Annotated in this window: 56 protein-coding genes, 1 tRNA gene and 1 pseudogene (1 of these 58 cut by a window edge); 37 read left to right on the forward strand and 21 right to left on the reverse strand. The window is 71.2% G+C overall.

From position 1 onward, the window contains the following. Positions 1 to 371 carry the 3' end of an Fpg/Nei family DNA glycosylase gene (locus ACGFI1_RS37710; RefSeq protein ID WP_386875055.1) on the forward strand. It extends 493 nt beyond the left edge of the window, so only the last 371 of its 864 coding nucleotides appear in the window; its start codon lies off the left edge, out of view; it ends in the stop codon at positions 369 to 371. 98 nt (positions 372 to 469) lie between these two features. Beyond that, positions 470 to 1330, forward strand: coding sequence for a hypothetical protein (locus ACGFI1_RS37715; protein WP_392792463.1), 861 nt, complete (start codon positions 470 to 472; stop codon positions 1328 to 1330). 368 nt (positions 1331 to 1698) lie between these two features. Here the strand turns inward: ACGFI1_RS37715 and ACGFI1_RS37720 are convergent, their stop codons facing one another. Beyond that, on the reverse strand, positions 1699 to 1965 hold the full coding sequence (locus ACGFI1_RS37720) for a hypothetical protein (RefSeq protein ID WP_387068983.1): 267 nt from the start codon (positions 1963 to 1965) through the stop codon (positions 1699 to 1701). Further along, the gene (locus ACGFI1_RS37725; RefSeq protein ID WP_386875052.1) at positions 1965 to 2273 is read right to left on the reverse strand and encodes a hypothetical protein; all 309 of its coding nucleotides are present in this window, start codon (positions 2271 to 2273) and stop codon (positions 1965 to 1967) included. The genes ACGFI1_RS37720 and ACGFI1_RS37725 overlap by 1 nt, the downstream gene beginning before the upstream one ends. 255 nt (positions 2274 to 2528) lie before the next feature. Here ACGFI1_RS37725 and ACGFI1_RS37730 point away from each other — a divergent pair, with 255 nt between their 5' ends. Then, positions 2529 to 3374 carry a helix-turn-helix domain-containing protein gene (locus tag ACGFI1_RS37730; protein ID WP_392792466.1) on the forward strand — a complete coding sequence of 282 codons (846 nt, stop codon included), beginning with the start codon at positions 2529 to 2531 and terminating at the stop codon, positions 3372 to 3374. A gap of 13 nt (positions 3375 to 3387) precedes the next feature. Further along, positions 3388 to 3606, forward strand: a complete 219-nt coding sequence (locus ACGFI1_RS37735; RefSeq protein WP_392792469.1) for a DUF397 domain-containing protein — start codon at positions 3388 to 3390, stop codon at positions 3604 to 3606. Here ACGFI1_RS37735 and ACGFI1_RS37740 read toward each other — a convergent pair. The 5 genes from ACGFI1_RS37740 to ACGFI1_RS37760 form a co-directional block, all read right to left on the reverse strand. Continuing rightward, positions 3594 to 4097, reverse strand: coding sequence for a DUF4240 domain-containing protein (locus ACGFI1_RS37740; RefSeq protein WP_392792472.1), 504 nt, complete (start codon positions 4095 to 4097; stop codon positions 3594 to 3596). The two genes, ACGFI1_RS37735 and ACGFI1_RS37740, sit on opposite strands and share 13 nt — an antisense overlap. 137 nt (positions 4098 to 4234) lie before the next feature. Beyond that, entirely contained in the window at positions 4235 to 5527 is a 1293-nt protein-coding gene (locus ACGFI1_RS37745; protein ID WP_392792616.1) for an IS256 family transposase, read from the reverse strand. Between the two features lie 113 nt (positions 5528 to 5640). Beyond that, on the reverse strand, positions 5641 to 6510 hold the full coding sequence (locus ACGFI1_RS37750) for a hypothetical protein (RefSeq protein ID WP_386875045.1): 870 nt from the start codon (positions 6508 to 6510) through the stop codon (positions 5641 to 5643). An 88-nt stretch (positions 6511 to 6598) separates the two neighbouring features. Next, positions 6599 to 7726, reverse strand: coding sequence for a hypothetical protein (locus ACGFI1_RS37755; RefSeq protein ID WP_392792474.1), 1128 nt, complete (start codon positions 7724 to 7726; stop codon positions 6599 to 6601). Between the two features lie 228 nt (positions 7727 to 7954). Further along, positions 7955 to 8416 carry an SSI family serine proteinase inhibitor gene (locus tag ACGFI1_RS37760; RefSeq protein ID WP_386875041.1) on the reverse strand — a complete coding sequence of 154 codons (462 nt, stop codon included), beginning with the start codon at positions 8414 to 8416 and terminating at the stop codon, positions 7955 to 7957. Between the two features lie 47 nt (positions 8417 to 8463). Here ACGFI1_RS37760 and ACGFI1_RS37765 point away from each other — a divergent pair, with 47 nt between their 5' ends. The 4 genes from ACGFI1_RS37765 to ACGFI1_RS37780 all read left to right on the forward strand — a co-directional run bounded on the left by ACGFI1_RS37765 (position 8464) and on the right by ACGFI1_RS37780 (position 13338). Further along, complete coding sequence (locus ACGFI1_RS37765; protein ID WP_138640863.1) at positions 8464 to 8799, forward strand: rhodanese-like domain-containing protein; 336 nt, start codon at positions 8464 to 8466, stop codon at positions 8797 to 8799. Positions 8800 to 8964: 165 nt separating this feature from the next. Beyond that, positions 8965 to 10338, forward strand: coding sequence for a purine-cytosine permease family protein (locus tag ACGFI1_RS37770; RefSeq protein ID WP_392792478.1), 1374 nt, complete (start codon positions 8965 to 8967; stop codon positions 10336 to 10338). A gap of 76 nt (positions 10339 to 10414) precedes the next feature. Then, positions 10415 to 12421: a sensor histidine kinase gene (locus tag ACGFI1_RS37775; RefSeq protein WP_392735464.1), complete on the forward strand. Its 2007-nt coding sequence runs from the start codon at positions 10415 to 10417 to the stop codon at positions 12419 to 12421. Between the two features lie 395 nt (positions 12422 to 12816). Further along, positions 12817 to 13338, forward strand: a complete 522-nt coding sequence (locus tag ACGFI1_RS37780) for an ATP-binding protein (RefSeq protein ID WP_387069168.1) — start codon at positions 12817 to 12819, stop codon at positions 13336 to 13338. A 488-nt stretch (positions 13339 to 13826) separates the two neighbouring features. Here the strand turns inward: ACGFI1_RS37780 and ACGFI1_RS37785 are convergent, their stop codons facing one another. Further along, the gene (locus ACGFI1_RS37785) at positions 13827 to 15029 is read right to left on the reverse strand and encodes an arginine deiminase (protein ID WP_392792482.1); all 1203 of its coding nucleotides are present in this window, start codon (positions 15027 to 15029) and stop codon (positions 13827 to 13829) included. Positions 15030 to 15063: 34 nt separating this feature from the next. Between ACGFI1_RS37785 and ACGFI1_RS37790 the strand changes: the two genes are divergently transcribed. From ACGFI1_RS37790 to ACGFI1_RS37800, 3 genes are all read left to right on the forward strand, one after another. Next, positions 15064 to 16281 (forward strand): MFS transporter, encoded by a 1218-nt coding sequence (locus ACGFI1_RS37790; RefSeq protein WP_392792484.1) that lies wholly within the window; start codon positions 15064 to 15066, stop codon positions 16279 to 16281. Between the two features lie 343 nt (positions 16282 to 16624). Next, positions 16625 to 17809, forward strand: a complete 1185-nt coding sequence (gene tuf / locus ACGFI1_RS37795) for an elongation factor Tu (protein ID WP_387069001.1) — start codon at positions 16625 to 16627, stop codon at positions 17807 to 17809. A 164-nt stretch (positions 17810 to 17973) separates the two neighbouring features. Beyond that, on the forward strand, positions 17974 to 18852 hold the full coding sequence (locus ACGFI1_RS37800; RefSeq protein ID WP_392792487.1) for an endonuclease/exonuclease/phosphatase family protein: 879 nt from the start codon (positions 17974 to 17976) through the stop codon (positions 18850 to 18852). Between the two features lie 44 nt (positions 18853 to 18896). Here ACGFI1_RS37800 and ACGFI1_RS37805 read toward each other — a convergent pair whose 3' ends face one another. Next, positions 18897 to 20453, reverse strand: a complete 1557-nt coding sequence (locus ACGFI1_RS37805) for a long-chain-fatty-acid--CoA ligase (RefSeq protein WP_392792489.1) — start codon at positions 20451 to 20453, stop codon at positions 18897 to 18899. An 87-nt stretch (positions 20454 to 20540) separates the two neighbouring features. Beyond that, positions 20541 to 20711, reverse strand: coding sequence for a hypothetical protein (locus tag ACGFI1_RS37810; protein WP_171069016.1), 171 nt, complete (start codon positions 20709 to 20711; stop codon positions 20541 to 20543). A 191-nt stretch (positions 20712 to 20902) separates the two neighbouring features. Here ACGFI1_RS37810 and ACGFI1_RS37815 point away from each other — a divergent pair, with 191 nt between their 5' ends. Together ACGFI1_RS37815 and ACGFI1_RS37820 are read left to right on the forward strand one after the other, a co-directional pair. Then, positions 20903 to 21649, forward strand: coding sequence for a response regulator (locus tag ACGFI1_RS37815; RefSeq protein ID WP_392792492.1), 747 nt, complete (start codon positions 20903 to 20905; stop codon positions 21647 to 21649). Next, positions 21646 to 22764: a sensor histidine kinase gene (locus ACGFI1_RS37820; RefSeq protein WP_392792494.1), complete on the forward strand. Its 1119-nt coding sequence runs from the start codon at positions 21646 to 21648 to the stop codon at positions 22762 to 22764. The genes ACGFI1_RS37815 and ACGFI1_RS37820 overlap by 4 nt, the downstream gene beginning before the upstream one ends. Before the next feature lie 23 nt (positions 22765 to 22787). Here the strand turns inward: ACGFI1_RS37820 and ACGFI1_RS37825 are convergent, their stop codons facing one another. Beyond that, entirely contained in the window at positions 22788 to 23171 is a 384-nt protein-coding gene (locus tag ACGFI1_RS37825; RefSeq protein ID WP_240807598.1) for a hypothetical protein, read from the reverse strand. A gap of 203 nt (positions 23172 to 23374) precedes the next feature. Here ACGFI1_RS37825 and ACGFI1_RS37830 point away from each other — a divergent pair, with 203 nt between their 5' ends. The 3 genes and pseudogenes from ACGFI1_RS37830 to mptB all read left to right on the forward strand — a co-directional run. Continuing rightward, positions 23375 to 23710: an STAS domain-containing protein gene (locus ACGFI1_RS37830; protein ID WP_138636689.1), complete on the forward strand. Its 336-nt coding sequence runs from the start codon at positions 23375 to 23377 to the stop codon at positions 23708 to 23710. Positions 23711 to 23885: 175 nt separating this feature from the next. Then, complete coding sequence (locus ACGFI1_RS37835; RefSeq protein WP_138636688.1) at positions 23886 to 24629, forward strand: glycosyltransferase family 2 protein; 744 nt, start codon at positions 23886 to 23888, stop codon at positions 24627 to 24629. Between the two features lie 296 nt (positions 24630 to 24925). Then, a pseudogene (gene mptB, locus ACGFI1_RS37840) lies at positions 24926 to 25330 on the forward strand (polyprenol phosphomannose-dependent alpha 1,6 mannosyltransferase MptB); the annotation flags it as partial. Positions 25331 to 25967: 637 nt separating this feature from the next. Here mptB and ACGFI1_RS37845 read toward each other — a convergent pair. Both ACGFI1_RS37845 and ACGFI1_RS37850 read right to left on the reverse strand, forming a co-directional pair. Then, positions 25968 to 28211 carry a hypothetical protein gene (locus tag ACGFI1_RS37845; RefSeq protein WP_387069008.1) on the reverse strand — a complete coding sequence of 748 codons (2244 nt, stop codon included), beginning with the start codon at positions 28209 to 28211 and terminating at the stop codon, positions 25968 to 25970. 106 nt (positions 28212 to 28317) lie between these two features. Further along, on the reverse strand, positions 28318 to 28491 hold the full coding sequence (locus ACGFI1_RS37850) for a type II toxin-antitoxin system prevent-host-death family antitoxin (protein ID WP_138636686.1): 174 nt from the start codon (positions 28489 to 28491) through the stop codon (positions 28318 to 28320). Between the two features lie 52 nt (positions 28492 to 28543). On the opposite strand from ACGFI1_RS37850, the gene ACGFI1_RS37855 reads away from it, so the two are divergent. The 12 genes from ACGFI1_RS37855 to ACGFI1_RS37910 all read left to right on the forward strand — a co-directional run bounded on the left by ACGFI1_RS37855 (position 28544) and on the right by ACGFI1_RS37910 (position 43131). Then, positions 28544 to 29713 (forward strand): RNA-guided endonuclease InsQ/TnpB family protein, encoded by a 1170-nt coding sequence (locus ACGFI1_RS37855; protein WP_392792617.1) that lies wholly within the window; start codon positions 28544 to 28546, stop codon positions 29711 to 29713. Positions 29714 to 29827: 114 nt separating this feature from the next. Next, a complete protein-coding gene (locus ACGFI1_RS37860; RefSeq protein WP_392792497.1) occupies positions 29828 to 31132 on the forward strand; it encodes a glycosyltransferase 87 family protein in 1305 nt (434 codons plus the stop codon). Beyond that, positions 31132 to 31587 carry a DUF4446 family protein gene (locus ACGFI1_RS37865; protein WP_138636692.1) on the forward strand — a complete coding sequence of 152 codons (456 nt, stop codon included), beginning with the start codon at positions 31132 to 31134 and terminating at the stop codon, positions 31585 to 31587. The genes ACGFI1_RS37860 and ACGFI1_RS37865 overlap by 1 nt, the downstream gene beginning before the upstream one ends. A gap of 158 nt (positions 31588 to 31745) precedes the next feature. Beyond that, the gene (gene pheA / locus ACGFI1_RS37870) at positions 31746 to 32687 is read left to right on the forward strand and encodes a prephenate dehydratase (RefSeq protein WP_392792499.1); all 942 of its coding nucleotides are present in this window, start codon (positions 31746 to 31748) and stop codon (positions 32685 to 32687) included. Positions 32688 to 32745: 58 nt separating this feature from the next. Continuing rightward, on the forward strand, positions 32746 to 33459 hold the full coding sequence (locus ACGFI1_RS37875; protein ID WP_392792503.1) for a DsbA family oxidoreductase: 714 nt from the start codon (positions 32746 to 32748) through the stop codon (positions 33457 to 33459). A 110-nt stretch (positions 33460 to 33569) separates the two neighbouring features. Beyond that, the gene (locus ACGFI1_RS37880) at positions 33570 to 35183 is read left to right on the forward strand and encodes a hypothetical protein (protein WP_392792505.1); all 1614 of its coding nucleotides are present in this window, start codon (positions 33570 to 33572) and stop codon (positions 35181 to 35183) included. Between the two features lie 33 nt (positions 35184 to 35216). Continuing rightward, positions 35217 to 36827, forward strand: coding sequence for a hypothetical protein (locus tag ACGFI1_RS37885; RefSeq protein WP_392792507.1), 1611 nt, complete (start codon positions 35217 to 35219; stop codon positions 36825 to 36827). A 32-nt stretch (positions 36828 to 36859) separates the two neighbouring features. Then, positions 36860 to 38452, forward strand: coding sequence for a hypothetical protein (locus ACGFI1_RS37890; RefSeq protein WP_392792510.1), 1593 nt, complete (start codon positions 36860 to 36862; stop codon positions 38450 to 38452). Between the two features lie 40 nt (positions 38453 to 38492). Then, on the forward strand, positions 38493 to 40130 hold the full coding sequence (locus ACGFI1_RS37895) for a hypothetical protein (RefSeq protein WP_392792512.1): 1638 nt from the start codon (positions 38493 to 38495) through the stop codon (positions 40128 to 40130). A gap of 14 nt (positions 40131 to 40144) precedes the next feature. Beyond that, positions 40145 to 40951: a class I SAM-dependent methyltransferase gene (locus ACGFI1_RS37900; protein WP_386875009.1), complete on the forward strand. Its 807-nt coding sequence runs from the start codon at positions 40145 to 40147 to the stop codon at positions 40949 to 40951. A 53-nt stretch (positions 40952 to 41004) separates the two neighbouring features. Further along, positions 41005 to 42264 carry a serine--tRNA ligase gene (serS, locus tag ACGFI1_RS37905; protein ID WP_364549590.1) on the forward strand — a complete coding sequence of 420 codons (1260 nt, stop codon included), beginning with the start codon at positions 41005 to 41007 and terminating at the stop codon, positions 42262 to 42264. A gap of 63 nt (positions 42265 to 42327) precedes the next feature. Then, complete coding sequence (locus ACGFI1_RS37910; RefSeq protein ID WP_364549593.1) at positions 42328 to 43131, forward strand: Cof-type HAD-IIB family hydrolase; 804 nt, start codon at positions 42328 to 42330, stop codon at positions 43129 to 43131. 42 nt (positions 43132 to 43173) lie between these two features. On the opposite strand, the gene ACGFI1_RS37915 is transcribed toward ACGFI1_RS37910, so the two are convergent. Together ACGFI1_RS37915 and ACGFI1_RS37920 are read right to left on the reverse strand one after the other, a co-directional pair. Next, positions 43174 to 43713: a bacterial proteasome activator family protein gene (locus tag ACGFI1_RS37915; protein WP_392792514.1), complete on the reverse strand. Its 540-nt coding sequence runs from the start codon at positions 43711 to 43713 to the stop codon at positions 43174 to 43176. Positions 43714 to 43726: 13 nt separating this feature from the next. Further along, positions 43727 to 44683: an NAD(P)H-quinone oxidoreductase gene (locus tag ACGFI1_RS37920; RefSeq protein WP_392792516.1), complete on the reverse strand. Its 957-nt coding sequence runs from the start codon at positions 44681 to 44683 to the stop codon at positions 43727 to 43729. Positions 44684 to 44855: 172 nt separating this feature from the next. On the opposite strand from ACGFI1_RS37920, the gene ACGFI1_RS37925 reads away from it, so the two are divergent. The 5 genes from ACGFI1_RS37925 to ACGFI1_RS37945 all read left to right on the forward strand — a co-directional run bounded on the left by ACGFI1_RS37925 (position 44856) and on the right by ACGFI1_RS37945 (position 48404). Further along, a complete protein-coding gene (locus tag ACGFI1_RS37925) occupies positions 44856 to 47093 on the forward strand; it encodes a MinD/ParA family ATP-binding protein (protein WP_392792517.1) in 2238 nt (745 codons plus the stop codon). 23 nt (positions 47094 to 47116) lie between these two features. Beyond that, complete coding sequence (locus tag ACGFI1_RS37930; RefSeq protein ID WP_386875005.1) at positions 47117 to 47506, forward strand: signal peptidase I; 390 nt, start codon at positions 47117 to 47119, stop codon at positions 47504 to 47506. Positions 47507 to 47831: 325 nt separating this feature from the next. Further along, positions 47832 to 47972, forward strand: coding sequence for a hypothetical protein (locus ACGFI1_RS37935; protein WP_392792519.1), 141 nt, complete (start codon positions 47832 to 47834; stop codon positions 47970 to 47972). A gap of 72 nt (positions 47973 to 48044) precedes the next feature. Further along, positions 48045 to 48133 (forward strand) — tRNA-Ser (locus tag ACGFI1_RS37940). 103 nt (positions 48134 to 48236) lie between these two features. After that, positions 48237 to 48404, forward strand: coding sequence for a hypothetical protein (locus tag ACGFI1_RS37945; RefSeq protein WP_171069037.1), 168 nt, complete (start codon positions 48237 to 48239; stop codon positions 48402 to 48404). Positions 48405 to 48416: 12 nt separating this feature from the next. Here the strand turns inward: ACGFI1_RS37945 and ACGFI1_RS37950 are convergent, their stop codons facing one another. After that, positions 48417 to 49151: a M15 family metallopeptidase gene (locus ACGFI1_RS37950; protein ID WP_392792520.1), complete on the reverse strand. Its 735-nt coding sequence runs from the start codon at positions 49149 to 49151 to the stop codon at positions 48417 to 48419. A gap of 164 nt (positions 49152 to 49315) precedes the next feature. On the opposite strand from ACGFI1_RS37950, the gene ACGFI1_RS37955 reads away from it, so the two are divergent. Next, positions 49316 to 49735, forward strand: coding sequence for a hypothetical protein (locus ACGFI1_RS37955; protein WP_138636996.1), 420 nt, complete (start codon positions 49316 to 49318; stop codon positions 49733 to 49735). A gap of 27 nt (positions 49736 to 49762) precedes the next feature. Here ACGFI1_RS37955 and ACGFI1_RS37960 read toward each other — a convergent pair whose 3' ends face one another. Continuing rightward, the gene (locus ACGFI1_RS37960) at positions 49763 to 50221 is read right to left on the reverse strand and encodes a MarR family winged helix-turn-helix transcriptional regulator (RefSeq protein WP_138636995.1); all 459 of its coding nucleotides are present in this window, start codon (positions 50219 to 50221) and stop codon (positions 49763 to 49765) included. A gap of 167 nt (positions 50222 to 50388) precedes the next feature. Here ACGFI1_RS37960 and ACGFI1_RS37965 point away from each other — a divergent pair, with 167 nt between their 5' ends. Together ACGFI1_RS37965 and ACGFI1_RS37970 are read left to right on the forward strand one after the other, a co-directional pair. Beyond that, positions 50389 to 51399: a pirin family protein gene (locus tag ACGFI1_RS37965; RefSeq protein WP_392792521.1), complete on the forward strand. Its 1011-nt coding sequence runs from the start codon at positions 50389 to 50391 to the stop codon at positions 51397 to 51399. Positions 51400 to 51712: 313 nt separating this feature from the next. Next, a complete protein-coding gene (locus ACGFI1_RS37970) occupies positions 51713 to 52897 on the forward strand; it encodes an AAA family ATPase (protein WP_449202385.1) in 1185 nt (394 codons plus the stop codon). Positions 52898 to 53086: 189 nt separating this feature from the next. Here the strand turns inward: ACGFI1_RS37970 and ACGFI1_RS37975 are convergent, their stop codons facing one another. Both ACGFI1_RS37975 and ACGFI1_RS37980 read right to left on the reverse strand, forming a co-directional pair. Continuing rightward, positions 53087 to 53692, reverse strand: coding sequence for a dihydrofolate reductase family protein (locus ACGFI1_RS37975; protein ID WP_392792523.1), 606 nt, complete (start codon positions 53690 to 53692; stop codon positions 53087 to 53089). Between the two features lie 4 nt (positions 53693 to 53696). Then, positions 53697 to 54296, reverse strand: coding sequence for a dihydrofolate reductase family protein (locus tag ACGFI1_RS37980; protein ID WP_392792524.1), 600 nt, complete (start codon positions 54294 to 54296; stop codon positions 53697 to 53699). Between the two features lie 293 nt (positions 54297 to 54589). Here ACGFI1_RS37980 and ACGFI1_RS37985 point away from each other — a divergent pair, with 293 nt between their 5' ends. Continuing rightward, positions 54590 to 54802, forward strand: a complete 213-nt coding sequence (locus ACGFI1_RS37985; protein ID WP_386874998.1) for a hypothetical protein — start codon at positions 54590 to 54592, stop codon at positions 54800 to 54802. A gap of 116 nt (positions 54803 to 54918) precedes the next feature. On the opposite strand, the gene ACGFI1_RS37990 is transcribed toward ACGFI1_RS37985, so the two are convergent. Both ACGFI1_RS37990 and ACGFI1_RS37995 read right to left on the reverse strand, forming a co-directional pair. Next, positions 54919 to 55740 (reverse strand): MauE/DoxX family redox-associated membrane protein, encoded by an 822-nt coding sequence (locus ACGFI1_RS37990; RefSeq protein WP_392792525.1) that lies wholly within the window; start codon positions 55738 to 55740, stop codon positions 54919 to 54921. After that, positions 55734 to 56756, reverse strand: a complete 1023-nt coding sequence (locus tag ACGFI1_RS37995) for a hypothetical protein (RefSeq protein WP_392792526.1) — start codon at positions 56754 to 56756, stop codon at positions 55734 to 55736. The genes ACGFI1_RS37990 and ACGFI1_RS37995 overlap by 7 nt, the downstream gene beginning before the upstream one ends. Between the last annotated feature and the right edge of the window lie 14 nt (positions 56757 to 56770).

Raw genomic sequence — 56770 nt, forward strand, 5'->3', positions numbered from 1 at the left:
TGCTGCGCGACCAGAAGGTGATCGCCGGCATCGGCAACGCCTACTCCGACGAGGTCCTGCACGCGGCGAGGATGTCCCCGTTCAAGATCGCCGCCTCGCTGACCGAGGAGGACGTCGCCGTCCTGCACGAGGCGATCGTCACCACGCTGCGGGACGCCGTGGAGCGCTCGCGCGGCCTGGAGGCCCAGGACCTCAAGGGCGAGAAGAAGACCGGCCTCCGGGTGCACGGCAAGGCCGGCCAGAAATGCCCGGTCTGCGGCGACACGATCCGCGAGGTGTCGTTCGCCGACTCGGCGCTCCAGTACTGCCCGACCTGCCAGACCGGCGGCAAGCCGCTGGCCGACCGCCGGATGTCGCGCCTGCTGAAGTGAAACCCCCGGGGAATCCGGCGACCGGGCCCGGCTGGGACCGTCCGGCGGCGTATCGTGTCGCGAGAGAACCCCGGTGATCGTTTCGCTCAGGAGCCGTCATGGGATACCCCCCACCCCCACCCGCCGGTCCCGGCTACGGTCCACCGCACCCCGGCTACGGCGGACACCAGCACGGCGGCGCCCCGCCCGCCCCGCCGTACGCGCCCGGACGTCCCGCCCCCGGCTACGGGCATCCGCCGCAGCACGGCGGCTACCCGCCACAGCAGCAGGCATATCCGCCCCAGGGGTATCCGCAACAGGCCGGATACCCGCCCCAGCAGGCCGGATACCCGCAGCAGCAGATGCCCCAGCAGGCCGCCCCCGACCTCTACGCCTCGCCGATCCTCGTCTACGACCAGCCCGCGCAGTTCTTCTCGACCGAGGCGAACTACACGATCTGGAGCCCGCAGGGGCAACCCTCCGCCTACGTCCGCGAAGAGGGCGTGAGCGGCGCGAAGAAGGCGTTCCGCGTCCTCAACCAGGCGAGCCAGACCAAGGCCGAGCGGAAGCTGACGATCTACCGCCCCGACGGGATGCCGTACTTCCTCTTCTACAAGCCGTACGGCTTCATGGGCACGCCCCAGATGCAGGTGCTCACCCCGCAGGGCGGCCTCATCGGCCACCTACGCAAGCGGGCGCTGCGCGGCTGGGAGATCCTGACCGCGCAGGAGCGGCAGATCGGCTACTACGAGCTGCTGAGCGGCCGCGTCACCGACTGGCAGCAGCAGGAGATCGCCCGCATCCAGCGCGGCTTCGACGGCTATGGCGAGTTCCTGTCGCAGATGTTCACCGGCGCCGACCGCTACGTCCTGCAGATGTACGCGCAGCAGGCGGAGCCGATGCGCACCCTCATCCTGGCCTGCCCCCTCGCCTTCGACACCGCCGTCTCCCAGAACCGCAGCATCGGCGGCTGGATCTAGCCGCATCGGCTGGCGGCGCCGCCCAGGCCCCACGGCGCCGCCACCCGATGCACCTCATCTCCGCGGGAGTGAGCGGAACCTCCCAAGCGCCCGCCCTCGGGTCGGATGAACAGACACTGTGGGGGCCGTGCCCAACCGGGCCTCGATCTCGAGAACCGTGCCGCCGAGGTCATGGCATGGCCGCAACGGGTCGCCGCCGGACGAGATGAACCACGGCACGCCACCCGTTCCGGCTTTGACGTTCACGCACACCTCGACCCCGGGCGCGAGAACGAGCAGTACCGGCGGGACGCCGTCATACTGCCCCCGCGTAGACCAGCCCGCCGCAGCGAGCGCTTGGCCCAAGGCGCCGAGGTGGTCGGCTGCGTTCACATGTCCCGCCATGTCACCGCACCGGTCGTCCCGTCCCGCCACGCCTCACCGACGTGACCGAGTTCGACGTACTTCGCGAACCCGACCGGCGACAGCCCGACACGCCGCACTACCCCGCGCGTACCGCCCTCCGTCTCGCGAAGCGCGTTGTGGACGTCCCTGATCGCCTTGACGCGGTCGTCGGTGACGCCACCTCGTCCACCATCACCAGACCAGACGTCCCACGCGTACAACTCCACAGGGCCGCCCAAGAAGGAACCCATCACCGGACGTACCCGCCGCGTCCGCCCCGACCCGACACGCCCATGGTGGACGGGACGCCCGCCCGCCCGGCCTGCGGTATGACCGCACACCCCGCTGGACGGACGGCGAGCCCCGCACGGATCTCGTCGGCGAGTTGCCGAGGACTGTCGGCCTCCAGAAGCCGATCGCCCAGCATGGCCCACCAGAGCCCGGTGCACCTGCCGAACCACGCGATCACACCGGGGAACAGCCTCTCCAACTCCCGCCTGACCTGTTCGGTGCGCACGTCGGTCCGTCCAGAGCGGACGGCTTCCGCTACGTTGCACATGGATCGGGGCTCCTTCCGATCAAGGCCCCGGCCGGTGCTGCTATCACCGCGTCCGGGGCCGCCTTGTCTCTGGGTGCGGCGCTCGGTGTTCCGTCCCCCTGGACTGCTGAGACTCCAGCTACGGCCATTTGTGCGCCATCCGGCAAGATTCTGATGACGCTCTGAGCTGTCCGTCAATGCACCGTGCATGATCTTTTTGGCTTTCTGTTGCTCAGTCTGTGCACAGAGCAACGCATTTCCGGCACACTGGGGGCCATGGCACCGGTACCCCACAGCCTCACCGCACGCGGCCGCCGACTGGCCCGCGAACTCAAAGCCCACCGCGAACGGGCCGGGATGACACTCGACCAGGCTGCGGCGGCCCTGGGCTGGAACCGGTTCAAGCTCGGCCGGATCGAGGCCGGCAAGACCAAGGCCACAGTGGCGGACGTGGAGCGCATCCTCGACCTCTACGGCACCGAAGACTTCGTGCACGCCGCGCTTGTCCAACTGGCACGCGACGCAGGCCGGCGCGGCTGGTGGACCGCCTACTCCGGCGTCTTCACCGGCGGATACGTCAGCCTCGAAGACGAAGCATTAGAGATCCGCACCTACCACGTCCAGCTCATCCCTGGCCTGCTCCAGACTGAGGACTACGCTCGGGCCATCATCTCCGCCGGCGTCCCCAACGACCCGGACGAGGTCAACAAGCGGCTCCACGCTCGCATGGCGCGCAAGACACTGCTCAGCCGCCCTGACGCACCTACGCTCAGAGCCGTCCTCGCCGAGTCAGCGCTCCGGCAACTGATCGGCGGCCGACAGGTGATGCACGACCAACTCATTGACCTCAACCGCGCAGCCCAGCGGCCCAACGTCGACATCCGAGCGCTGCCCTACTCGGTCGGCGCCCATGCCGGAGTTGAAGGCTCGTTCGTCATCCTCGGCTACGCCGACCCGCTTGATCCCGACATCGGCTACTCCGAAGGCATCTACGGCAACGTCTACATCGAAGGTGCGGACCACGTCGCCCGATGCAACGCCGCGTTCAACGCCATCTGGGACGCCGCCCTCGGCAAGGAACAGAGCGCGGCCCTCATCACCGCAATAGCCGCAGACCTGTAGATAACCTGACCCCATGCATCCCTCCGCAGACTCGTCCACCGTGGTCTGGCGGAAGAGTTCCAAGAGCACTGCGACAGGCAACGAGTGCGTCGAACTCACCGCCATGACCGGGCTCATCGCCGTCCGTGACTCCGTCGATCCGGACGGACCCAAGCTGGCGTTCACATCATCCGCCTGGCGGGAGTTCATGACCCGTGTGAAGAGCGGCCAGAGGCTCGATCAGACCAGGTGACGTGCGTCCCAGACGCGCGGAAGCCGGGCGTGTACCGCCATCGCGTCATCAAGATCGAGCCGCTCTTCCCCGAGACGGATTCCCGGCTCGGCCACATGCCGGATCTCGGCGGGATGCTCGACTCCCTTGGCCGCAGAAGCCGCCCAGCCCACAACCCCATCGAGTTGCTCGACCACGGCCCAGCCAGTTGCCAGTAGCTCACCCGCAAGGTCGGCAAGGTTGTCCGGATCACCGACGACGGCCTCGAACGCCGCACGACCGCGAGTGATCAGCCACGCCCGGAAATCGGCGAACGAGCCGTCGGTCGTCCAGCCCAGTAGCACGCAGGCTGCGTCCCACCCCAACCAACGCCGCGCCCGCTCACCGACCGCCTGCCAACGATCGAAGAAAGCGGCCGCCTCGTCGGCGGGAAGCATCGACAGGCTTCGTTCCAGGGCGTTGACCAACGCTGCGAGGTCGCTGCCGCTGCCGGCGCGGCACTCCTCGATCACAGCCTAGAACTCGTCCTCGTCCATGCGCGCACGGTACCTCTCAGTGACGAGGCCCAATGGTCGGGCACACCGTGGCCGCAAAACGGCCGGCCGGTACGGGTCTGTCCAGTTAACGGTGTAACTCGATCTTGCTGGGGTCAGTTGCGGGTGGTGGTGAGGCGGCCTTCGAAGGCGATGTCGAAGGCGTTGAGGGCGGCCTTCCACCGCACGATCCAGCGTTTGCGGCCGGTGCCGGTCGGGTCCAGGCTCATCACCGCGAGATAGACGCACTTGAGCGCGGCCTGCTCGTTGGGGAAGTGCCCGCGGGCCTTGACCGCGCGGCGGATCCGGGCGTTCACCGACTCGATGGCGTTGGTCGAGCACACCACCTTCCGGATCTCGGGGTCGAACTGCAGGAACGGAACGAACTCGGCCCAGGCGTTCTCCCACAACCGCACGATCGCCGGATACTTGCCGCCCCAGGTCTCGGCGAACTCCAGCCACCGCTCCATCGCCGCCGCCTCGGTCGCAGCCGTGTAAACGGGCTTGAGCGCCTTGGCGATCTTGTCCCAGTCCTGCCGGGCGGCATACCGAAACGAGTTGCGCAGCAGATGCACGATGCACGTCTGCACAAGGGCCCGGGGCCAGACGTGGGCGACGGCGTCGGGCAGCCCCGTCAGCCCGTCGCACACCACCATGCACGCGTCGGCCACGCCCCGGTTGCGCAGTTCGGTGAGGACCTGCAGCCAGTACTTGGCGCCCTCGCCACCACCGTCCCCGGCCCACAACCCGAGAATGTCGCGGGTGCCCTCGACGGTGACCGCCAGCGCCACATAGATCGGACGGTTGGCGACCTGCCCGTCACGGATCTTGACCTGGATCGCATCCAGGAAGATCACCGGATACACGCTGTCCAGCGGCCGGTTCTGCCACTCGACCATGCCGTCGATGACCTTGTCGGTGATGGTCGAGATCGTCTGCTTGGACACCGAGGCGCCATACACCTCGGCCAAGTGAGCCGAGATCTCACCATGGGTGAGGCCCTTCGCCGACAGCGACAGCACCATCTCGTCCACCCCGGTCAGCCGCCGCTGCCGCTTGCGCACGATCTTCGGCTCGAACGTGGCGTCCCGGTCCCGCGGCACCTCGATCTCGACCGGCCCAACCTCGGTGGTCACGGTCTTGGAACGGTGCCCGTTACGGACGTTCCCGCCGCCCTCGCCCGCCCGCTCGTGCCGGTCCCGGCCCAGATGGTCGGTGATCTCGCCCTCGAGCGCGGACTCCAGCACCCGCTTGGTCAGCTGCTGCAGCAGCCCGCCCTCACCGGTCAGGTCCAGGCCCTGCTCACGGGCCTGGGCCACCAGCCGGCCGACCAGCTCCTGATCAATCCCCGCCACATCCGGGGCTGGTTTGTCGGACTCGGCCACCACGGCCTCCGTGCTCGCTTCGATTGTCATGCGTCACTCCTTGATCAGGAGTTACACCGAAAACCGTACAGTCCCGCCGGTACGGCAGTGTCCGGGGACTACGATCCAGGGCAGTGGTCGGGGCCTGGTCCTGACGTTCACAGACGAGGCAGTTCCCTTGCCAAGCGGTCGACGTAGGCGGGAGCCGTGAGGCGGATTGTCTCTTCTGGAACATCGCCGGTGTGCGCGTCGACGGCCATGTTGACGCCAGGTGTGGCGGCACCGCCGAAGTACTGGCGGAGAAGTGTGAATCCCTCGGAAGCGATCACCCCTACCCGAGGGTCCCGGACGAGGGCAGTAAAGGTCTCGGCTACTTCCCGGACGGGAACAGTGGCCATGATCCGGTAGACATCGCCTGCGTCCTTGTTGGTGAGGCGGTCCGGATGGGTGTGGCCCCGGCCGTGACGTTCAGCGATCTTGTAAGCCTTGGCGACCAGGAGAGCCGCGGGGCCGGCCACGTTGGCCGTCACGCTGCGCTCGTCGGCCGGGTCGAGACTGCGGATGACCACTGGGGAGCGGTTGACGGCACAGACCTCCAGGCCGGGGACCCACCGTGCAGTCATTTTTCCGTGCGGAGGGATCTTGGCGCTTCTGCTTCCGATCTTGTCCGCTAGTTCCTTGCCTACAAGGATGTCCAGCTCGATCGGGACGTCTTTGCCGTCTACCCGCTCGGTGCGCGCCCAGAGACCTGGCTGGTTGTCCTGTAGCAGGGTGAATCCCGCCGTCCGCAGAGCTTCGTCGACGAGCGGTTGATCATCCAGTACGGCGGGGTCGAGGCTTAGATCGGCATCGGAGGTGAAGGGAGCGTTCTGCAAAGAGGCGTCGGGTGTACGCAAGTAGACGGCTTGGGCCCCGACGACGGTGAACGCTGCAAGGTGCGGACGAAGGGCGATGAGGCCGTCGAGCAGGACTCGCCGCGATGCGATAACCAACTGGTTCCGGTCGAGGCCCTCAGGGACCTTGGCCATGTCCGACTCCCCCGCTTCTCTGAACCGGCCATATCCTTGCTGGTCGGCCGATGTCGTCGGCGTTCGAGCCTAGAGCCGGAGACCTTGATCAAGATGGCAGTCGGTCCAACTGCCACAGAGAGGTGTTTTCCGCCATGTAGGCGAGGACGGCTTCGCCCTCTGCCGGCATCCGGCCGGGACCGGAGAGACAATCCACGGCAAGCTGGCTCAAAGCAACCCTGCGGACGCCGTCGTAGTCTGCGGTCCGTGTGAAGACCACCGGGTCGTGAGCTCGTAGGAGAAGCACATCGCCTCCCTTGTCGACCCGCAACAGGGAGAGTTCGTCTCCGATCTCGTCGGGTAGGCGCGGTGGACCAGCGGGGTGATAGAGCATCAACTGTCCGCCTACAGCCAGCGGCGCCACCGTCCGTGCGGCATATGGCCCTGTTAGGGCGATATGCCGCCTGTGCTGCTCAGGAAGCGCGCGCAGTGCCTCGAACACCGCCTCGATGCCGTTTGGAGCGACCATCCTTACGTAGGAGTTATGTCGTAGAAGGTGGTAATTCTCGGCGCGGATGCGGAGAAGTTGCGACCAATCCACAGACGTGATGGTTCGGCCCTCACGGCGGATCAACAGCTGGTCCGCCATGGTGTCGAGAAGCCGTGAGACATAAGGCAGGCTGAGTCCGGCGGTACCGGCGAGCTCTGCGGCGCGGTAGGGCGGGGCGACATCAGCGAGGAGCCGTACAAGTCGGCCAGCCTTGATCCCGGCCAGAGTCACCTTGCCGCTCTTGGCGGTCCTGTGCGGAGAGCGGCTCGCGCCTTGCGTGAAGATGGCGATGGCCGGTCGCGTGATACGCAGCGCCGCGTTGCCGGTCAGGTCGATGTATCCGATGCCGTACTCGCGTAGGAGCGCCTGGACGCGCGGTGAGATCCAGGGGGTGATCACCACAAGGTTCGTGTAGTGGTTCACTTGCCGCAGCAGGCTCCACTTGGGCAGCAACTGCTCCTCTACCATGCGGGCCGAAACGCTCGTCTTCAAATCGATCATCAACTGCGTCAGGACGCTGTCGCCGTCCGCCTTCACTTCGACCAAGGCGTCCAAGGGCCGGTCCCCCCGGGCCTCCTGCGTGTGCGGCTGGACGGTGACCTGCCAGCCGGAGCCGAGAAGGTCGCGCAAGACTGTCAGCCCCTGCTCAAGGAGCGAGTCCGGAGTCAAGTCGTTGTCGAGGCTCACCTCACCATCCTGACACGTGGGATCCAGCGCATCCAAGCAAACCTGCCTGAATAGCCAACTTTCTTCGAGCAAGCAAGTTGTCGATTCAGGCAAGTTTGCCTTGGCCAAAACTTGCCTAGTGTGAGCAACTTGAGGTTCTGTGCAAGTCACGAGTCAGGCCCCGGCGGGTGCCGGGGCCTGACGTGTGGCTGATGCCGGAGAACCGAGCCGGAACGGGGATGGCTGGGTTCAGCGGACCTTCGGGACGTCGCCGAAGACGGGTGCCACCTCCGTCCACCGGTGGAGCTGGCAGCCGTCGGCACGTGTGAACTTCGTGTCGATCGGCTTGTCCTGCCAGGTGCCCTTGACCGTGGCGATCTCAGGGCCGCCGTAGATCTTGGTGCACATCTGGTCCTTGGGGACGGGCTTGAAGGGTTCCTTGGCCTTGGTCAGGGCCGCGCACGCGTCGGCGGCCTTCGGATGGGTACCGCCTGGAGGATCGCAGGTCAGCGTCCAGGTCTTGGCGGGGGCCTCCGCGGAGGCCCTGACGGTGATGGTGAGCGTGTCCGCCGGGGTGCCGGAGGGCTGCACGGACGTGGTGCCCGAAGGCTCCGCGGCGGGATTTCCGTTGGCCTGTTCGTCACCGCAGGCGGCCAGGGTCAGGAGCATGGCCACGCCGGGCGCGGCGAACAGGAGCGTCCGATACCGCATGCGTGATTCGACGCGGGGCCGGTTCGCGCGGTTCCATGGGGGGTGTGATGAATTTCGGGGAAGACGTACCGGCGGTCGGCGCCGCCGACGTCCCGCAGGACGGCTACCTGCTGGACGTCCGGGAGCAGGACGAGTGGGACGCCGGGCACGCGCCCGAGGCGGTCCACATCCCGATGCGGCAGCTGGGCGACCGGGCCGGGGAGGTCCCGCGCGACCGGGAGGTGTTCGTGATCTGCCGGTCCGGGGTGCGGTCGGCGCAGGTGACGGTGGCGCTCAACCAGGCGGGCTGGCTGGCGAAGAACGTCGACGGCGGGATGCAGAGCTGGGCGGAGGCCGGGCGGCCCATGGAGGGCGCCGGCGGCCGGCCGCCGTTCGTGGCGTGATCCGTAACGTATGCCCCCTTCTGGGGCGCGACGGGCGGTTGTACGATCAGGTCTGACCGATAACCGCGGGAGCTTGGGCCACAAGCCGGGCTGAGAGGGCGGCCAGCAGGGCGCCGCCGACCGCATGAACCTGTCCGGGTAATGCCGGCGTAGGGAGCGTGTCCCGTGACGTCCGACGTCGAACGGCGCCCTCAGGGCGAGCCGCCCGCCAACGAGGCCCCCTTCACCCTCGACGAGCCCGCTTCCAAGGTCCTCGGGTTCTGGGACCAGAGCGCCTTCTGGGCCAACCTCGGCGTCAGCCTCCTGGCCTTCTCCGGCGCCTACACCGTCCTCGCGCCGGACGCCGACGGCAGGCCGACCATCTCCATCATGGCGGGCATCGTCGCGATGGCCGTCGGGACGGCGCTCGGCGGGCTGATGCTCGGCCTCGCCGCCGTCCCCGGCGCCCGCACCGGGCAGCCCGCGATGGTGCTGCTGCGCGGCCTGTTCGGCGCCCGGCTGTCGTACGCGCCGACGGTCCTGAACATCGCGCAGCTCATCGGCTGGGGGACGTTCGAGCTGATCGTCATCGCGGACGCGGCCCGCGAGCTGTGGGACGGCGTGCCGCGCTGGGGCTACGTCGTCGCCGCCGGCGTGATCACGACCGTGCTGACGGTGTGGCCGCTCGGCTCGGTGCGGCTGCTGCGCCGGTACGTCACCGTCGCGGTGGGGATCGCGCTGGTCTACTTCTACGTGGAGCTCGTCCGGCAGCCGCTGCCCGACCTGTCGGAGGGCTCGTGGGGCGGCTTCTGGATCGGCGCGGACGCCGCGCTCGCGGTGTCGATCTCCTGGGTGCCGGTCGCCGCCGACTACACCCGGCACTCGCGGTCGGAGCGGGCGGCGTTCGGCGCCGCGTCCGTCGGCTACTCGGTCACGCAGATCATCGCCTACGTGCTCGGCCTGCTGGCGCTCGCGCTGGTCGCGGGCGACAGCACCAGGATCTTCGACCCGTTCCTCGGCGCCACGCTCGGCGTGGTCTTCTTCGCGATCTTCGTGCTGCGGGAGGCGGACCAGTCGTTCGCCGACACCTACTCCACCGCCGTGTCGATCCAGAACCTGTTCCCGCGCGCCGACCGCCGGGTGCTGAGCGTCGCGCTCGGCGCCGGCATCACCGTCCTCGCGCTCGTCCTGGACATCGGCGACTACGCGGGCTTCCTCACGCTGATCGGGTCGGTGTTCGTGCCGATGCTGGGCGTCCTCGCCGCCGACTTCTTCCTCGGACGCCGCCGCCGGGCCACGGGCGGTAAGGAGGCCGAGCTGGACGGGTGGGACGTGTCGCGGCGGGCGCCGTCCCGCTGGGGGATGATCGCGGCCTGGGCCGTCGGGTTCGCGGTCTACCAGCTGATCAACCCAGGCACGGTCGAGCACTGGGCGGGCTTCTGGCGGGACGTCCAGGAGGCGGTGCACTTCACGCCGCAGAGCTGGATGAGCGCCTCGCTGCTGTCGTTCCTGGTCGCGGGCGCGGCCGCGCTCCTCATCGGGAGGCTTACCAGGCGGTAGCCTTACCAGAAGGTAAGGTTCCCGTGGCAATTTTCGATGCAAGTTACCCGGCGCCGCGCCGGAGTCCGGTGGCACGATGACAGACGTGTACGAGCACGTCCACGATCCGATCGCGCGGGCCGTCATCGAGAGCGCCGCCGACGCGATCGTGGCGGTGGACCAGCGGCACCGGGTCACGGTGTGGAACCCGGCGGCCGAGCGCATGTTCGGCTGGAGCGCCGCGGAGATGATCGGGCGCGTCCCGCCGATCGTCCCGCACGAGCTGAAGGCCGAGCACAACGCCGTCCAGGAGCGGCTGCTCACCCGGCCCGCCGGGCCGGGCGACAGCGGGCAGATCTCGATCGCCACCCGCCGCTTCCACCGCGACGGCCGCCTCATCGACGTGCGCATCGACACGAGCCTGCTGCAGGACCCGGGCGGCACGCTGCTCGGCTGGGTGGGGGTGTACCACCCGGTCGAGGAGGACGAGATCGTCCAGCACCACATGACCGAGCGGGCCCGGCTCGTCCGGCGGCTGAACGACATCGTCGCCGATCTCAACGCCGAGCTGGACCTGAACGTCGTCCTCGACCGGATCACCACCGCGCTGATCGAGCTGACCGGCGCCGACGCGGGCGGCTTCGTCCGGATCGAGGGCGAGCGGCTGCGGCTGGTCAGCATGACCGGGCTGCCCGAGCACATGCGCGACCGCACCGCCGAGCTGCGGCCGAGCCTCGTCGGGGAGCTGCTGCGGTCCGGCAAGACCGTCAAGCTCGCGACCGGCGCGCGGCGCCTCGGCGACCTCATCTGGTCCGAGCTGCCCGGCCTGCACACGATCGCGCTCGGCCTGTCCTACCTGCAGAACCGGCCGTACGGCGCGCTCTACGCGCTCTTCTCCGGCAGCAAGGCCGGGCACACCGAGCTGGAGCTGCTGGAACTGCTCGCCGGGCACGCCGGCGTCGCGGTCGGCAACGCCGTCGCGTACGCGGAGGTCGTCCGGCAGCGGGCGCACGAGCGCGCGGTGATCGACTCCAGCGCGGACGGCATCGCCGTGCTCGACCACGACCTCGTCGTCCGGCAGTGGAACCCGGCCGCGCACGCGCTGACCGGCGTCCCGCCGGAGGAGGCGATCGGCCGCCCGCTGCCGTTCGGCATGCCCGCGCTCGGCGAGATGCTCACGTTCCGGCTGGAGTCGGGGACGTGGCTGAACGTCCTCGCCGCCGAGATCGAGGAGACCGGCGAGCTGGTCGTCGACTTCCGCGACGTGTCCGAGGCGAAGGCGCTCGAAGAGGCCAAGGACCTGTTCCTCGCCACCACCAGCCACGAGCTGCGCACCCCGATCACGGTCGTGCAGGGCTTCGCGTCCACCCTGGTCAACCGGTGGGACGAGCTGGCCGACGCCGACCGCCGCACCGCCGTCGCCACCATCGCCGAGCGCGCCCAGTCCCTCGCCCGCCTCGTCGAGCACCTGCTGCTCGGCTCCCGGGCCGGGGCCGACGAGCTGGCCGTGACGATCGAGCCGTTCGACCTGAGCCGGGTGCTGGAGGGCGTCGTCGCCGGGTTCCGGTCGCTGTCGCCGCTGCACCGCGTCGAGCTGGAGATCGCGCCCGACCTGCCGCCGTGCCGGGGGGACGCGATGGCGACCGACATCGTGCTCGGGCAGCTGCTGGAGAACGCGTTCAAGTACTCGCCGGACGGCGGGACGGTCAGCGTCCACGCCTACCCGGAGGGCGCCGACATCGTGGTGAAGGTCGTGGACGAGGGGATCGGCATCCCGGCCGGCGACCATGAGCGGATCTTCGAGCGGTTCGTCCAGGGGGACGCCGGGGACCGCCGCCGCTTCGGCGGCATCGGGCTCGGGCTGTACATCGTCAAACGGCTGACAGAGGCACAAGGCGGGAGAATTTCAGCTCATCCGGCTGAACGTGAGGGATCTCACATGAAAGCGGACAACGTCACCCCGAGTGGTGAAGTGCCGGAAATGGAACGGACCATAAGCCGTCCGCCCGCGCTCCTGCGGACCGCGCCCGGCCGCGGACCCGCAGGTGGCGCGCGTGCGGGCGAGGGAACGTGCATGCGGCTCGTGCTGCGCGGTGCCCGTTGACCCGGTTTGGTCACTCACCGTGACGACACTCCCTGCGGTGCGGCCCGGTGAGACCGTTGTGACCTGGGCGTTCAGCGGTCTCGACGGGTGGCAACCTGGGTTGGTGCGAGAAAGTACGGTGACCGCAGGGTGTGATGGACGAAACGCGTGCGGGAGGAGTAAGTCCGCCGTTGGCTGGATAGATCCTTTGATGGTTGCCGTTGGTGACGAGATTCCGTTCCGGGGGTGATCACCGTGACCGGACGGCCGGTGACTCGTTGTGCAGGTGATGACCTGGATGGTCCGGGTTTCCGGTCTTGGCCATCAGGGCATTTCGGTCGTACCGGAAGAGCGACGACGGGACTCGTCCGAGTAGCGGAACCAGGGGGAGGTGAGGGCGTCTGAGCGTCGTACTGCTGCCACACGCACCGTCCAGCGTCGCGGTCGCCCGAAGGCGCCTCAGCTCGGAGCTGGTCGACTCGGGGGTCTACGAATCCGTCGTGGACGACGCCAGCGTCATCGTCAGCGAACTCATCAGCAACGCCCTCCGCCACGCCCGCCCGCTCCCGTCCGGCCAGGTCCGGGTGTGCTGGCTGCGCCGCGGCGACGTCCTCGAACTCGAGGTCAGCGACGGCGGTGCGATGACCGAACCGCGCCGGGGCCCGGGCACGCTCTCCTCGCTCGGCGGCCGCGGCCTCGGCATCGTGGAGGCCCTGTCCGACGGCTGGGGCGTGCGCCACGAAGAGGGCGCCACCACGGTGTGGGCCGTTCTGCGTGCTCCCAGGTCAACGGAGGACAACGGCCGCTCCGCCCCCGCCGGCATGCACGCCGTAGTGCCCGATCTGTCGGCCTTTCCGGACCTGCTGGACGAGCCCGACGAAGATCTGTGCAACAGAAGCAGGAATGGAAGTGCCCCAAGCGGGGCATATCCGGCATAAGAGGGCCCCGCCTGGAAGGAACCCCGCCCGACCTTGTATGGTCCTCCCAAGCTCGGGCGCTGTCGTGCCCCCGTCGACACCGCCCGAGCTGTTTATATTTTTTTGCTCTCGGCGTCAGGCGCTGGGGCGCCTTCCTTCAACGAGCAAAACGGCGATCGCTGCATCGCTCCGGCTCGCCTTGCGGCTCGCTTCGCGATCAGGTTTCTTGCTTCGCTCGAAACCTGCCTTCGGACGCGATCGCAACGTGACCCTTGTCGACAATCTCGCTTACGGACGATCGGCTTGCCGCTCGCGCTCGGCCGGGGTCCCTCGGCTGATGCTGGTGCGTCCCTGGCGCTTTGTGCGTGGTTCTCTCTGATCCGTTTTCGTGGATCGCGATGCCTCTGGACGCTGTTGTGCCAGGTGGTGGGGTGCGCGGCTTTGTTCGTGCTGGTCATGGCCATTCGGCGGCCGTGACTTGCGCCGTTCTCCGGTGGTGGTCGTGCGGGTCAGATGTCGTCGCGGAGGACGGGGCAGGACATGCAGCGGGGGCCGCCTCGGCCGGTGCCCAGTTCGCTGCCGCTGATGCGGATCACTTCGATGCCCGACGCCTCCAGCTGGGCGTTCGTCTCGATGTTGCGCTCGTAGGCGACGCAGAGGCGGGGGGCCACGGCGAGGGTGTTGTTGCCGTCGTCCCACTGCTCGCGTTCGGCGGTGACCGGGTCCAGGCCGGTGTCGATCACCTTGAGGCGGTCGAGCTTCATCGCCTCGGCGGCGGCTTCCAGGAACGGGCGCGGTTCCGAGACGCGCAGGTCGCCACTGGCGACGGTGACCGTGTGGGCCGTCAGCGAGTGCGCCACCGGCGGGTACATGACGACGGTGTCGACGTCGACCATCGTGCAGACGGTGTCGAGGTGCATGGTGGCGCGCTCCTGGGCGATCGGGACCGCCAGGACGGTGTGCGCCAGGTTCGCCGCGAAGACCTGGCGGGCCAGGCGCTCGACGCCGGCGGGGGTCGTCCGCTCGCCGGTGCCGACCGCGATCACGCCCGGGGACAGCAGGAGGACGTCCCCGCCCTCGACGTGTTCGAGGGACGGCGAGTACACCGGCTCCACGTCGGCGAAGCGCGGGTGGTGGGCGTAGACGAGGCCGGTCAGGGCCGACTCGCGGCGCCGGGCCTCCATGGCGAGGCTCGTCACCGCCACGCGGTCGCCGATCCAGGTGCTGTTGTCGCGGGTGAACAGCAGGCCGGGCAGGGGGTCGATGATGAAGTCGAGCCGGTCCATGAGCCGGTAGACCAGGCCGTGCCCGGACTTCAGCTCCTCGTGGGCGAGGCCGCCGATGAGCGTCTGGGTGAGGTTCTCCGGGTCGAGGTCGCGGAGGTACTCCTCGACGATGCGGCGGAGCTGGTCGCCGAGGCGCAGGTCGACGACGGCGTCGGCGATCGCCTGGTCGCGGGCCGGCTCGTACTCCAGCGCGTCCTGGAGCAGCTCGGTCAGGTAGAGGACCTCGACGCCGCGGGAGCGGAGGGCCTCGGCGAACGCGTCGTGCTCCTCCTGGGCGCGACCCGCCCACGGGATCGCGTCGAACAGCAGCTTGTCGCTGTTGCGCGGGGTGAGCCGTTTCAGTTCGGCGCCGGGGCGGTGCAGCAGGACGGTCCGCAGCCGTCCGACCTCACTGGTGACCCGGTGCTCTGTCTTCGCTGCCGTCACTCTTCGAAGTCTAAGCATGTGCCAGCATTCGAGCGTGTTCGGACGGACCGCGGCGCTGCCGCTTCACCTCACCTCGGCGACGCTGCTGCGGGTGTCGGCCGAGGGCGTCGCGACGGCGCTGGTGCTGACCGTCGAGGCGCGGACGGGGGACGCGGCCACCGCCGGGTACCTGCAGACCGCGATGACGCTGCCGTACGTGCTGAGCGGGCCGATCATCGGCAGCGCGCTCGACCGGGTGATGCGTCCCCGGTCGGTCGCGGTGGTTCTCGCGGCCTGCTACGCCGTGGCCACCGGGCTGCTGCTGGCGACGGCGGGAAGCTCGCCGCTCGTGCTGGCGCTCGCGATCGCCGCGGTGATCGGCTGCACCGAGCCGATCGTGGTCGCGCTGACCAGCCTTTTGCCGAGGTTCGTCCCGGAGGGACGACTTTCGCGTGCTTATGGGTTGGAGGCGTCCAGCTACAACCTCGCGGGCATCGCGGGGCCCGGTCTCGCGGCGGCGCTCGCCTCGCTGGCGGGCGGTCAGTATGCGGGCACCGCCGTCGTCGCCGTGGGGGTCCTGGGGCTGCTGACCTTGCCGCTTCTTCCCTTTCCGGGGCCGGACGCCGCGCCGCCGGCGGAGAGGCGGGGTGGTCTCTCGGTGATCACGGGTGGGCTCGTCGTGCTGGTCGAGGGGCGGGTCCTGCGGGCGCTGACGGTGGCCACGACGCTCGCCTGGACGGGCTTCGGGGGCGTCGCGGTGACGGCGGTGCTGCTCGCCGAGCACATCGGGGCCCCGCCGAGCGCGGGCGGACGGCTTCTCGTCGCGCTGGCGGTCGGGTCGCTGATCGGGTCGCTGGCGTCCAGCCGGTGGCTGACGCCGAAGCATGCGGAGCCCGTGATGGTGGCCGGGCTGGTCGCGTTCGGGGCGTCGCTCGCGGCCCTCGCCGTGGCGCCGTCGCTGCCGTGGGCGACGGCGGCGTTCGTCGCGGCGGGGATCGCGGAGGGGCCGGTGTTCGCGGCGACGCTGATGCTCCGCCAGCGCGAGTCGCCGCCCGACCGGCTCGGCCAGGTCAACACGACGGCGGGCAGCCTGAAGATCGGCGCGTCCGCGCTCGGCGCCGCGCTGACGGCCGTCGCGGCGGACGCGGTCGGCCCCGTCGGCCTGGTGCTGGGGATCGCCGGGTTCCAGTTCGTCGGCGCGGCGGCGGGGATGCTCCTGCTGTACGTCCCCGGGCGCCGAAAACCGGTCGACGTGGATGGTATTCGCCCGTAATGTCCGGACAGCGAGGCTTGCAGCCGGCGCCCGGACGCTCGCGGTCATCATCCCGCTGAGCGCGGCGCCGGCTGCTTCCTTTTTAATGCTTCGACTTCCGCCGGCGGGCTCCGTAATGTGCGGGACATGTTCATCGCGGCCGGCACTCCGACGCTCGCAGGCACCGACCTGCTGAGCGCGCTGCCGGTCGCCTTCTTCGCGGCAGCGGTCGCCGCAGACGGCGTCCGACGCTGACCCCTCTCCGTCCTGCCTCCGGAGAACCAGCGGAGGGGGGTGGTCCGAGTGAACGCGGCCCGTGCGCCGCGCGGGTTCTCACGTTCGGCATCGTGAGGACGGAAAGACCATGGCGAAGAAGCTCTACGAGCGCGACAAGCCGCACCTGAACATCGGGACGATGGGGCACGTCGACCACGGCAAGACGACGCTGACCGCGGCGATCACCAAGGTGCTCGCCGAGCGCGGGCTCGCGTCGGCGGTGCCGTTCGACCGCATCGACCGAGCCCCGGAGGAGCGCGACCGCGGCATCACCATCAACGTCGCGCACGTCCAGTACTCGACTGCGACCAGGCACTACGCCCATGTGGACATGCCGGGGCACGCCGACTACGTGAAGAACATGATCTCCGGTGCCGCCCAGGTGGACGGGGCCGTGCTCGTGGTCTCCGCGCAGGACGGTGCGATGCCGCAGACGCGGGAGCACGTCGTGCTCGCGCGGCAGGTCGGCGTCGAGCACATCGTGGTGGCGCTGAACAAGGCCGACATGGTGGACGACACCGAGCTGCTCGACCTCGTCGAGCTGGAGGTCAGGGAGCTGCTCTCCGAGTACGGGTTCCCCGGCGAGGAGATACCGATCGTCCGGGTGTCCGGGCTGCGGGCGCTGGAGGGCGACCCGTACTGGACGGCCCGCATCGGCGACCTGCTCGACGCGATCGACGCGTACGTGCCCGTCCCGCGCAGGGTGCTGGACGCGCCGTTCCTCATGCCGGTCGAGAGCGTGCTCACGATCACCGGGCGCGGCACCGTCGTGACCGGGGTCGTGGCGCAGGGCTCGGTCCGGCTCGGGGACGCGGTCGAGGTCGTCGGGCTCGGCGAGTCGTTCGGCACCGTCGCGACGGGGCTGGAGACGTTCGGGCAGACCATGGACCGCGCGGAGGCGGGCGACAACACGGCGATGCTGCTGCGCGGGGTCAAGCGCGACCAGGTGCGGCGCGGGCAGGTGGTCAGCGCGCCGGGCGCGATCCGGCCGCACACGCGGTTCCGGGCGCGGGTCCGGGTGCTGACCGCGGCCGAGGGCGGCCGGTCCAGGCCGTTCTTCCACGGGTACCGGCCGCAGTTCCACTTCCGCACGACGGACGTGGTCGGCGGCATCGACCTCGGCGGCGAGGGCGGCATGGCGCTGCCCGGCGACACCGTCGAGATGGCCGTCGAGCTTGGCAGGCCGGTCGCGATGACCGAGGGGCTCGGCTTCGCGGTGCGCGAGGGCGGCCGGACGGTCGGCGCCGGCACGGTGACCGAGCTGCTCGGCTAGCGGGCGGGGGCCCGGCGGGAGCATCCGCCGGGCCCCTTAGCCTTGGGGCGCCGGGAATCGCCGTATCCGGGATGACCGCTTGGTCGTGAAACGCTGGCGGATGCGATCTTGATGTGGTGAGATTTCGGCATTACCCCCGCAGATAGCCTCATACTGGAGAACGTGTGCGATCCCCCCGCGCCCTGATTCCCCTGCTCTCGGTCTGCGCGGCCGCCGCGGTCGTCACCGCGGCCGCCACCGGCGCGAGCATCGACGGCCTGCCGGGGGGTGGAGGTCCCGCCCACGCCGACGCCCCGGCCCCCCGCCCCGCCGCGGTGACGATCAACGCGGTCACCTGGAACGTCTGCGGCGGCCCCGGCTGCCCGTCCGCGGCGGAGCCCGCGGCGCTCGCCAAGCAGATCGTCCAGCGGACGCGGGCCACCGAGGTCGGCGGGCGCAAGGTCAAGACGAACGCCGTCCTCCTCCAGGAGGTCTGCGAGGGGCAGGTCCGCACCGCCGAGCAGTCCACCGGCACCTGGACGTGGGCGTTCGCCGCGACCCCCGGCGGCGCGTCCTGCGCGCAGGGCCAGGGCCGGGTCGGCGTCGCGATCGGCACCGACAGCCCGCTGACCGAGACCCGCCAGGCCAAGCTCCCGGCCCCGGCGGGCCGGACGCGCATCGCGCTGTGCGGCGAGGTCGCGTCGTGGGCGACCCGGGTGTGCGTCACGCGGCTCGACCCGTCCGAGGGCGGCGACTGGCGGCAGAAGGAGGCCCGCGCGCTCGCCGTGCTCGGCGGCGGCGGCCGCGTCCTGCTCGGCGGCGACTTCGCCGACAGCCCGGACAGCCCGGCCCTCGACCCGCTCTACGGCGCCTACGCCGAGTGCGACCAGTCCGGCTCGTCCCGCACCGGCGCGATGACCCGCCAGAACTGGCAGGGCGCCGCCGTGCAGAAGACCGACTACCTGTTCATCCCGAAGGCGGCCGGGGTCTCGTGCAGCGTCCCCGCCACCCGCGTCCGGACGTCCGACCACCGCCCGATGTCCGCCGAGGTCCGCTTCAAGTGACGCGGCCGCCGGGGGCGGTGGACGCCCCCGGCGGTTCGGTCACGTCAGTGCACTGAGCGCTCTTCGCCCTGCCAGTAGGGGGCGCGGAGCTCGCGCTTGAGGATCTTGCCCGTGGGGTTGCGCGGGATCTCGTCGCGGCGCTCGACCGAGCTCGGGCACTTGAAGTGGGCGAGATGCTCGCGGCAGTAGTCGATGATGTCCTTCTCGGGGACGTCCGACGACAGCACGACCAGCGCCTTCGGGGTCTCGCCCCAGCGCTCGTCCGGGACGCCGATGACCGCGCAGTCGGACACGGCGGGGTGGCCCATCAGGACGTTCTCCACCTCCGCCGGGTAGATGTTCTCCCCGCCCGAGATGATCATGTCCTTGACGCGGTCGTGGATGTACAGGTAGCCGTCCTCGTCGAGGTAGCCCGCGTCGCCGGTGCGGAACCAGTTGTCGTCGGACAGCGCGCTCGCGGTCGCCTCCGGCATCCCCCAGTAGCCCTTCATGTTCTGCGGGGTCCGGCAGAGGATCTCGCCGACCTGCCCGGCGGGGACCTCCTCCTGCGTCGCCGGGTCGACGATCTTGAGGACGGTGGTGTCGTTGGCGAGCCCGGCGCTGCGCAGCCGGTGGGTGTTCGGGCCGTCCGGGTCGTGGTCGGCGGCGGGCAGCATCGTGATCGCGCCGGTCACCTCCGTCAGCCCGTACACCTGCATGAACTCGGTGCCCGGCAGCATCCGCATGGCGCCGCGCAGGACGTCCTCGCTGATCGGGGACGCGCCGTACAGCATCAGCTTCAGGCTGGACAGGTCGCACGCGGCGACCTCCGGGATCAGCTGCATGAACTGCAGCAGGACCGGGACGAGGAAGATGTGCGTGACGCGGTGCCGCTCGATCGCCTGCGCGATCAGGGTCGGGTCGGGCTCGCGGGCGATGACGCCGGTGATCGCGTTGTAGACCGCGGAGACGGTGAGGACGTTGCCCGCGACGTGGTACATCGGCATCGCGACCATCAGGACGGACGACTCGTCGATGTCCCACACGTCGGTGGTCACGCTCAGCGCGGCGAGGAAGTTGTCGTGCGTCAGCATGACGCCCTTGGGCAGCCCCGTCGTGCCGGACGAGTAGAGCTGGACGAACACGTCCGACGTCTCGGGCTCGTGCTCGGGCGGGGTGTCGGGCGCCGCGTCCACCCAGGCGGCGTAGTCCCGGTAGGCGTGGTCCTGACCGTTGACGACCACCATGTGGTCGGTGTGTTCGAGCTTGCCGGCGATCGCGTCGAGGACGGGGACGAACTCCGGCCCGACGATGAAGACCTTCGCCTGCGCGTTGTTGACGATGTAGGCGACCTCGTCGGGGGCCAGCCGGTAGTTCACCGGCACCTGGACGGCGCCGATGCGGGCCGCGCCGAACAGCTGCTCGGCGTATTCGAGCGAGTTCTTGTCGAGGATCGCGACCCGGTCGCCGGGGCCGACGCCCGCGGCGGTGAGCGCGTTCGCGACCCGGTCGGCGCGCCGGTCGAAGTCGCGGAAGGTGATCTCATTGTCGCCCGCGATGTACGCGAGGCGATCGGGATGTGAACGTGCGCGTTCGCGCAGCACCTCAGTCAGACCGGGCACGGTATGTCCCTTTCGCCGATGACCGCCTGGTTATTCCGGCATCATGCGGTCACCGGCGACGCCCCGCAAGGGGTATGAGCTGCTCGGTCAGCGGCTTTTGGACATCTTGGACACGGCGGTCACGGCGAGTACCACGATGACGGCGACGAGTCCGATGAAGAAGAAGAACTTGAGCATCGAGATGATGGCGCCGATGACGGTCATCGCCAGCCAGATCGCGAGCACTACGCCGATGATGGTCAGGATCGTCTTACCCATGTCTCCACCGTATGCGCCGGTTCGGCGGGGGACATCACCCTTGGGAACGACCCTGGCCCTGACCCGTCCCCGACGCGCGGCGGAGCCGCACCCTGAGAACCCCTGAGGCGAACCCTTACGGCCGCCGCAAATCCTTACAGGGTGGTGACGTGGACGCGGGGCGGCCGCGTCCACCGCATACCGTGTCCTGCGTGAACTCCGTGACCCCCGCGGGACGCGTCCTGGTGGTCGACGACGACCCGACGGTGGCGGAGGTCGTCGCCCGCTACCTGGCCCGCGACGGGCACGAGGTGGCCTGCGTGGCGGACGGCCCGACCGCGCTGCGCCGGGCGCTCGACCAGCCGCCGGACCTGATCGTCCTCGACCTGATGCTGCCCGGCATGGACGGCCTGGAGGTGTGCCGCCGCCTCCGCGAGACCTCGGCCGTGCCGATCGTGATGCTGACGGCGCTCGGCGCCGAGACCGACCGGCTCGTCGGGCTGGAGACCGGCGCCGACGACTACGTGACGAAGCCGTTCAGCCCGCGCGAGCTGGCCCTGCGCGTCCGGTCGGTGCTGCGCCGGGCGCGCGGGGCGCTGGTGCCCGCCGTCCCGGCCGGGCCGCTGCGCGACGGCGACCTCGCGGTGGACGTCGGCGCGCACGAGGCGCAGCTGCGCGGCGAGCGGCTCGCGCTCACCTCCCGCGAGTTCGACCTGCTGGCGTTCCTGCTCCGGCACCCGCGGCGGGCGTTCACCCGCGACGAGCTGCTGGAGCGGGTCTGGGACTGGACGTTCGGCGACTCCTCCACGGTGACCGTGCACGTCCGGCGGCTGCGCGAGAAGATCGAGGACGACCCGACCGCCCCGCGCCGCATCGTCACTGTGTGGGGCGTCGGCTACCGCTACGAGCCCGTGGTGGACGAGCCTCTGGTGGACGGGCGCGTGGTGGACGAGCCGTGATCCCCTTCGAGGACCTGCTGTGGGTCGTCTGGTACGCGGTGCTCGCCGCGTGCACCGTGGCGGCGGTGGCGCTCGCCGCCCTGTACGTGCTGCGCGGCCGCTCGGTCGCCACCCAGATGATCGTCGTGGGCGTGGCGACGGTGCTGGCGACGATCTCCGGCATCATCGTGATCTCGTTCATGATGGTGCTGAACGACCATGACCGGGCGGTCGTCCTCGCGGTCGTGGCGTCCGCGGGCGTGGTCGCGATGGCGGTGTCGGTGCTGCTCGGGCGCCGCCTGGTGGCCGCGAACCGCACGCTGGTGGAGGCGGTCCGAGCCGACCGGTTCCGTCCGCCCGCGGCGCGCCTTCCCGCCGAGCTGGCCGAGCTGTCCCGCGAGCTGGAGGCGGCCTACGACCGGCTGGCCGCGTCCCACGAGCGCGAGCAGGCCCTTGAGGCGAGCCGCCGGGAGCTCGTCGCCTGGGTGAGCCACGACCTGCGCACTCCGCTGGCCGGCCTGCGCGCGATGGCCGAGGCCCTGGAGGACGAGGTCGTCGCCGACGAGCACACCGTCCAGCGCTACCACGGCCGGATCCGCGTCGAGGTGGAGCGGCTCACGGAGATGGTGGACGACCTGTTCGAGCTGTCCCGGATCCACGCGGGCGCGCTGCGCCTGTCCCGCGAGCGCGTCGGCCTCGCGGACCTGGTCGCGGAGGCGGTCGCGGGCACCGAGGCGCTCGCCCGCGCGAAGGGCGTGCGGCTGCGCGGCGACGTCCGCGAGGGGCTGCCCGTCCAGGTGGACGCGGGGGAACTGGGCCGGGCGCTGCGCAACCTGGTCGTCAACGCGATCCGGCACACCCCGGGCGACGGCTCCGTCGAGATCATCGGCGAGGTCGCCGACGGGGAGGCGCGGGTGACGGTCGCCGACGCGTGCGGCGGGATCCCCGAGGCCGACCTGCCGCGCGTGTTCGACGTCGCGTTCCGCGGCGAGGCGGCCCGTACCCCGGGCGGCGGCGCGGGCCTCGGCCTCGCCATCGCCCGCGGCATCGTCGAGGCGCACGCGGGGCGGATCGGCGTCGCCAACGACGGCCCCGGCTGCCGCTTCGAGGTCCGGCTCCCGCTGACCGCCGTCTGAGGCCGCCCGGTCGCCCGGCGGCCTCAGGTCTCCAGGGTCTCGGCGATCGTGCGGAAGGTGGGGCAGGGCCAGCGGGACATGCAGGCCCGGCAGCGGCGGATGGGCCGGTCGGGGTCGCTGGTGATGCCGCCGGACTCCTGCGGGCGGTGCAGGTCGAGGAGCCGGACGCCGAGGTCGGCGAACGCGATGACCTCCTCCCGGGCGCCGGCGAGGAAGGCGAGGTCCTCGCGGGACAGGCGCGTCCGGACGGGGACGAAGCCGTTCCGGTTCACCAGGCGGGACAGCAGCTGGGTGGACGTCCGCCACGAGCTGGACTTCGCCGAGCGGGTCCGGATCGCCTCCAGGCGTTCGCGGAGCCGGGTCTCTCTCGGATCGGCCTTCGGTTGCACCCGCTCAGCCTCTCTCACTCCGGCCTCCCGTGAGGGGGGAACCGAGGAGATGGTCCGGGCGTGATCGCGCCGCAGGAACGCCGAAACCAGGACATCACGGTACGTAGTAACCAAAGCGTGCGGGGCTGGCAAGGCGGCGACACGCCCAGGAAACACCCACCGCACAGGGGACTTGGCGAACTGCCTGGCCCACCGGCCGTTCCCGAGATAGTGTGCCGAACGTGGAGCTAAATGTCTCGACCGCGTCTCAAGGAGGTCACGCCGTCGTCACGGCGACCGGCGAGCTGGACCTGTACACCGCGCCCAGGCTGCAGGCGGCCCTCGCGGGGCTGCTCCGCGAGGAGGTCACCCGCGTCGTGGTCGACCTGAGCGGCGTCGAGTTCTGCGACTCGACCGGCATGAACGTGCTGCTCTCGGCGATGAAGCGGCTCAAGGAGCAGGGCGGCGCGCTGGAACTCGCCGCCCCGCGCCCGGCCGTCCAGCGGATCCTGCAGGTCACCGGGCTCGACACCGTCTTCACCGTGACGAAGGCCGCGCCGGTGCTGGACGCCGGCTGACCCGTCCGACCCATCCGGCCCGGCCGTCCCGGCCGGCCGTCCCACCGTCCGACCAACCGTCCTTCGAGCGGAGGCGGCCTGCCGGGTGAACCCCGGGGGTCGCCGCGTCGGCGCGCGGGTAACGGTTCGCGGCGCCTTGCCGCCGCCCGCGCCGCCACCCGACTACCATCGCGATATGCAGGACGTAGCGGTGATCATCCCGGCCAAGGACGAAGCCGACCGCATCGCGGCCACCGTCAAGGCCGCCCAGGAGCTGCCCGGCGCCGACCTCGTGGTGGTGGTCGACGACGGGTCGTCCGACGGCACCGGCCGGGTCGCGCGCGACGCCGGGGCCCGGGTCGTGCGGCACAGCCGCAACCGCGGCAAGGGCGCCGCGATGGAGACCGGCGCCGAGGCGGCGCGGCTGCTCGACGGAGTCGACGCCGGGGGCCGCGACCAGCCCCGCCACCTGCTGTTCCTTGACGCCGACCTCGCCGAGACCGCCCGCGAGGCCGCGCCGCTCGTCGAACCCGTCCGGGCCGGCGACGCCGACATGACGATCGCGGTGTTCACCACGACGGTGAAGCTCGGCGGCCACGGCTTCGTGGTGCGGCTGTCCCGCGAGGGCATCCGCCGCGCCACCGGCTGGGAGCCCGACGCCCCCCTCAACGGCCAGCGCTGCCTGACCCGCGCCGCGTTCGACGCCGCGCTGCCGCTCGCCCCCGGGTTCGGCGTGGAGACGGCCCTCACCATCGACCTGCTGCGGCAGGGCTTCCGAGTGCGGGAGGTGGAGGTGCCGCTCGCGCACCGCGCCACCGGCACCGACTGGCGCGCGCAGCTGCACCGCGGCCGGCAGTTCCGGGACGTCGCGCGGGCGCTCGCGAGCCGCGACCCGGCGGTGGCGCGGCGGCTGGACCGGCTGCGCGGCAGCCGCCCGTGACCCGTCTCGGGACGGGCGGGCTGTGGGGCATCGGGGCCGGCATCGCCTGCTTCCTCGGCACCGCCCTGCTGGGCCCGTCGGTGTTCGAGCCGGAACTGGAGGGCCGCCCGGGGCAGCCGCCGTGGGCGCTGGACGTCCACCCGTCGCCGTACCTGGTGATCGGCCTGGTCGTCGCGGGGATCGTGGCGAGCACCGCGGGCCTCGCGCTGTGCTTCGCCGCCGTCCGCAGGGGCTGGCGGGTGCGGGCGCTGCCGCTGGTCGCCGCCGGGCTGCTGGCGGCGGTCGCGTTCATGTGCATGCCGCCGGTCGGCTCCACCGACCATCTGAACTACGCGTCCTACGGGCGGATGGCGGCGACCGGCCACGACCCGTACGCCACGAGCGCCGAGGACCTGTCGCGCGACCCGGTCGCCGGGGCCCCCGAGGAGTGGCGGACGACGCCGTCGGTGTACGGGCCCATCGCGACCGGTGAGCAGGCGCTCGCCGCGTGGATCGGCGACGGCTCCGTCCGGCTGACGGTGTTCGTCATGTCGGTGGTGAACGTGCTCGCGTTCGCGGTGACGGCGCTGGTCCTCTACCGGGCGTCCAGGACCGAGGAGCGGCGGCTCCGCACCGCGCTGCTGTGGACCTGCAACCCGCTCGTGCTGTTCCACCTGGTCGCGGGCGCGCACAACGACGTCCTCGCGATCGCGCCGATGGTGGCCGCGCTCGCCGTGTTCGGGCCGCGGGCCGGATGGGCGCGGTCGCTGGCCGCCGGCGCCCTCGCCGGGGCCGGCGCGGCGATCAAGCTGCCCGCCGCGCTCGTCGCCGGCGGGCCCGCCTGGGCGCTGCTCCGCTCGGCGCGGACCGGGCACCGGTGGCGCCCGCTCGGCCGCCTCGCCGCGCTGACCTGCGGCGCCGCGGCGGTCACCGTGGTCTCCTACGCCCTCGCCGGGCCGCACTCCCTCGACCAGGTCCGCGAGGCGAGCGACATGGTGTCGTTCGCGACGCCCTGGCACCTGCTGGACGAGTCGCTCGGGCGCGGCTCCCAGCGCGACATCATCAAGACGGGTGCGATGCTGCTCGGCCTGGCGCTGTTCGTGCTGCTCATCCGGGCCCTGCCCAAGGAGGGCGTGGAGCAGGACCGGCGCGTCGCCGCCGCCCTCGTCCTCGCGTGGCTGCTCGTGGCGCCCTACGCGCTGCCCTGGTACGACGGGTTCGGCTGGGCGGTCCTCGCGCTGCTCCCCTGGACCCGGATCGACTGGATCCTGCTGGCCCACACCGCGGCGCTCAGCCTCGCCTACCTGCCGGCCCGCGCCCCCGCCCGCATCCGGCTCCCGGACGACCTGGAGTGGCTGTTCACCGTCGTTCGGCCGACCGTGGTCCCGTGGACGCTTCTGGCGATTCTGGCCGCGCTGGTGGCGGCGTGTCTGCGTTCCTCAGATCGACCTCCAGTGAGCGGAGCCCGGCCGCGAGCATCAGCGGGGTCGCCAGGCTGAACGCCACCGACAGGATCACCACGCCGGAGTCGTTCACCAGCGTCCCGACGACGCCGATGGTCAGCGCGCAGATCAGTGCCGGGCGCATCGACCGGCTCTGCTTGTAGGCGCCCCGCAGCAGCGACACCCGCCACCGCGTCGGCCGCGCCAGCACGAAGAACAGGAACACGACGGCGGCGGCGATCGCGAGCGTGTACGGCCAGTACCCGAGGCTGTTCAGCATCGCGTTGAACTTGCGGGTGACGATGCCCCACGCGTCCCCGTCCATCAGGTCCTGCCAGAACCGGCCGAGATGCGTCGGGTTGGCGCTCTGCGCGTTCAGGTAGGAGATGAACAGCACGATCGCCGCGCCGGCCGCGAAGAACGCGCCGAGCAGCGGCGCCGACACGCGCCGCCCGGTGACCATCAGCCCGAGCATCGCGAACGCGGGGACGATCGCGAGCACGCCGCCGAAGTCGCTGCCGAACGCGGGCAGGCCGTCCACCAGCACGGCGGCCACCCCGAGCACGGCGACGATCGCGACCGCGACGAGCTTGCGGCCCTGCCGCAGCGGGTACTCCGTCAGCCACGCCGCCGTCAGGATCGCGGCGACGGCGAACAGCGAGAACGCCTGGTTGCCGAAGCCGTAGAACCGGCCGGCGACCAGCGCGGTGTACCCCATCAGGGTGTTGAGCTGGAGGTTCGACCCGGTCATCACGTCCAGCGCGAGGACGGCCGCGGTCACCCCGGTGATGATCAGCGCGGGGGTCACCACGGAGCGCCGCCACGGGCCGGCCAGCGCCACGCCCGTCAGCAGCCCCGCGAAGCCGAGCACGGTGCAGATCAGCACCGGGGTCGGATGATCGGCCCGCCACCACGGCAGCAGCCCGGCGAGGAACGACGCGCCCGGCACGGCCCCGCCCAGCAGCGCTATCACCCGGGTGCCGCCCAGTATCCGCGCCCGGGACCGGCGGTCGCCGCCGAGGCGCCGCAGCGCCACCACCGCGACCCCGTACAGGACGAGCTGCGTCGCGAACAGCACCCAGTAGAACGACGTCTGCACGTTGCGGATCGCCTGGGCGGCGACGTCCTCGTCCTCCAGCGCGTCGATCCGGTCCTGCGTGGACGCCTTCGACGGCTGCGACTTCCACGCCGACCCGACCGCCTGCTTCGGCTGCGGCAGCCCGAGCAGCTTCATCGCGGTCGCGGTGAGGTCGGTCAGCGTGACCAGGCCCTCCTGGCGGGTGGCGCTGGACGTCATGAAGCCCGGCCCGTACCCGTCGCCCTTCGCGACGGCGACGCGCAGGTGCGGGTTGACGCCGGTGTCCGACAGGCCCGCCAGCAGGATGGTCGTGCCCTGCGGGACGCCCTTGACGACCTGCGCGACCCGGCGGTCGGCAGCGGCGGCGGCGTCGGCGCGCTTGGCCTCCGACAGCGGGATCTGGTCGCCCTTCGGGTCGACGCCCGCGTCGATGTAGCCGCGGAACAGGTCGTCCACGTCGACCGCGGCGAGCGGGCAGTGCACCCAGTCGGCGGCGGTGACCTTGTCGGGGGACGCGACGTAGCGGTCCACCCGGCCGCCGCCGTCGCCGGCGCCGAACACCGCGCCGGGCCCGACCGCGAGCGTGCAGCCGCCCGCCTTGTGGACGGCGTCGCCGAGCAGCCCGATCTCGGCGTGGTAGTTGGTGCCCGCGTTGTCGCTCTTGATGGCCGGCCAGCCGGCGGCGATCGCGCCTCCGGCGGGCGGCGGGCCGGTGGGGGAGGGCTGCCCCGGCAGGATCGGCGCGGCGGGCAGCGCGCAGTCGCCGTGCGGCAGCCGGGACCGCTGCCCGGCCGACAGCGTCAGCCAGCCGTCCGTGGGGCAGGTGTTGACCCGCGTCGTCCGGACGCTGAGGCCCGCGGCGGACCCGTCGCCCGTGAGCTCCCACAGCGCCGGCGTGTTCTCCCGGGTGACGTCGCTCCACATGAGCCCGGGGACGCCGACGATCACGACCCGCCCGGTGGCGGCGCCCGCGCCGGCGCCGGCCCGGCCGTCGGCGAACGCGGGGGACCAGCCGAGAATCGCGGTCAGCACCGTCCCGAGGGTCGCGAGGAACACGGCGATCTTGGTCCCCCGGCGCATCATGGCGTCAAGGCTACCGGGATGCGGGTCGGTGCTCCGGCCTCCGGATCGGGGACGAGGGCCCGCGCGAGAGGGCCATCGAGCCCCGGTGCGCCGTGACCCGGCCGGTTCATGTGACCCTGCTGTCCTCATCGGCGGCTTCGGCGATGGGGGCGGGGACGATCGCGGCGATGCGGCGCCCGCGGTTGGTGACGTAGGTGATGCGTCCTCGGACGGCGGCGCTGTTGAGGACGTCGGCGAACTGGCGGCGGACGTCGGCGACGCTCATCTCTTCCGATTCCATTACGTCAGTGTACGAGCACGATCTCTCATGTACATGGACGTACAATCAACTGGTGCGGCTTAGGTACAACTTCCGGATCTACCCGACCGTCGGTCAGCAGCAGTCGCTGGCGCGGGCGTTCGGGTGCGCGCGAGTGGTGTTCAACGACGCCCTGCGCGCACGGGAGGAGGCACATGCGGCCGGGCGGCCGTACCTGTCGGACGGAGACCTGTCCAAGGTAGTGATCACGCAGGCGAAGAAGACCGTCGAGCGGGCGTGGCTGGGCGAGGTGTCGTCCGTCGTTCTGCAGCAGGCTCTGGCGGACCTGAACACCGCCTACCGCAACTTCTTCGCGTCACTGTCGGGTGAGCGGAAGGGGCGCGCAGTCGCGGCGCCCCGATACCGATCCCGCAAGGACCGGCGGCAGGCGATCCGTTTCACCCGCAACGCCCGCTTCACGATCACGGCGGGCGGAAGGCTGCGGCTTCCGAAGGTGGGAGATGTGCGGGTGCGGTGGTCGAGGGAGTTGCCGTCGCAACCGTCGTCGGTGACGGTGGTCAAGGACGCGGCCGAGCGGTACTTCGCCTCGTTCGTCGTCGAGATCGCCGACGAGCCGCTGCCGGAGACCGCGTCCGAGGTAGGCATCGATCTGGGGTTGACGCACTTCGCGGTGACCTCTGCGGGCCGGAAGATCGCCAACCCGAGGTTCTTGCGCCGCGCCGAACGACGTCTCCGCAAGGCTCAGCAGGCGCTGTCCCGCAAGCAGAAGGGCTCAAAGAACCGCAAGAAGGCCGTCGTGAAGGTCGCGCGGCTGCACACCCGCGTTCGCGATTCGCGGCGGGACCATCACCACAAGCTCTCCACCCAGTTGATCCGCGACAACCAAGCGGTCTACCTGGAGGATCTTTGCGTGTACGGTCTCGCCCGCACTCGGCTCGCCAAGAGTGTGCACGACGCAAGCTGGTCCCAGTTCGCGGCGATGCTGGAGTACAAGGCCGAACGGCATGGCCGCACGCTGGTGAAAGTGGACCGTTGGCTCCCCTCCTCCAAGCTTTGCGGAGCATGCGGGAGGGTCGCCGAGTCAATGCCCCTGCACGTCCGGGAATGGGCCTGCTCGTGCGGTGCGGTGCACGACCGCGATGTCAACGCCGCCATCAACATTCTCGCCGCCGGACGGGCGGAGAGGTTAAACGCCTGCGGAGAGTCCATAAGACCTCCTGCTCAGGGAGGCGGGGCTCGGTGAAACAGGAAGCCGCAGAAGCGCCCCACACGCGGCGCAGGCTGCCCCCTGACCCCCTGGGCTCGGGAGCACGTCAAAAGAGCGCTACTACCGCGAAGGGGCCATATCCTGCGGGCTGTGGACGGTCCCAGGGCGCATCAGGTCGGCGGCGGGCGGGTCCGGCGGTCGCGCCTGCCCTTTCTCCTCGCCGGTATCGCCGTCGCCGTGATCGCGGTCGTCCCGATCGCGTCCCGGTGGCTCACCAACCCGCCCGACCAGCGGCTCGTCGACCTGGAGGTGTACCGGGAGGGCGGCCTGGCCGTGCTGCGGGGGGCGCCGCTGTACGAGTTCCTCACCCAGCCGCCGCAGCTGCTGCCGTTCACCTACCCGCCGTTCGCCGCCGCGCTCGCCGTGCCGTTCACCCTGTTGTCCTGGCCGGTCGCGCAGTGGACCTGGGTCGTGCTGATCTACGTGGCGCTGGCGATCGTGGTGTGGTTCGCGTTCCGCGACCTCATCCGCCGGACCGGGCGCTGGGCGCCGCTCACCGCCGGCGTCCTGTTCGCAGCGATGGCCTGGCTCGACCCCGTCCGCGACCAGGTCCGGTTCGGGCAGGTCGGGCTGTTCCTGCTCGCGATGTGCCTCGCCGACTGCTGCGCCCGCACGCCCCGCTGGCCGCGCGGCGCGCTGGTCGGGCTGGCCGTCGCGATCAAGCTGGTGCCGGGCGTCTTCCTCATCTACTTCCTGCTCACCGGGCGGCGGGACGCGCTGGTCAACGCGGTGCTGACCGCCGCCGCCGCGACCCTCGGCGGGTTCATGCTGCTGCCCGCCGACTCGTCCGCCTACTGGTTCGGGGCGCTGCTCCAGGGCGGCGACCGGACGGGCGCGGTCGACGGCACCACCAACCAGGCGGTGCAGGGGATCGTCGCGCGGATCTTCGACGAGGGCCCGGTCCGGACGGCGGTGTGGCTCGTGCTGGCCCTGGCCGTCGCCTACGTCGGCTTCCGGTGGGCCCGCCGCGCCACCCTGGCCGCCGACGAGCTGACCGGGCCGGACGCCTCCAGCCTGCTGCTCGCCGGCGTCGCGATCACCGGGCTGCTGTCGGTGATGCTGTCCCCGGTGGGATGGATCCACCACCTTGTCTGGATGATCGCGGTCATTGGGGCTTTGGCCGGTGATGGACGGGACACGCGAAGATGTCTGTTCGCGGGGGCCGTGTGGCTGCTGTTCCTGTGGCCGCTCCCCTGGTGGGGACGTGCGTGGATCGGCCCGGAACACTCCGTCATAGCGGAATTCGCAGGCCAGGTCCTGCGGGATTCGTTCGGGATCGCGGCGCTCGCCGCCATGGCGCTGCTCGGCGGCTGGCTGGTGAACCGGCTGAAACCGGACGCCGGCCGGGAGGATCCTTCGCAACCGGAGGTCGAGGTGGGTACGCTCGCCCCGTGATGCTAGTCGCGGTGGCCGTCGCGGGCCTGGTCGCCGGTGTTGCGGGCCTCTCCATCGCGGTGGTCGCGCACAACCGGGTCAACCAGGTCGTCGACGAGTGCGGGGAAATGCTCAGGCGCCAGCTCCAGGTCGCCAGCGGATCGGTGGACGAGCGCGCGCTGCGCGACCTCGCCATCGTCCACTACGACGCACTGAAGGAGATGTCCGGGCACCGGTCGTTCTCCCTCGCGCTGATCAACGCGGTCGGCGACGGCGTCGTCGTCAGCTCCATCAACGGGCGCACCGAGACCCGCACCTACGCCAAGGTCGTGCAGGCCGGGCACCCGGTGGAGATGCTGTCCCCCGAGGAGAGCCACGCCCTGCGCGCGGCCCGCCTCGGCAAGGGCCCGGTCGTCTCGATGGACGACCCGCTGCCCGACTTCGGCGGCGGCGAGCGCACCTCGGCCCGCGCCTGACGCTCCGGGCTCCGCCCACCTGACGCTCCAGGCTCCGCCCACCTGACGCTCCAGGCTCCGCCCACCTGACGCTCCAGGCTCCGCCCGCCGGGAAGTAGACTCGGGTATCTCGCCTCACGTCAGAGGCACTCCACCACACCGTTCGCCCCGGGGGACCCGTGACCGCAGACGACAGGACAGCGCGCTACGCCTACCTGGGTCCGCAGGGCACGTTCACCGAGGCGGCGCTGCTCACCCTCCCCGGCGCCGCCGACGCCGAGCACCTCCCGTACGCGACCGTCCCGGCCGTCCTGGAGGCGCTGCGCAGCGGCGAGGCCGACACGGCGGTCGTCGCGCTGGAGAACTCCGTCGAGGGCTCCGTCCCCACCACGCTGGACGAGCTGGCCACCGGCGAGCCCCTGCAGATCGTCGGCGAGGTCCATCTGCCGGTGTCGTTCGCGCTGCTCGTGCGGCCCGGCACCGCGCTGGACGACATCAAGACGGTCGCGTCGCATCCGATCGCGCAGCCGCAGTGCCGCCGCTGGCTGCTGGAGAACGTCCCGGACGCCGAGTGGCGCGCCGCCACGTCCAACGCCGAGGCCGCCCAGCACGTCGCCGACGGCCACTACGACGCGGCGCTCGCCGGCTCGTTCGCCGCGGCCCGCTACGGCCTGTCCGTCCTCGCCGAGGACATCCACGACGTCGCCGACGCCGTCACCCGCTTCGTCGTCCTGCACCGCCCGTGCCCGCCGCCCGCCGCGACCGGCACCGACAAGACGACCGTCGTGGCCTTCATCGGCGAGGACCACCCGGGCGCCCTGCTGGAGATCCTCACCGAGTTCTCCATGCGCGGCATCAACCTGACGCTGATCCAGTCGCGCCCGACCGGCGCCGGCCTCGGCTCCTACCTGTTCTGGATGGACTTCGAGGGCCACGTCTCCGACGCCCGCGTCGGCGAGGCCCTGATGGGGCTGCGCCGCGTCTGCGCCGACCTCCGCTTCGTCGGCTCCTACCCGCGCGCCGACAGTGTCAGCCCCGAGATCCGGCGCGGCACCCACGACGCCGACTTCACCGAGGCCGCCGACTGGCTGACCTCGATCCGCACCGGCCGCCAGAGCTGAAACAGATTCGGTCCTCCGCGTGTTGCTAGCGGGTGACTCCTAATCGAAGGGTTGCCCCGTGCGCGTTGAGATCTGGTCCGATGTCGTCTGCCCCTGGTGCTACATCGGCAAGCGGCATTTCGAGAAGGCCCTCCAAGGGTTCGAGCACCGCGACCACGTAGAGGTGGTGCACCGCTCGTTCCAGCTCGACCCGACCTTCCCGCCCGGGGAGACCGTCGACGTGGCCGACATGCTGGCGGAGAAGTACGGCATGACGCGCGAGCAGGCCGTCGAGATGAACCGGCAGATGGAGGAGCGCGCCGCGGCGGCGGGCCTGGAGTATTACCTGGAAGGCGGCCGCGCGGGCAACACCGTGGACGCGCACCGGCTCGTCCACCTCGCGGCGAAGCAGGGCATCCAGGACGAGGTCGTCGAGGCCCTCTACAAGGCGCACTTCACCGACCGCCGCTCAGTGTTCGACCGCGACTCCCTGGTCCAGGTCGTCGCCGAGGCGGGCCTGGACGCCGACGCCGCTCGCGAGGCGCTCGCCTCCGGCGCGTTCACCGCCGACGTGGAGGCCGACCAGCGCGAGGCCGCTGCCCTCGGCGCGACCGGCGTCCCGTTCTTCGTCCTCGACCGCCGCTACGGCGTCTCCGGCGCCCAGCCGCCCGAAGCGTTCACCGAGGCCCTCAACCGCGCCTGGACGGACGCTAACCCCGCCCTCACCACCATCGGCGGCGACGCGGAAGCCTGCACCGACGACACCTGCGCCGTCCCGCCGCACCAGCACTGACCCCGCACGGCGCCTCCGTGATCATTCTGTGCCCGAAATATCGGATTTCGAGGTAAACCGCCCGAATGTGAAGTGCGTCTCCTCCATGCACCCTTGATCATGGAGGCCCCGTGCACCGTACCCCTGCCCTGCTCGCGACCGCCGTCCTCACCCTGGCGGCGCTCGCGGTCCCCGGAACCGCACAGGCGGACGCGACCGCCGTCACGGTGAGCTCGGACTACGACCTTCTCGCCAAGGACCGGGTCGTCAAGTTCAGGGTGACCGCGGCGTCGGCGAGCGGGGTCACGGGTGTGCGGGCGAACATGCGGTACAAGACCACGGACGCCGAGCCCTACGCGTCCGTGGAGTTCACGCGGACGAGCGGGACGGACAACGACGGCGTCTGGCAGGCCGAGTTCCGCCCCGACGTCGAGGCCCGTCCCGGGCTGACGCGCGTCGAGGTGCTGATCACCACCGCCGACGGGGCCACCCTGACACGTCCGTACGGGTTCTACGACTGCTACACGACGATCGTGCAGGGCGTCACCGCCACGCCCGCGGTCATCGACATCGAGCACTCCGACGTGACCGTCGGCGGGCGAGTCATGATCCAGAAGGACCGGGAGTCCGCGCCGGAGCCGGCGTCGGGCGCGGAGGTCTGGGGACCTGGGAAGAACTCCACCACCTCGGGAGCGGACGGCTCCTTCACCCTGAGCTACAGCGGTGTGCCGAGCGCCCACGTCGAGGTGTTGAGGCGGGGCGTCTTCTGCGGCGACCGCGAGGACCTGCCCCTCACGGTGAACACGCAGTCCACCGAGGTGACCGCCACGATGACGCCGGGGTCGACGGTGGCCCCCGGCGCGCAGGTGTCCGTCGACGGCAAGGTCGTCCGGCACGGCTCCACCGGTCCGGCGCCCGCGGCGGACGTCGAGGTCCGCGTCGCCGTCCCGGCAGGGGTCGGCCGGGACGGGATCACGTGGGTGCGGACGCGCCAGGACGGCACCTTCCACGCCCACTTCTGGGCCGAGCGGAACGCCGGCGCGTCCGGCGCCGTGACCGTCAGTTCCCAGGGGAACGGCTTCCTCACCGGCAGTCAGACCGCCTTGGGCACACTGAACATCCGGAATATGCCGCAGCTCAGCGGATTCAACCCGGGCCCGGAGCCCCTCCCCTACGGCGACGGAATCCTCGCGCACGGCACGCTGGGCTTCCAGCCCTCCTACGCCGACGACACGAAGCTGCCGGTGTACCTGGAGTTCTCCCCGGACGGCAAGACATGGACGGTCTTCCAGAGCCGGACGCTGGACGGGCCCGGAAGCTTCTACTTCAACGACGACAAGCTCGTGAAGCAGGACGGCTACTGGCGCGTCCGCTACCCGGGCAGCGAGCGGAACGCGCCCCTGATCAGCTGGGTCGACTACATCGACGTCAAGTACCGCACGTACATGTACAACTTCAACGCCTCGCCGGAGCCGGTGAGCAAGGGGAAGACCATCACGGTCAAGGGGCTGCTGTACCGCTTCCGGGACACGGTGGGCCCCGGCCCCGGTGCGAAGATCTCCGTCTACTTCAAGGCCAGCGGCACGTCCACGTGGAAGTGGATGGCCGACACCAAGACGGGAAGCGACGGCTGGTTCAAGAAGACGTTCAGCGCGTCCAAGGACGGCACGTGGATGGCGAAGTACGCGGGGAGCAGCACCTACATCGCGTCCAACGCGCCCACCGACTACGTCGATGTGCGCTGACCTAGGTCGGCACCCACTTTTCCTGGAGACCCTGTGCGTCGAAGTTCTGCCCTCTTCGCGGCCGCCGCGCTCGCGGCATCGGCCCTGCTCGTCCCCGCGACCGCCGCGCAGGCGGACGCGACGGGCGTCATGCTCACGCTGGACTTCGACCGGCTGGCCAAGGACCGCGTCGTGAAGCTCACGATGAAGGCGAAGTCGGAGAGCGGCGTCACCAGCGTGCGCGCGAAGATGCACTACCAGAGCCTCGACGCGGAGCCGTACGCCACGGTCGACCTCACGCTGACCGAGGGAACCGAGCACGACGGCGTCTGGACGGCGGCCTTCCGCTCCGACATCGAGGCCCGCCCCGGCACGACCCGTGTGGAGGTGCTCGTCGCCACGGCCGACGGTGCCACCGTCACGCGGTACAGCCAGTTCTACGACTGCTACATGACGACCATCGCCGACTTGACGAACTCGCCGGACGTCATCGACTTCGAGCATTCCGACGTGACGATGCGCGGCAGGGTCCTGGTCCAGAAGTACCGCGAGGCCGCGCCGGAACCGGCGCGGGGCGCGAAGGTCAGCGCACAGTACGGGGACGATTCCACGACAACGGGTGAGGACGGTTCGTTCACCCTGAGCACGAGGGGCGACACCGCTCCGACCGTCCAGCTCCTCTCGCAGGGGCAGTTCTGCGGGACGCACCGGGCCGCCCCGATCACCGTCGAGAAGCAGGCCACGCAGATCACCGCGAAGATGATGCCGTCGTCGACGGTGGTGCCGTTCACGGACATGACGGTGGAGGGAAAGGTCGTCCGGCTGAGCCCTGCCGGACCCGTGCCCGTTGCCGACGGCGAGGTCCGCGTCGAGGTGCCCGCCGAAGTGGCCTTCTCCTTTCCCCGTGGGGTGCGGACGGAGGCGGACGGCACGTTCCGGACCACCTTCAAGGCCGGCCGGAACGAGGGGGCGTCGGCCACTGTGGTCGCTCGCTACATGGGCGGCGGGTTCTTCGCTCCCTCCGAGGTCGGCCTCGGCGCGCTCAATGTCCGCAACATGCTGCAACTCAGCGGATTCAACCCGGGCCCGGAGCCCTTCCCCTACGGCAATCTGATGAGCGTGAGCGGCAGGCTGAATTCCTACGCCACCGACACGGATCTGCCGGTGTACCTGGAGTTCTCCCCGGACGGCAGGACATGGACGGTCTTCCAGAATTGGACGCTGGCCGGACCGGGGGACTTCTACTTCATCGCCGACAAGCCCGTGAAGCAGGACGGCTACTGGCGCCTCCGCTACCCGGGCAACGAGCGGAACGCGCCCCTGATCAGCTGGGTCGACTACATCGACGTCAAGTACCGAACGAACATGTACAACTTCAACGCCTCGCCGGAGCCGGTGAGCAAGGGGAAGACCATCACGGTCAAGGGTCGGCTGTACCGTTACCGGCCCGCGTCGAGCGTGGCGCCGGGGGCGAAGATCTCGGTCTACTTCAAGGCGGCCGGCACGTCCACGTGGAAGTGGATGGCCGACACCAAGACGGGAAGCGACGGGTGGTTCAAGAAGACGTTCACGGCGTCCAAGGACGGCACCTGGATGGCGAAGTACGCGGGGAGCGGCACCTACATCGCGTCCAACGCGCCCACCGACTACGTGGACGTGCGCTGACCTAGGTCGGCACTCACTTTCTTGGAGACCCTGTGCGTCGAAGTTCTGCCCTCTTCGCGGCCGCCGCGCTCGCGGTGCCGCTCCTGCTCCTCCCGGGAACGGGGCACGCGGACACGACCTCCGCGCTGCTGACCCTCCAGTTCGACAATGCGGCCAAGGACCGCGTGGTCAAGCTCAAGGTGGACGCCCGTTCTCCCAGCGGAGTCGCGAGCGTCCAGGCCCGGATGTCCTACAAGGGCGGGTCCTACGCGACGGTGGATCTCGTGCGGACCGAAGGGACGGACGAGAACGGCGTCTGGACGGCGGAATTCCGTCCCGACATCGACGCCCGGCCTGGTGTCAACTGGGTCGATGTGGTGACCACCATGGCGGACGGGGTCACGATCACCCGGAATTCCACCTTCGACGACTGCTACCTGACGAGCGTCAGAAACCTCACGGTCACGCCCGACGTCATCGACGCCGACCATTCCGAGGTGACGCTCCGCGGAAGCGTCGAGTTCGTGAAGTACAGCGGTGCGACGCGGCAGCCGGCGCCCGGCGCGACCGTCCAGGGACCCCGCTCGAAGACCGCGACCGGGGATGACGGCCGTTTCGAGTTGACCTACAGCGGCTCGACGGAAGCCTCTGTGAGCGTCTACGCACCGGAGTACTTGTGCGGGGCCTTCTCCTCGGTGCCGCTGACCGTCAAGAAGCTGCCCGTCGAACTCAGGGCGGACTTCGCTCCCGGAATGGTCGTGGCGGCCGGTGCGCAGATGGCCGTCGTGGGGAAGGCCCTCCGCGAGGGGACCGATGTCCCCGTGGGCGGTATCTGGGTCAGCGCCGGCTCGATGGACGGTTCCGCTGTCCCGACCGGCTGGGTGAAGACCGCTGCTGACGGCACGTTCCGGATGCCGTTCACGGCCGGGCGCACCGCCGGTACCTACGGTCCCGTCTACGTGACTCCCCAGGAGAACGCGTTCTTCGCGGGAGCCGGAGCGTTGGTCGGAGCGTACGACATCCAGAACGTCTCGAAGCTGTCCGGTTTCAATCCCGGTCCGGAGCCCTTTCCGTACGGCGACCGGATGAAGGCCGCGGGGCGGCTGACGATCGAGCCCGCACCCGCCGCCACCACGAAGCTGCCCGTCTACCTGGAGTACTCCGCTGACGGCAAGTGGTACCGGATCATGGGCAAGCAGACGCTCACGCAGCCGGGCGACTTCTCCTTCTCCAGCGACAACCCCATCACGCAGGACGGCTACTGGCGTGTCCGGTACCAGGGCGACGCGCTCAACGCGGGGCTGATCAGCTGGGCCGACTACATCGACGTCAAATACCGGACCTACATGGCGAGCTTCAACGCCTCGCCGGAGCCGGTGAGCAAGGGGAAGACCATCACGGTCAAGGGTCGGCTGTACCGTTACCGGCCCGCGTCGAGCGTGGCGCCGGGGGCGAAGATCTCCGTCTACTTCAAGGCCTCCGGCACGTCCACGTGGAAGTGGATGGCCGACACCAAGACGGGAAGCGACGGCTGGTTCAAGAAGACGTTTACCGCGTCCAAGGACGGCACCTGGATGGCGAAGTACGCGGGGAGCGGCACCTACATCGCGTCCAACGCGCCCACCGACTACGTGGACGTGCGCTGAGGCCGGGCCCCCGATGACAACTACTGATCTTGGAGGCGCGGTGCGCCGACTGCTCGCCCTGGTCACGGCCGTCGTCGTGACACTGTCCCTCGCCGCCGCCCCCGCGGCCGCGGCGCCGTACCTGCGGGTGCGGGAGACCCGCGTCCTGTCGCCCGGCGGGACGACGAAGATCGAGGTCGCGGCCGACTCGTCCATCGACATCACGAAGGTGCGCGCCGTCGTGCGGCCGTACTCCGGCGGCACCGCGGAGCCGCTCACCGCGGACGACTTCGAACTCGTCGAGGGCACCGCCGCGAACGGCGTGTGGCGGACGAGGTCCGCGGTCGAGGTCGAGCAGGGCCGCTGGTGGGTCGACGTCGAGCTGGCCAACGCGGACGTGACGACCGTGTTCCGGCAGCGCGCCACCATCGACAACGGCCTCGACACGGTGATCACCGACTTCGACGTCACGCCGCGGATCGTCGACGTCGAGCACCCCGAGGTCGCCTTCGGCGGCCGGCTGATGAGCCGTGGCGCGGACGGGGCACTCGCCCCCGTGGAGGGCGCCACCCTGCGTCTCAGCGGCGCGGCCGGGCCGGCGCCCACGGTGGTCACCGGGGCGGACGGCCGGGTGCTGGGGACCGGCGACGTCGTCACGACGGGCGACGCGCAGCTCACCTACGGCGGCGGGTTCCTGTACCGGCCCGCGAAGAGCGCGGAGATCCCGATCGCGAAGGTGCGCCTCCAAACCCGCCTCTCGCTGGCCATGCCCGCCCGCCTCATCGTGGGCGACCAGGTCACCGTGACCGGGCGGCTGGAGCGCAGGGACCGCGCCGGCGTCTGGGCGCCGCTCGCGGGCAAGCAGCTCAACCTGAGCTTCAACGCGACGAAGAGCGGCGACTGGAGCGTCGTCGGCAGGCCCGTGACCGGCGCCGACGGCGGTTACACGGCGAAGGTCACCGTGACGGAGCCCGGTGCCTGGAGCGTCACCTTCGCCAACGAGCCGCAGACCCTTCCCGACGACTACTACGGCTACTTGATGTCGAGCGCGTACACGACCAACCGGCCCGTCGCGTACCGGACGTCCGTCACGGGCTTCAACGCGGCGCCCGAGCCGGTCGGCCGGGGCAACATGGTCACGGGGAGCGGGCGCGTGATGAACCGGCTGGCCGACGGCCGTTGGGTCGGCGCGGCCTCGAACGCGACCGCGCAACTCCAGTTCTCCACCGACCGGAAGAAGTGGAGCACCAAGGCCGCCGTGGGGGTCAACGGCGACGGCACGTTCCGCTTCGAGGGGCGCGCGGACCGGGACGGGTACTGGCGCGCGGTGGTCCCGCGCGGGGACTACGCCGAGCCGTCCGTCGGCGGAACCGACTACGTGGACGTCCGCTACCGGACGAAGATCCTCGACTTCAACGCGGCTCCGGAGCCGGTGCGGAAGGGCGGCACCGTCACCGTGATGGGGGCCCTCTACCGGGAGACCGACCGGTGGAAGCCCTACGGCTCGAAGACGATCGCGTTCTACTTCCTGCCGAAGGGGTCGTCCAAGTGGACGTACATGGGTTCCCAGAAGGCCGACAAGTACGGCCGCTTCCGTAAGGGGTTCAAGGCGACCAAGGACGGCACCTGGCGCGCCTACACCTCGGCGACGTCCAGTTACATCAAGACGTATCGGGACGACTACGTGGACGTGCGCTGACGTAGGCTGCCCTGGTGGCCAAGGACTTCGATCTTTACGAGCGGGAACTGTGGGCCGGGCGGGGCCCCGCGTACGAGCGGGGCTTCGCCCGGCTCACCCGTTACCTGGCCGGTCCGCTGCTCGACGCGGCCGGGGTGACCGGCGGGACGCGGTTTCTCGACGTCGGGACGGGCCCCGGGTTCGTCGCGCTGGAGGCGACCCGGCGGGGCGCCGAGGTGTCGGCGGTGGACGCCGAGGCGAGCATGGCGGAGGCGGCCGGGCGGAACGTTCCCGGGCTGGACGTGCGGGTCGCCGTCCTGCCGGACGTGCCGTTCGCCGACGGGACGTTCGACGCGGTCGCCGGCAACTGCGTCATCAACCACGTGAGCGACCCCGGCGCCGCGATTGCCGCGCTGCGGCGGGTGCTGCGGCCGGGCGGGCGGCTCGCGCTGAGCTGCTGGGTGATGCCTGGCAGCGGGGCCCTCGGCATCGTCCGGGAGGCGATCGAGCAGGCCGGGGTGCCGTGGCCGGACGACATCCCGCAGTCGCCGTTCATGGAGTACGGGGAGGCGGCGCCGTTCCGGCGGCTGGTGACGGAGGCCGGCATCGCCGAGGTCGCGGTCGAGGAGGTGACCTGGGAGCACGTCGTCGACCCCGAGGAGTGGTGGGAGACGGGCGCGCTGTCCGGGGTCGGCACCAACGGCGTCATCGTCGGGCGGCAGGACGCGGAGACCGTCGCCCGGATCAAGGACGCCTACGACACGATCATCGCCGACTACGGGGTGGACGGCGGCAAGGTCGCGCTGCCCGCGCACGCCCTGCTCGCGAGCGGCGTCCGGTAGAAGCGCGGTTATGCGCGCGCGGGCGCGGGGCTCGGAACGGTAGCCTCGGGTTTGTGATTGACCTGCGAGCTCTTCGAGAGGATCCGGAGCGGCTGCGCGCGTCGCAGCGCGCCCGCGGTGAGGATGACGCCGTCGTCGACCGGCTGCTCGACCTGGACGGGAGGCGCCGCTCCGCGCTGACCTCGTTCGAGCAGCTCAGGGCGGAGCAGAAGAGTTTCGGCAAGTCGGTGTCCAAGGCCAAGGGCGAGGAGCGCGACGCGCTGCTCGTCCGCGCGAAGGAGCTGGCGCAGCAGGTCAAGGAGCGGGAGGCGGAGGCCGACCGGCTCGGCACGGAGCTCGACGCCCTGCTGAAGGGCGTCCCGAACCTCATCGAGGAGGGCGCCCCGCCCGGCGGCGAGCAGGACTTCGTCGTCCTGGAGCACGTCGGTGAGCCGCCCGCGTTCGACTTCGAGCCGAAGGACCACCTGGAGCTCGGCGAGAGCCTCGGCGCCATCGACATGGAGCGCGGCGCGAAGGTGTCCGGCGCGCGGTTCTACTACCTGACGGGCGTCGGCGCGCGGCTCCAGTACGCGCTGCTGAACCTCGCCATGGAGACGGCCGTCGCGAACGGGTTCACGCCGATGTACCCGCCGGTGCTGGTGAAGCCGGAGGCGATGGAGGGCACCGGGTTCCTCGGCGCGCACGCCGCCGAGGTGTACCGGCTCCCGGACGACGACCTGTACCTGGTCGGGACGTCGGAGGTCCCGCTCGCCGCGTACCACATGAACGAGATCGTCGACGAGCTGCCGCGGCGGTACGTGGCGTGGTCGTCGTGCTTCCGCCGCGAGGCCGGCTCCTACGGCAAGGACACGCGCGGCATCATCCGCGTCCACCAGTTCGACAAGGTGGAGATGTTCTCCTACTGCGACCCGGCCGACTCCCACGCCGAGCACCTGCGGCTGCTGGACTGGGAGAAGGAGATGCTCGCGAAGGTCGAGCTCCCGTACCGGGTGATCGACGTCGCGGCGGGCGACCTCGGCTCCAGCGCGGCCCGCAAGTACGACTGCGAGGCGTGGGTGCCGACGCAGCAGACCTACCGCGAGGTCACCTCGACGTCCAACTGCACGGAGTTCCAGGCGCGGCGGCTGTCCGTCCGGTACCGCGACGCGGACGGCAAGAACCAGCCGGTCGCGACGCTGAACGGCACGCTGGCGACGACCCGGTGGATGGTCGCGATCCTGGAGAACCACCAGCAGGCCGACGGGTCGGTGCGGGTGCCGGAGGCGCTGCGCAAGTTCCTCGGGCAGGACGTCCTGGAGCCGCTCAAGCGCTGACCCTCGGCCGCCCGGCGTCGGTGGCGTCGCCTATGGTTTGTGGCATCTGCCCTGGAAGGTGACATGAGCCAGTCTTCGCCGCGCGTGATCGCGACCGACCTCGACGGCACGATCGTGCGCTCCGACGGCACGATCTCCGCCCGGACCGTCGACGCCCTGGCCCGGGTCGAGCGGGCCGGGGCGATGCTCGTCATGGTCACGGGGCGGCCGCCGCGCTGGATGACCGACGTCGCCGCGGCCGTCGACCACCACGGCGTCGCGATCTGCGCGAACGGCGCCGTCGTCTACGACCTGCACACCGAGACCGTCCTGGAGGCGCGGGAGATCCCGCCGGAGGTGATCGCGGAGGCGGTCGGGCGGCTGCGCGGCATCGCGCCCGAACTGCAGTTCGCGGTGGAGCACCCGGCCGGGTTCTACTTCGAGACCAGCTACCACCTCGGCCGCTGGGACGTGGAGGCGCTCGGCGGCCGCCGCGTGGACGCCGCCGAGCTGGTCACCAGGCCCGGCACCAAGCTGCTCGCCTTCCACCCGGACGCCGACCCCGACACGCTCTCGGAGAAGGCCGTGCAGGCGGTGGGCGACATCGTCACGGTGACGCACTCGTCCGGGCGGGGGCTGCTGGAGATGAGCGCGCTCGGCGTCACCAAGGCCAGCGCGCTCGCGGCGCTGTGCACCGAGCACGGGTTCGCCGCCGCCGACGTCGTGGCGTTCGGCGACATGCCCAACGACCTGCCGATGCTCACCTGGGCGGGCACGTCCTACGGCGTCGGCAACGCGCACCCGCTGGTGCGGGCCGCGGTGACGCACACGACGTCCCGCAACGACGACGACGGCGTGGCCGAGGTCCTGGAGCGGCTGTTCCCGTAGCGGGTGGCCGCACCCTCGCCGGAGGGTGCGGCCGGGGGCGTCCTACAGGTAGGGGCCGGACGAGCGCGGCCGGGACTGCGGCTCCTCCTCGCCGGGGGGCACCATGCCGGCGGGCAGCGCGCGGCGCATCTGCTCCAGCTGCGCCCGCGCCGCCATCTGCTGCGCGAACAGCGTCGTCTGGATGCCGTGGAACAGCCCCTCCAGCCAGCCGACGAGCTGCGCCTGCGCGATCCGCAGCTCGCCCTCGCTCGGCACCGATCCCTCGGCGAACGGCAGCGACAGCCGCTCCAGCTCCTCGACCAGCTCGGGGGCGAGGCCGTCCTCCAGCTCCTTGATGGACGACTTGTGGATCTCCCGCAGCCGGGCCCGGCTCGCCTCGTCCAGCGGGGCCGCCTTGACCTCCTCCAGGAGCTGCCGGATCATCCCGCCGATCCGCATGACCTTCGCGGGCTGCTCGACCATCTCGGTGACCGACTTGCCCTCGGACTCGCCCTCGCCGACGCTCTCCATGGCGATGCCGTTGGGGCCGACCACGAGGACCTGCGGTTCCTGTTCAGACTGGTTCTTCGAAGGCTCGCTCATAAACATCACATCCTCACACGGTCAACAGAATCTTGCCGACGTGACCGCTCTCCTCCATCAGCTCGTGCGCGCGCGCCGCGTCCGCCATGGGGAAGGACCGGTCGATGACCGGACGGACGTCCCCCGACTCCAGCAGCGGCCACACGTGCTCGCGGACCCCGGCCACGATCTCCGCCTTCTCCTCCGGGGGACGGGCCCGCAGCGTCGTCGCGTGCACCAGCGCCCGCTTGCGCAGCAGCTTGCCGAGGTCCAGCTCCGCCTTGGCGCCGCCCTGGAGGCCGATCACCATCAGCCGTCCGCCGGTGGCGAGCGCCTCCACGTTCCGGGCCAGGTACTTGGCGCCGATCAGGTCGAGGATCACGTCGTACGGGCCGCTCTCGACGAAGTCGTCCTCGCGGTAGTTCACGGCGACGTCCGCGCCGAGTTCGCGGCAGCGGGCCGCCTTCTCCGCGCTGCCCACGGTCGTCACCACGCGCGCGCCGCGCGCCTTGGCGAGCTGGATGGCGAACGTCCCGATGCCGCTGCCGCCCCCGTGGACGAGGAGCGTCTCGCCCTTGCGCAGCTCGCCCAGCCAGAACACGTTCGACCACACGGTGCACGCGACCTCCGGGAGTCCGGCGGCGGCCGCGACGTCCACCCCGCGCGGCACCGGGAGCACCTGCGAGGCGGGCACGGCGACCCGTTCGGCGTACCCTCCCCCGGCGAGCAGCGCGCACACCTCGTCGCCGGCGGCGAATCCGGTGACGCCGGCGCCCAGGGCCGAGACCCGGCCGGACACCTCCAGCCCCGGGTACGGGGGAGCGCCCGGCGGCGGCGGGTAGAAGCCCAGCCGCTGCATGACGTCCGCGCGGTTCACCGCGCTCGCCGCCACATCGATCAGCACTTCGCCCGGCTGAGGCTCCGGGTCCGGCACCTGCGTCCACTCCAGGACGTCGGCGGCGCCCGGCTCGCGGATCACGATCGCATGCATACCGATCACGCTACCGGGCGCGCCGCGGAGTGCTCCCCCTCCCCGGAGTCCCGCCCCAAGGTCGATCTACACGCGGGATGCGTGGTATTGGGTGATGGGTATCCTGCGTGGGGGCCATTTTGCCCACCTGCACCGTGTTGATCATCAGAGGCGTGCCCGAGGGGGATAAACGGTGGCGAGGAACGAGCACGACGGGCGTTCCCTGGAGGAGCGGCTGGCCTCTCTGGACGCGATGAGCGGCGACACGGCGGAACCGGCCCGGGACGGTGAGCAGGCGGCGCGGTCCGCCCCCGCCCAGCAGGAGAACGCCCCGCCGGAGCCGCCGGCCGCGCCCGAGCCGCCCGCCGCGCCGGGGCCACCGCCGGCCGCGCCGGAGCAGCAGGGCGCCGCGCCGGAACAGCAGCCTCCCGCGCCGGAGCAGCAGGGGCCGCCGCCCGTCCCGGAGAACGGCAACCCCTGGCTCGCCGCGCCGCCCGCCTTCCAGGGCGCCCCGGAGAGCACCGGCTTCGGCGCGGAGAACTTCGGCCCGCCGCAGCCCCCGCCCTACGACGGCGGTCCCGTCCCGCAGCCGCCGCCCTACGACGGCGGTCCCGTCCCGCAGCCGCCGCCCTACGAGGGTGGGCCCGTCCCGCAGCCGCCGCCCTACGAGGGCGGCCCGATGCCGCAGCCGTTCGACGGGGGGATGCTCCCGCCGCCGTACTACCCGGCCCCGGTCTACGACCCGTCGCAGGTCCCGCAGCCGCCCCAGCCCCCGCAGCAGTCGCCGTACGACGCGGGCGACGGCTCCGCCCCGCCCCTCGACCAGCTGCCGCCGTACCCGTCCGACCAGTTCGCGCAGCAGCAGAACGCCGCCGGGCAGTACCAGCCGGTCGACCCCGCCACCGGGCAGCCCTACCCGCAGGACACCGACGACTCCGGCCGCCCCTACGTGCCGATCGACCCGGCCACCGGCCGTCCGCTGGCGGCCGACATCGCCGCCCCGCAGTTCCCGCCGATGATGGAGCCGGGCGCCGTCCAGCCGTACCCGCAGGACGCCAACGGCGCCGCCCAGCCGTACCCGCCGGCCGACCCGACCACCGCGCAGCCGTACCCGCAGCCCGACCCGAACGCCGGCCAGCCGTACGCCCCGCCTCCCGCGCAGTACCCGCAGCCGTACCCGGCGGTGGACCCGACCACGGGGCAGCCGTATCCGGGGGTCGACCCGAACACGGGCCAGCCGTACGCGGCGGTCGATCCCAACACCGGCCAGCCGTACCTGCCGGTCGACCCCAACACCGGCCAGCCGTACGCGCAGGACCCCAACGCCCCCGCGCAGCAGTACCAGCAGATCAACCCCGCCACCGGCCAGCCGTACGTGCCCGTCGACCCGAACACCGGGCAGCCCTACCCGGGCTACGGCCCGCCCCCGGGCCCGCAGCAGGGCCAGATGATGCCGCCGGGGCACACCGCCCCGCCGCAGCAGGAGCCGCAGAACACCGACAGCCTCAGCTCCGAGAACCTCCTGGGCGAGCGCCGCATCGCGCCGTCCTCCGGGTGGCGGCGCGCCGTCTACAAGGCGACCGCGGGCGGCATCCACCCCGGCGAGTCGCAGGGTGAGCTGCGCCGCAAGGACCTCATCGCGCGGGCCCGCACCCCCGTCGCCGGCGGGCACCACCGGGTCGCGGTCATGTCGCTGAAGGGCGGCGTCGGCAAGACGACCACCACCACCGGCCTCGGCTCCATGCTCGGCTCCTTCCGCGGCGACCGGGTCATCGCGGTGGACGCCAACCCCGACCGCGGGACGCTCTCCGACAAGGTGCGGCTGGAGACCGCGGCGACCGTCCGCGACCTGCTCAACAACCGCGACAACATCCACCGGTACGCGGACGTGCGCGCGTTCACCTCGCAGAACGAGGCGCGGCTGGAGATCCTCGCCTCCGACCGCGACCCGGCGGTCAGCGAGGCGTTCTCCGCCGAGGACTACGCCGCCGTCGCCGTCGTCCTGGAGCAGTACTACTCGGTCTGCATCACCGACTGCGGCACCGGGCTGCTGCACTCGGCGATGGCGGGCGTGCTGAGCCTCGCCGACCAGCTCGTCCTGGTCAGCTCCCCGTCGGTGGACGGCGCCCGCTCCGCGAGCGCGACCCTCGACTGGCTGGAGGCGCACGACCACGGGCACCTCGTCCGCAACGGCGTCGTCGTCCTGTCGATGGTCCGCAACCGGACCCGCAGCCAGGTCGACCTCGACAAGCTCCAGGCGCACTTCGAGAGCCGCTGCCGCGCGGTCGTCCGCATCCCCTACGACGACCACCTGGAGGAGGGCGCCGAGGTCGAGCTGGAGCAGCTCGCCCCCGCGACGCGCGAGGCGTACCTCACCCTCGCCGCCGTCGTCGGCGACGGCTTCGCCTTCCAGCGCCCGCCCCAGCCCTGACCGGCCGGGTAGGGTCACGTTCCGTGACGGACGTCGATGGCTTGTACGTGGGGAAGGCGGGGCCGGACGCGGCCGGGGACCGGGGGTGGCTGCTCGGGCACTTCAAGGCGCCCGGGGACCTGCGGCACAGCGACGAGGTCGAGATCAAGTGGGGCGTCCACCCGAAGGGGGAGCGGCGCGCCCAGTGGACGGACGGCGAGAAGCGCACCGCGCTGCTCGTCCTGATCAGCGGCCGGTTCCGGCTGGAGTTCCCCGGCCGGAACGTGGTCCTCGCCGAGCAGGGCGACTACGTGGTGTGGGGGCGGGGCGTCGACCACTCGTGGGAGGCCGAGGAGGAGTCGGTCGTCATGACGGTCCGGTGGCCGTCCATTCCCGGCTACCGCGTCCCCGACGAAGCCTCTGAGGAACCGTAGGCGGCCGGGGCGCGTCCCAGCGGCCATGATCGGCAGAGTGCGGTCGGCGCCGGCCGCGGCGGTCCTGGCGCTGTGCGCGGGCTGCTCGGGTTCTTCGTCCGGCCAGGTGGTGTGCTCGCCGTGCGGGCCGCCGGTGACCGTCACCGTGTCGGGCCTGGGGCAGTTGGTGGGCGACGGCTGGCGCGTCCGTGTCTGCGTCGGGGAACTGCCGTGCACGGCCCTGCCTGTCCCCGCACGGAAGGCGACGCCTTCGTGCGGGCAGGTTGCCTGCAATTGGGCTGGGCCGGACGCCCTGCAAGTGACCCTCAGTGGTGAGGCGCGTCCCTTGGCAGGGCTGCCCGTGCGGGTGACCACGTCTAGGCGCGGCAAGACCGGCGTGGTGCAGGGGACTGCGACGATGGCGTTCACCGCCGGACGCAAGCCGTGCGGCTGCGACCGCGCGCGCGCCGATGTCAGGGTCGGGTGAACTCCGCATATGCGGTCGATGGCAGGTTGCGGTGACCGCTATCGTGGTCGGTGGCCGCATGAACGGCCGCCGGGAGAGTTCGCATAGTGGACTAGTGCAGGCGCCTTGAAAGCGCCCAGGGCTGGGGACAGTCCTCGTGGGTTCGAATCCCACACTCTCCGCTCGGAAGGGTGCACCCCGCCCATGCGGGACGTTCGCCGTGGGACTCGCCGAACGTTACAAAGGGGCCGACTCGTGCGGAAGGCATCCGTTACCCTCTTCGGCATGTCGCAGACACCGAATGATCCGGCGGGCACGACGCACCAGTTCCAGAACTTCGCCAGCCAGGCGCAGCCGCAGAAGTCCGGCCCGAACGTCGGTCTGATCGTCGGCGTCGTCGCGGTGGTCGCGGTCGTCGTGGTCCTCGTCGGCGCGATCATGATGCTCGGCTAGCCGACGCCGGGGTCACCGGCCCGAGCTGCTGAAATGCTGGTAGTCCTTGGCGCCGCTCCATTCGCCGCCCCAGCCCCAGCCGATCGAGGCGAACGCCTTCACCACCTTGTCGCCGGCGTGGATCATGCCCGGCGCGTCCAGCTCGCGGTTCTTGTACTTCGCGCAGTCCTTGTGGGCGATGCGCCCGTCCGCGTAGACGTAGGGGTTCTGGCAGGGGTTGATGTCGACGGCGAGGCCGTAGGCGTGCTGGGAGAAGGAGTCGGACCCGGTCGCGTTGCGGCAGTTGAACGCGGAGGTGTTGTTGGCCTCGATCGAGTCGAAGTCGCTGCCGCCGTACTTGTCGACCGGCTCCATGCGCTCGATCGGGTAGCGCATGGCGTACAGCTTCTTGAAGACGGAGACGAGGTCGTCGGCCGCCTTGGCGTTGACGACGAGGCGGCCGCCGGTGTGCGGCCGGTCGTCCATCCCCCAGTAGGTCATCTCGATCATCCGCAGCCCGGACGGCGCCACGGGGCAGCCCTTGCGCCAGGACGCACTCAGGTCGCCGGCGGTCACCTTCTTGACCGCGGCCTGGAAGCCCTGGTTCGTCGGGGCCGCCGGCGGCGACGGCGTGCCGGACGCGGTGGGCGGGGTGGCGGGCGGCGACTCGCCGGACTCGTCGCCGCGGCCACATCCGGTCGCCACGAGCGCCACCCCGAGCAGTGCGGCGAGGATGGTCGCGCTGGAAATCGGCCCTCTACCTGGCATCTTTGCAGCATACGCAGGTCAGGAGCGGTACGTGCGACGCCACTGGTTCGCTACCGTGCGTTTGAACGCGCGCCCGCCGGATAGGGGCCGGGACGGACGGGCCGTGGACGCTGACTCAACCGCCGGGCATGTCGCCCGGTGACGTCCGGTCGCAGGGAGCCGGCATGACGGAAGCTCAGGAGAGCGACCTCCCCAGCCTCGAAGACGAGATCTTCGCCGTGGCGCACAGTGTGGAGGTGGAGCAGGGAGCCGTGCAGCCGCGGCTGCCCGCGGACAGGGCGCAGGTCCTGGTCGAGCGCGCGCGCGTGTTCCTCGGGCGGGACGTGAAGGCGCTGACGGCGGGCTTCTGCGTGTTCCTGTTCGTCGACATCGTGATGATGTGGGCGCCGCTGATGATGAGCCGCCGTCCGAGCCTGCTGCCGCAGTTCGTCACGCTGCTGCTGCTGGCGTACGGGCTCGGCGGGCTGCTCGTGTGGAAGGTCGGGGGGCGGTGGCGGACGTTCGGCATCGGCATGATGCTCGCCTGGGTGTTCCTGACGCTGGTGTCCGTCGGCTTCCTGACCGGGGTGACGTTCCCCCTCTGACCCGCCCTCTGCCTTGTCCGCGCTCGGTCAGGCGGGGCCGAGGCGCTTCAGGACGAGGCTGAACGCGCGCCCGACGGCCTCAAGGTCGGCCGGGTCGACGACGTCGATGAAGAACGTCCGGACGGTCTCGACGTGGTCGCGGGCGGCGCGTTCGAGCGCCGCGTACCCGTCGTCGGTGAGGTGGGCGAAGACGCCGCGCTTGTCGTTGGGGCAGCTGTCGCGCTTGACCAGGCCCTTGCCTTCGAGGCGGGAGCAGGTGTGCGACAGCCGGCTGCGGGACTGGCTGGCGTTCTCGGCGAGTTCGGCCATCCGCAGCCGCCGCTCGGGAGCCTCCGACAGCCGGACGAGGATCTCGTACTCCGAGACCGACAGGCCGTGCTTGGTCTTGAGGTCCCGGTCCATCATCTCGGTGAGCCGGACGCTGCCGTCCACGTATGCCCGCCAATCGCGCTGCTGGGCGGCGTCGAGCCAGCGAGGTTCGCTCATACCGGGAAGTATAGAACATATGTTGAAGATTCAACTAGTGCGCGCTATCTTCACGGTAGCAGTACCCGCCGCCGGACCCGTACGGCGGAATAGTTGATGATTCAACTACGTTCCGGGGAGCAGTGCACCGCCCGGCCGGGACGGGCACCCGAACGAGGGAGAACCCCATGCCTGCCGTGATGGCCGACCCGCTGACCCTGCCCCGCCTCCCGCTGCTGCCGCAGGCGGACACCGACTGGCGCCGCGTCGCCAAGGTCGTGACCGCCCAGCGCCACCTCGAAGGCGAGGGGTTCCAGGTCCGGCGCCCCTTCCCGGGCATCGACCTGTCCCTGGCCGACCCGTTCCTGCTCCTCGACCACATGGGCGCCGTCGAGTACGCGCCCGGCGAGGCGAAGGGCACCCCGTGGCATCCGCACCGCGGGTTCGAGACGGTCACCTACATCATCGACGGCGCGTTCCAGCACCAGGACACCACCGGCGGGGGCGGCCTCATCTCGGACGGCGCCACGCAGTGGATGACGGCCGCGTCCGGGATCCAGCACATCGAGCAGCCGCCGCCCGAGCTGGTCGACAAGGGCGGGCTGTTCCACGGCGTCCAGCTGTGGGTGAACCTGCCGCGCGCCCAGAAGTGGGTCGCGCCGCGCTACCAGGACATCGAGGCCCGCGACGTCAAGCTGCTGGCGGCCGACGACGGCTCGTCCCTCGTGCGCGTCATCGCCGGATCGGTCGCCGGGTACGACGGCCCCGGCGTCACCTACACGCCGATCAACTACCTGCACGCGACGGTCGCACCGGGCGCCAGGCTCGCGCTGCCGTGGCCGCGGGAGTTCAACGCGCTCGTGTACGTGCTCTCCGGGCGCGGTACGGTCGGCGTGGAGGAAGTGGGCCTGGACGAGGGCCAGCTCGCCGTGTTCGCCGGCACCCACAACAAGGGCACCGGTGACGGGCTGGTCGTCCGCGCGGCCGACGCCCAGCCGTCCGCCAGCGCGAACGGGTGGGAGATCCTGATCCTCGGCGGGCTGCCGATCCGCGAGCCGGTCGCCCGGTACGGGCCGTTCGTGGTGAACACCCGTGACGAGATCATCCAGGCCTTCGAGGACTTCCAGGCCGGACGGATGGGCACCGTCCCCGCGGAGAAGGTGCCGCACCGGTCCGACGCCGACGAGTCCCTCGCTTGACTCCCGCGGGCGGTCCTGTCCGGTACCCCGCTCCGGACAGGCCCGCCCCGGGCCTTTTCCGACGGCGGCCGGGTCGTTGTCGCGGTTCGCGTGACGCGACCCGGCGCATGCGCTACTGTGTTCGAACAGTCGAACAGCAGTTCGACTTGTTCGGAACGCGCTCGCCTCGGGAGGCGACATGGTGGCGACGGCCACGCGAGGGCATGAGGCCCCGGCGCGCTGCGGGCGGCGGCAGGCGACACGCCGCAGCGTTTTCTACGCAAATCTACGGCCGCAGCTATATCGCCTCATAGAGTCCGACAGCGTGGACCCCGTGCGCAACCCCTATGCCCCGGGCGCCGGGCAGCGCCCTCCCGAGCTGGCCGGCCGCGACCGCGAGCTCAAGCAGTTCGAGGTGGTGCTCGAACGCGTGGCCCGCGGCCGCCCCGAACGCAGCATGATCGTCACCGGGCTGCGCGGCGTGGGCAAGACCGTGCTGCTCAACGCGTTCCGGTCGATGGCCATCCAGCGGCTGTGGGGGACGGGCAAGATCGAGGCCCGGCCCGACCAGTCGATCCGGCGCCCGGTCGCCTCCGCGCTGCACCGGGCCGTCCGCGAACTCGCGCCCCGGCACCGCGCGCCCGACCGCATCGAGGAGTTCCTCGGCGTGCTGAAGGCGTTCGCCCAGTCGGGCCCCGAGCCGTCCGGCAAGGCCAAGGCGCGCGCGCACCGCTGGCAGCCCGGCATCGACGTGCCCGCCGCGCGCGGCCGCGCCGATTCCGGCGACCTGGAGATCGACCTCACCGAGCTGTTCGTGGACGCCGCGTCCGTCGCGACCGACGTCGGCGTCGGGATCGCCCTGTTCGTCGACGAGATGCAGGACATCCCCGCCGACGACGTCTCCGCGCTGTGCGCCGCGTGCCACGAGCTGTCGCAGGTCGGCGGGCCGCTGATCGTGGTGGGCGCGGGCCTGCCGCACCTGCCGGCCGTCCTGTCGGCCAGCAAGTCCTACTCCGAGCGGCTGTTCCGGTACGCGCGGATCGACCGGCTCGACCGGGAGTCCGCCGACCATGCCCTGATGGCCCCCGCCGAGCGCGAGGACGTCACCTTCACCGAGGACGCCCTCGACGCCCTGTACGGCGCGGCCGACGGCTACCCCTACTTCGTCCAGGCGTACGCGAAGGTCGTCTGGGACGTCGCCCCCGACACCCCGATCACGGCGGACGACATCAAGGTCGCCGCCCCCGAGGCGGAGAGCGAACTCGCGGTCGGCTTCTTCGGCAGCCGCTACGAGCGCGCCACCCCCGCCGAGCGCGACTACATGCGCGCGATGGCCATGCTCGGCGACGACCCGGTGCCCACGGCCTCGGTCGCCGACGAACTGGGCCGCAAACCGTCCAGCCTGTCGCCCGCCCGCGACGGACTCATCAAGAAGGGCCTCATCTACAGCGCCGAACGCGGCATGGTCGCCTTCACGGTCCCGCACTTCGGCAAGTTCCTCCGCTCCCAACCCGCCTGACGCCCGCTTAGGCTCTATCAACTTCTCTAGCAAAAAGGCTAGAGAACCCTAGAAAGCCGCATCGACACCGCGCCGTCAGCCGAATATACGCCTCTCTAGCCCCAGCCATAGAGAGCCGTATATTTCCCTCGCCACGCCTCTGGGCAAATCTAAAGCTCTCTAACATCTCTCGTATAAAGCACTAGACGCTCACAGAAACACGTGGTGGTTCTGGGTGTCGACGCGGTAGCGCAGGTGCATGACCTGTTTTGCGGGGTCCTCGGCCTGCGGGGTGGCCAGGCGGCGGATCGGGGCCAGTTCGATGTGTTCGGGTGGGAGGTCGTCGAACAGGCGGCGGCCCTGGCCGAGCAGGACTGGGACGACGTGCAGTTCCAGTTCGTCCAGCTGGCCTGCCCGCAGCAGGGCCTGGGCCGCTCCGGCGCCGTGCACCATCACGTCGGCGTCGCCGGCCGCCGCGCGGGCCCGGGCGGCGCACTCGGCGGCGTCTGTGACGTAGCGGACGCTGCCCGGCGGCGAGTCGTCCGGGACGTCGTGGGTCAGGACGAAGACGGGAACGCCGTCGTGATGGTCGCCCTGCCAGCGGCCGGCGTGCTCGTAGGTGCGGCGGCCGGAGATGACGGCGCGGGTGGCCAGTACCTCCCGGTACACCTGTCCGCTGGGTCCCGGGTCGTTGCGGCGGTCGAGCCAGTTGAAGAGCCGGAAGCCGCCGATGCCCATGGGCGCGTCCGGGCCGTCCTGCGGCCCGGCGACGTAACCGTCCAGGGACATGGTCATGTACAGGCGGATGGTCGCCATCGCCTCAGCCCTCCGTCCGCACGCGGTAGCGCAGGTGGGTCACGCCCGCCCCGTCCGCGGCGCGGAGCAGTTCGAGCTCGATGTGGTCGGGCGGCATGTCGGCGAAGAGCGGTTCGCCCTGGCCGAGCAGGACCGGGACCAGGTGGATCTGCAGCTCGTCGAGGACGCCCGCGTCGAGTGCCAGCCGCGCGGTGCGGGCTCCGTGGACCAGGACGTCCTTGTCGCCGGCCGCGTCCTTGGCCGCGTTCATCGCGGCCGTCACGTCGTTCACATAGGTGACCCCGGGCCATTGCGGCTCCGGGGCCCGGCGGCGGGTCAGGACGAAGATCGGCACGCCGTCGTGGTGGTCGCCGCCCCAGCCGCCGGCGAGTTCGAACGTCCGCCGCCCGGCGACGACCGCCCCGGTGGCCATGGCCTCGTCCATGACCTCGCGGTTCACGCCCGCCAGGCGGTCGAGGTCCCTTCTGTGCTCGGCGTCGGCATCCGGCAGGAACCACTCGTGGAGCCGATGCCCCTTGTCGCCGAGCCCGTTGCCTGGCGCCGCATTGGGCCCGGCGATGAACCCGTCCACCGACATCGACATGTACAGCACGCTCTGACTCACATTCGGGTCCTTTCGGTATGTCCGGCGGGGTGACGCCGTCCGGGTGAGACCTGGTACGTGCCCAGAATGTGAGATCGCGGAGCCGGGTGGTATCCCGACCGGGGCCCGCGCCAGCGGGAGATCCGGCGCGGGTCGCGGTCGGGCGCCGGTCGCGCGGCGATCTGATCGCCCGGCTGTTCCTCGATCACCATGCCGCCTCACTGACCGCGGGACGCACGTGAGGGCCTCGGTGAATGGGTAGATAGGCGACGTATGGCCATGTGACGGGCAGGACGTGCATGTCGGGGGGAAACATGGCAGACGACGACCGGTTCCGCGGTCAGGATCCGGACCACCAGTTCAATCAGGACGACGACGTCCAGGACGAGCCGGCGGCGCAGCACGACCCGGGGCGCTACCGGTGGCAGGACGAGTCCTCGCCCGGCGGAGTGCGCGGGCCGTCCCGCCATGACGACGACTTCGGGAGCTTCGAGGACGAGTCGGGGAGCGACGACGCCACCTGGTGATCTCGCCGCGTGAGCGAGGGGCCGCGCCCCCGCCGGGGCCGCGGCCCCCAACGGCCACCCCCGGTTCACCCGGTCGAGAGGTCTCTACGGGGCTATTGGGCCTGTCCAATATGGGGCTAGACGGGCGCAGAGAGGTCGGGGACGGCGATCGCCGAGCGGACGGTGCGGTCCCGTTCGGCCGTGGACACGGCGAAGACGATCTCCACGTCGCGGTCGTCCACCCGGCCCGCGAACGCGACGAACCGCCAGCCGCCCTCGCGCCACACGTCCAGCGGGACGGCGCTGGCGATCGCGTTCTCGTGCTCGGCCCACGCCGCGCTCGCGTACAGCGCCGCGTACGTCTCCGCCAGCGGGCTGCGCCGCCGCTCGCTCGGCAGGCCGGCGGGCCGCCGGCGGCGCTCCGCCAGTTCGGCCAGCTCGGGGGAGAGCGCCGCGAACAGCGCCACCTCGACCGCGAAGACGAGCCCCACCTGGACCTGCACGTCGCGCAGCACGTCCACGCCCGCGAGCGGCGCACCGAGCGAGGCCACCGCCGCGCCGGTGAACAGCACGGCCCGCAGCACGCTGCGCCGCCCGACCCGCTTGCCGCTGAGGCCGCCGAAGCAGCCGCATCCGGCGTCGGGCCTGCGGACCCGCAGCTCCCCGACCACCCAGGTCGCGGCGGCGAACGCGACCGTCGTCGCGAGCCGCACCGACAGGTGCGAGGTGACCAGCAGCGCGAGCCCGAGGACGCTTTCGCCGAAGCCGAGGCCGACCGCCATGCCGCGGCTGCCGCGCAGCGCGGTGAGCCGCGCGAGCCCGGCCGGCACCGGGACGCCGTGGACGTGGTCGGGCGGCGCGCCCGCCGTCCGCTCCCGGACGATCAGCTTCGCCGCGCCCGCGGCGAGCAGCACCGCCGCCAGCAGGAGCACCTGCGTGTTCTGGAACGCGGTCACCATGGCCCCTCCTCGGCGGGCGGCAGGTGCGGGCGGACGGAGGCATTGAAGCACCCCGCCTCCAAGTCGCCGCCGAGCCCGGCGAACGCGACGGGCGTCAGCTCGACGATCCGGCCGCGCGGGGACGCGTCGCACTCCACGCACCGGTCGCAGAAGCGGGCCGCCGTGCAGCCGCACTCGATCACCGGGACGGTCGCGGCCCGCCCGCCGCACTCGTTGCGGACGGTCAGCTCCCCGCCCAGCGACAGGTACGGGAACGGGACGCAACCGGACGGGGCGTCCGCGCACCCGCCGGAGGTCCCCTCGGAGTCGACCGCCGGATAGGCCGCCCCGTCCGGCGCCGCCCCGTCGGCGTCCCCGAACCAGGTCGCCGTGCCGTGCAGCACCTCGGGCACGGGGGCCGTCGCATCGGGCGCGGCGAGGTCGTCCGCGCGGTATCCGGGCTGGGACGTGCCGGGCCGCACCGCGTGCGGACCGTCGGGGGTCCCGACGCAGATCACGTCGAGGAGGTATCCGGGCTCCAGCCGCGGGTGCCGGACCAGGATCCGCTGCAGGGCGTGCGGGGGGATCACCACATGGGCGCGCCCGCGGTGCGCCCCCATGTCCACCTCCACGGTGTCCCTCCCGCACGCCGAGATCGTGCCGGCGACGCGTCCGATCCCGACCCACACCCGGTCGGCGGCGGCCACCCCCGGCGCCCCGGCGCCGGCCGTCCCCCCGCGTTGCCGGACGACCACGGGACGGCCCGGACGGAGCGCGGCGAGGCCCCCGCGCCCGCCGTGCCAGATCCGCGTGGCGTCGCTCATCGCGAGCCGGACCTCCGTGCCGCCCGCGTCCACCACGAGCAGGTGCGGGCTGGCGTCGAGGACGGTCCCGGCCAGCGCGCGCAGCGGCGGCTCGGCGTCCTGTGACGGGGGCGCGGCCATCCCGAAGACGGCCTCCCGCCGCCGGCGCCGCGCGGCCGTGGCGAGGCGTGCGCGCGTTTCGAGGCGTGCGTCGGTGCGCGGGGAGGGCGGCATCACGGAGACTCCGG

The sequence above is a fragment of the Actinomadura geliboluensis genome, from assembly GCF_043197915.1.
GTDB lineage: Bacteria > Actinomycetota > Actinomycetes > Streptosporangiales > Streptosporangiaceae > Spirillospora > Spirillospora geliboluensis.

Coding starts and splice junctions, on each gene's coding strand:
- ACGFI1_RS37715 (WP_392792463.1), top strand. CDS start 470: ATGGGATACCCCCCACCCCCACCCGCCGGTCCCGGCTACGGTCCACCG.
- ACGFI1_RS37720 (WP_387068983.1), bottom strand. CDS start 1,965: ATGGGTTCCTTCTTGGGCGGCCCTGTGGAGTTGTACGCGTGGGACGTC.
- ACGFI1_RS37725 (WP_386875052.1), bottom strand. CDS start 2,273: ATGTGCAACGTAGCGGAAGCCGTCCGCTCTGGACGGACCGACGTGCGC.
- ACGFI1_RS37730 (WP_392792466.1), top strand. CDS start 2,529: ATGGCACCGGTACCCCACAGCCTCACCGCACGCGGCCGCCGACTGGCC.
- ACGFI1_RS37735 (WP_392792469.1), top strand. CDS start 3,388: ATGCATCCCTCCGCAGACTCGTCCACCGTGGTCTGGCGGAAGAGTTCC.
- ACGFI1_RS37750 (WP_386875045.1), bottom strand. CDS start 6,510: ATGGCCAAGGTCCCTGAGGGCCTCGACCGGAACCAGTTGGTTATCGCA.
- ACGFI1_RS37760 (WP_386875041.1), bottom strand. CDS start 8,416: ATGCGGTATCGGACGCTCCTGTTCGCCGCGCCCGGCGTGGCCATGCTC.
- ACGFI1_RS37765 (WP_138640863.1), top strand. CDS start 8,464: ATGAATTTCGGGGAAGACGTACCGGCGGTCGGCGCCGCCGACGTCCCG.
- ACGFI1_RS37775 (WP_392735464.1), top strand. CDS start 10,415: ATGACAGACGTGTACGAGCACGTCCACGATCCGATCGCGCGGGCCGTC.
- tuf (WP_387069001.1), top strand. CDS start 16,625: ATGGCGAAGAAGCTCTACGAGCGCGACAAGCCGCACCTGAACATCGGG.
- ACGFI1_RS37810 (WP_171069016.1), bottom strand. CDS start 20,711: ATGGGTAAGACGATCCTGACCATCATCGGCGTAGTGCTCGCGATCTGG.
- ACGFI1_RS37835 (WP_138636688.1), top strand. CDS start 23,886: ATGCAGGACGTAGCGGTGATCATCCCGGCCAAGGACGAAGCCGACCGC.
- ACGFI1_RS37845 (WP_387069008.1), bottom strand. CDS start 28,211: ATGATGCGCCGGGGGACCAAGATCGCCGTGTTCCTCGCGACCCTCGGG.
- ACGFI1_RS37850 (WP_138636686.1), bottom strand. CDS start 28,491: ATGGAATCGGAAGAGATGAGCGTCGCCGACGTCCGCCGCCAGTTCGCC.
- ACGFI1_RS37865 (WP_138636692.1), top strand. CDS start 31,132: ATGCTAGTCGCGGTGGCCGTCGCGGGCCTGGTCGCCGGTGTTGCGGGC.
- ACGFI1_RS37910 (WP_364549593.1), top strand. CDS start 42,328: ATGAGCCAGTCTTCGCCGCGCGTGATCGCGACCGACCTCGACGGCACG.
- ACGFI1_RS37915 (WP_392792514.1), bottom strand. CDS start 43,713: ATGAGCGAGCCTTCGAAGAACCAGTCTGAACAGGAACCGCAGGTCCTC.
- ACGFI1_RS37920 (WP_392792516.1), bottom strand. CDS start 44,683: ATGCATGCGATCGTGATCCGCGAGCCGGGCGCCGCCGACGTCCTGGAG.
- ACGFI1_RS37945 (WP_171069037.1), top strand. CDS start 48,237: ATGTCGCAGACACCGAATGATCCGGCGGGCACGACGCACCAGTTCCAG.
- ACGFI1_RS37950 (WP_392792520.1), bottom strand. CDS start 49,151: ATGCCAGGTAGAGGGCCGATTTCCAGCGCGACCATCCTCGCCGCACTG.
- ACGFI1_RS37955 (WP_138636996.1), top strand. CDS start 49,316: ATGACGGAAGCTCAGGAGAGCGACCTCCCCAGCCTCGAAGACGAGATC.
- ACGFI1_RS37960 (WP_138636995.1), bottom strand. CDS start 50,221: ATGAGCGAACCTCGCTGGCTCGACGCCGCCCAGCAGCGCGATTGGCGG.
- ACGFI1_RS37965 (WP_392792521.1), top strand. CDS start 50,389: ATGCCTGCCGTGATGGCCGACCCGCTGACCCTGCCCCGCCTCCCGCTG.
- ACGFI1_RS37975 (WP_392792523.1), bottom strand. CDS start 53,692: ATGGCGACCATCCGCCTGTACATGACCATGTCCCTGGACGGTTACGTC.
- ACGFI1_RS37985 (WP_386874998.1), top strand. CDS start 54,590: ATGGCAGACGACGACCGGTTCCGCGGTCAGGATCCGGACCACCAGTTC.
- ACGFI1_RS37990 (WP_392792525.1), bottom strand. CDS start 55,740: ATGGTGACCGCGTTCCAGAACACGCAGGTGCTCCTGCTGGCGGCGGTG.
- ACGFI1_RS37995 (WP_392792526.1), bottom strand. CDS start 56,756: ATGCCGCCCTCCCCGCGCACCGACGCACGCCTCGAAACGCGCGCACGC.